This window comes from Microbacterium sp. ZXX196 (assembly GCF_009709595.1).
Classification (GTDB): Bacteria; Actinomycetota; Actinomycetes; order Actinomycetales; family Microbacteriaceae; genus Microbacterium; species Microbacterium excoecariae.
Genome location: NZ_WMEE01000006.1, coordinates 1 through 57,671, shown reverse-complemented (window position 1 = coordinate 57,671; position 57,671 = coordinate 1). Strand labels below are relative to the sequence as shown.

At 72.8% G+C, this 57,671-nt stretch carries 46 protein-coding genes, 1 tRNA gene and 1 pseudogene (1 of these 48 running past the window's edge); 40 read left to right on the top strand and 8 right to left on the bottom strand.

Going from position 1 to position 57,671, the window contains the following annotated elements; all coding sequences use genetic code 11:
• From GJQ66_RS07315 to GJQ66_RS07270, 10 genes are all read left to right on the top strand, one after another.
• Nucleotides 1-452, top strand: partial view of a hypothetical protein gene (locus GJQ66_RS07315; RefSeq protein WP_155048691.1) — the 3' portion only. It extends 52 nt beyond the left edge of the window; only the last 452 of its 504 coding nucleotides appear in the window; its start codon lies off the left edge, out of view; it ends in the stop codon at nt 450-452.
• Entirely contained in the window at nt 449-1,627 is a 1,179-nt protein-coding gene (gene carA / locus GJQ66_RS07310) for a glutamine-hydrolyzing carbamoyl-phosphate synthase small subunit (protein WP_155048690.1), read from the top strand. Before GJQ66_RS07315 ends, carA begins: the two co-directional genes overlap by 4 nt.
• On the top strand, nt 1,620-4,901 hold the full coding sequence (gene carB / locus GJQ66_RS07305) for a carbamoyl-phosphate synthase large subunit (protein ID WP_155048689.1): 3,282 nt from the start codon (nt 1,620-1,622) through the stop codon (nt 4,899-4,901). Before carA ends, carB begins: the two co-directional genes overlap by 8 nt.
• Nucleotides 4,898-5,779, top strand: coding sequence for an orotidine-5'-phosphate decarboxylase (gene pyrF, locus GJQ66_RS07300; protein WP_368732774.1), 882 nt, complete (start codon nt 4,898-4,900; stop codon nt 5,777-5,779). Before carB ends, pyrF begins: the two co-directional genes overlap by 4 nt.
• A complete protein-coding gene (gmk, locus tag GJQ66_RS07295; RefSeq protein ID WP_155048688.1) occupies nt 5,772-6,680 on the top strand; it encodes a guanylate kinase in 909 nt (302 codons plus the stop codon). The genes pyrF and gmk overlap by 8 nt, the downstream gene beginning before the upstream one ends.
• A 34-nt stretch (nt 6,681-6,714) precedes the next feature.
• A complete protein-coding gene (gene rpoZ, locus GJQ66_RS07290; RefSeq protein WP_155048687.1) occupies nt 6,715-6,972 on the top strand; it encodes a DNA-directed RNA polymerase subunit omega in 258 nt (85 codons plus the stop codon).
• A 104-nt stretch (nt 6,973-7,076) separates the two neighbouring features.
• The gene (gene metK / locus GJQ66_RS07285; protein WP_155048686.1) at nt 7,077-8,267 is read left to right on the top strand and encodes a methionine adenosyltransferase; all 1,191 of its coding nucleotides are present in this window, start codon (nt 7,077-7,079) and stop codon (nt 8,265-8,267) included.
• 8 nt (nt 8,268-8,275) lie between these two features.
• Entirely contained in the window at nt 8,276-10,267 is a 1,992-nt protein-coding gene (locus GJQ66_RS07280; protein ID WP_368732773.1) for a primosomal protein N', read from the top strand.
• Nucleotides 10,268-10,310: 43 nt separating this feature from the next.
• Nucleotides 10,311-11,228, top strand: coding sequence for a methionyl-tRNA formyltransferase (gene fmt, locus GJQ66_RS07275; RefSeq protein WP_155048762.1), 918 nt, complete (start codon nt 10,311-10,313; stop codon nt 11,226-11,228).
• Nucleotides 11,225-12,649 carry an RsmB/NOP family class I SAM-dependent RNA methyltransferase gene (locus tag GJQ66_RS07270; RefSeq protein WP_155048685.1) on the top strand — a complete coding sequence of 475 codons (1,425 nt, stop codon included), beginning with the start codon at nt 11,225-11,227 and terminating at the stop codon, nt 12,647-12,649. Before fmt ends, GJQ66_RS07270 begins: the two co-directional genes overlap by 4 nt.
• A 7-nt stretch (nt 12,650-12,656) precedes the next feature.
• On the opposite strand, the gene GJQ66_RS07265 is transcribed toward GJQ66_RS07270, so the two are convergent.
• A complete protein-coding gene (locus GJQ66_RS07265; protein WP_155048684.1) occupies nt 12,657-14,123 on the bottom strand; it encodes a hypothetical protein in 1,467 nt (488 codons plus the stop codon).
• A gap of 62 nt (nt 14,124-14,185) precedes the next feature.
• On the opposite strand from GJQ66_RS07265, the gene rpe reads away from it, so the two are divergent.
• From rpe to GJQ66_RS07185, 16 genes are all read left to right on the top strand, one after another.
• The gene (gene rpe / locus GJQ66_RS07260) at nt 14,186-14,881 is read left to right on the top strand and encodes a ribulose-phosphate 3-epimerase (protein ID WP_368732772.1); all 696 of its coding nucleotides are present in this window, start codon (nt 14,186-14,188) and stop codon (nt 14,879-14,881) included.
• Nucleotides 14,878-15,141 carry a phosphoribosyl-ATP diphosphatase gene (locus GJQ66_RS07255; protein ID WP_166318183.1) on the top strand — a complete coding sequence of 88 codons (264 nt, stop codon included), beginning with the start codon at nt 14,878-14,880 and terminating at the stop codon, nt 15,139-15,141. The genes rpe and GJQ66_RS07255 overlap by 4 nt, the downstream gene beginning before the upstream one ends.
• 46 nt (nt 15,142-15,187) lie before the next feature.
• The gene (hisG, locus tag GJQ66_RS07250) at nt 15,188-16,030 is read left to right on the top strand and encodes an ATP phosphoribosyltransferase (protein WP_368732771.1); all 843 of its coding nucleotides are present in this window, start codon (nt 15,188-15,190) and stop codon (nt 16,028-16,030) included.
• A gap of 35 nt (nt 16,031-16,065) precedes the next feature.
• Entirely contained in the window at nt 16,066-16,827 is a 762-nt protein-coding gene (gene hisF / locus GJQ66_RS07245) for an imidazole glycerol phosphate synthase subunit HisF (RefSeq protein ID WP_155048758.1), read from the top strand.
• The gene (gene hisI, locus GJQ66_RS07240) at nt 16,827-17,207 is read left to right on the top strand and encodes a phosphoribosyl-AMP cyclohydrolase (RefSeq protein ID WP_155048757.1); all 381 of its coding nucleotides are present in this window, start codon (nt 16,827-16,829) and stop codon (nt 17,205-17,207) included. The genes hisF and hisI overlap by 1 nt, the downstream gene beginning before the upstream one ends.
• Entirely contained in the window at nt 17,204-17,800 is a 597-nt protein-coding gene (locus GJQ66_RS07235; protein WP_368732770.1) for a Trp biosynthesis-associated membrane protein, read from the top strand. The genes hisI and GJQ66_RS07235 overlap by 4 nt, the downstream gene beginning before the upstream one ends.
• 54 nt (nt 17,801-17,854) lie before the next feature.
• A complete protein-coding gene (locus GJQ66_RS07230) occupies nt 17,855-18,085 on the top strand; it encodes an HGxxPAAW family protein (RefSeq protein ID WP_155048683.1) in 231 nt (76 codons plus the stop codon).
• On the top strand, nt 18,085-18,873 hold the full coding sequence (trpC, locus tag GJQ66_RS07225) for an indole-3-glycerol phosphate synthase TrpC (protein WP_155048682.1): 789 nt from the start codon (nt 18,085-18,087) through the stop codon (nt 18,871-18,873). Before GJQ66_RS07230 ends, trpC begins: the two co-directional genes overlap by 1 nt.
• Nucleotides 18,873-20,081 (top strand): tryptophan synthase subunit beta, encoded by a 1,209-nt coding sequence (gene trpB / locus GJQ66_RS07220; RefSeq protein WP_155048681.1) that lies wholly within the window; start codon nt 18,873-18,875, stop codon nt 20,079-20,081. Before trpC ends, trpB begins: the two co-directional genes overlap by 1 nt.
• Nucleotides 20,078-20,881, top strand: coding sequence for a tryptophan synthase subunit alpha (trpA, locus tag GJQ66_RS07215; RefSeq protein ID WP_155048680.1), 804 nt, complete (start codon nt 20,078-20,080; stop codon nt 20,879-20,881). The genes trpB and trpA overlap by 4 nt, the downstream gene beginning before the upstream one ends.
• 46 nt (nt 20,882-20,927) lie before the next feature.
• On the top strand, nt 20,928-21,953 hold the full coding sequence (gene lgt, locus GJQ66_RS07210) for a prolipoprotein diacylglyceryl transferase (protein ID WP_155048679.1): 1,026 nt from the start codon (nt 20,928-20,930) through the stop codon (nt 21,951-21,953).
• A 108-nt stretch (nt 21,954-22,061) separates the two neighbouring features.
• A complete protein-coding gene (gene gltB / locus GJQ66_RS07205; protein WP_155048678.1) occupies nt 22,062-26,636 on the top strand; it encodes a glutamate synthase large subunit in 4,575 nt (1,524 codons plus the stop codon).
• A complete protein-coding gene (locus tag GJQ66_RS07200; protein ID WP_368732769.1) occupies nt 26,629-28,086 on the top strand; it encodes a glutamate synthase subunit beta in 1,458 nt (485 codons plus the stop codon). Before gltB ends, GJQ66_RS07200 begins: the two co-directional genes overlap by 8 nt.
• Nucleotides 28,087-28,259: 173 nt before the next feature.
• Entirely contained in the window at nt 28,260-29,702 is a 1,443-nt protein-coding gene (gene pyk, locus GJQ66_RS07195) for a pyruvate kinase (RefSeq protein WP_166318154.1), read from the top strand.
• Nucleotides 29,703-29,740: 38 nt separating this feature from the next.
• Nucleotides 29,741-29,823, top strand: a tRNA-Leu gene (locus tag GJQ66_RS07190).
• Nucleotides 29,824-29,896: 73 nt separating this feature from the next.
• Nucleotides 29,897-30,511, top strand: a complete 615-nt coding sequence (locus GJQ66_RS07185) for a response regulator (RefSeq protein ID WP_166318151.1) — start codon at nt 29,897-29,899, stop codon at nt 30,509-30,511.
• A gap of 52 nt (nt 30,512-30,563) precedes the next feature.
• Here the strand turns inward: GJQ66_RS07185 and GJQ66_RS07180 are convergent, their stop codons facing one another.
• A complete protein-coding gene (locus GJQ66_RS07180; protein ID WP_155048676.1) occupies nt 30,564-30,989 on the bottom strand; it encodes a PaaI family thioesterase in 426 nt (141 codons plus the stop codon).
• A 54-nt stretch (nt 30,990-31,043) separates the two neighbouring features.
• Here GJQ66_RS07180 and polA point away from each other — a divergent pair, with 54 nt between their 5' ends.
• The 5 genes from polA to GJQ66_RS07155 are packed head-to-tail and all read left to right on the top strand — an operon-like array spanning nt 31,044 to nt 38,621.
• On the top strand, nt 31,044-33,668 hold the full coding sequence (gene polA / locus GJQ66_RS07175; RefSeq protein WP_368732768.1) for a DNA polymerase I: 2,625 nt from the start codon (nt 31,044-31,046) through the stop codon (nt 33,666-33,668).
• Nucleotides 33,669-33,701: 33 nt separating this feature from the next.
• A complete protein-coding gene (locus GJQ66_RS07170; protein WP_155048675.1) occupies nt 33,702-35,375 on the top strand; it encodes a DUF885 domain-containing protein in 1,674 nt (557 codons plus the stop codon).
• 43 nt (nt 35,376-35,418) lie between these two features.
• Nucleotides 35,419-36,741: an MFS transporter gene (locus GJQ66_RS07165; RefSeq protein WP_368732767.1), complete on the top strand. Its 1,323-nt coding sequence runs from the start codon at nt 35,419-35,421 to the stop codon at nt 36,739-36,741.
• Nucleotides 36,742-36,793: 52 nt separating this feature from the next.
• Entirely contained in the window at nt 36,794-37,564 is a 771-nt protein-coding gene (locus GJQ66_RS07160) for an SGNH/GDSL hydrolase family protein (RefSeq protein WP_368732766.1), read from the top strand.
• A 34-nt stretch (nt 37,565-37,598) separates the two neighbouring features.
• Nucleotides 37,599-38,621 carry an LLM class flavin-dependent oxidoreductase gene (locus tag GJQ66_RS07155; protein WP_155048674.1) on the top strand — a complete coding sequence of 341 codons (1,023 nt, stop codon included), beginning with the start codon at nt 37,599-37,601 and terminating at the stop codon, nt 38,619-38,621.
• 16 nt (nt 38,622-38,637) lie between these two features.
• Here the strand turns inward: GJQ66_RS07155 and GJQ66_RS07150 are convergent, their stop codons facing one another.
• Nucleotides 38,638-40,128 (bottom strand): deoxyguanosinetriphosphate triphosphohydrolase family protein, encoded by a 1,491-nt coding sequence (locus GJQ66_RS07150; protein ID WP_155048673.1) that lies wholly within the window; start codon nt 40,126-40,128, stop codon nt 38,638-38,640.
• A 79-nt stretch (nt 40,129-40,207) separates the two neighbouring features.
• On the opposite strand from GJQ66_RS07150, the gene helR reads away from it, so the two are divergent.
• Complete coding sequence (gene helR / locus GJQ66_RS07145) at nt 40,208-42,373, top strand: RNA polymerase recycling motor ATPase HelR (protein WP_368732765.1); 2,166 nt, start codon at nt 40,208-40,210, stop codon at nt 42,371-42,373.
• On the opposite strand, the gene GJQ66_RS07140 is transcribed toward helR, so the two are convergent.
• From GJQ66_RS07140 to hrpB, 3 genes are read right to left on the bottom strand one after another with little or no spacing between them, the layout of a single operon-like run.
• On the bottom strand, nt 42,360-42,632 hold the full coding sequence (locus GJQ66_RS07140; protein ID WP_155048671.1) for a metal-sensitive transcriptional regulator: 273 nt from the start codon (nt 42,630-42,632) through the stop codon (nt 42,360-42,362). The two genes, helR and GJQ66_RS07140, sit on opposite strands and share 14 nt — an antisense overlap.
• A complete protein-coding gene (locus GJQ66_RS07135; protein ID WP_155048670.1) occupies nt 42,629-44,329 on the bottom strand; it encodes an FAD-dependent oxidoreductase in 1,701 nt (566 codons plus the stop codon). Before GJQ66_RS07135 ends, GJQ66_RS07140 begins: the two co-directional genes overlap by 4 nt.
• A gap of 51 nt (nt 44,330-44,380) precedes the next feature.
• Nucleotides 44,381-46,900: an ATP-dependent helicase HrpB gene (gene hrpB / locus GJQ66_RS07130; protein WP_368732764.1), complete on the bottom strand. Its 2,520-nt coding sequence runs from the start codon at nt 46,898-46,900 to the stop codon at nt 44,381-44,383.
• 229 nt (nt 46,901-47,129) lie between these two features.
• Between hrpB and GJQ66_RS15290 the strand changes: the two genes are divergently transcribed.
• The 6 genes and pseudogenes from GJQ66_RS15290 (at nt 47,130) to GJQ66_RS07100 (ending at nt 52,897) form a co-directional block, all read left to right on the top strand.
• On the top strand, nt 47,130-47,837 hold the full coding sequence (locus tag GJQ66_RS15290; RefSeq protein ID WP_155048668.1) for a transglycosylase family protein: 708 nt from the start codon (nt 47,130-47,132) through the stop codon (nt 47,835-47,837).
• Between the two features lie 96 nt (nt 47,838-47,933).
• Nucleotides 47,934-48,158 (top strand): annotated as a pseudogene (locus tag GJQ66_RS07120) (ATP-binding cassette domain-containing protein); the annotation flags it as partial.
• Between the two features lie 65 nt (nt 48,159-48,223).
• Entirely contained in the window at nt 48,224-48,733 is a 510-nt protein-coding gene (locus GJQ66_RS07115) for a GNAT family N-acetyltransferase (RefSeq protein ID WP_368732763.1), read from the top strand.
• 27 nt (nt 48,734-48,760) lie between these two features.
• Nucleotides 48,761-49,984 (top strand): Fic family protein, encoded by a 1,224-nt coding sequence (locus tag GJQ66_RS07110; protein WP_155048667.1) that lies wholly within the window; start codon nt 48,761-48,763, stop codon nt 49,982-49,984.
• A gap of 154 nt (nt 49,985-50,138) precedes the next feature.
• A complete protein-coding gene (locus tag GJQ66_RS07105; protein ID WP_155048666.1) occupies nt 50,139-51,464 on the top strand; it encodes a M20/M25/M40 family metallo-hydrolase in 1,326 nt (441 codons plus the stop codon).
• Nucleotides 51,461-52,897, top strand: a complete 1,437-nt coding sequence (locus GJQ66_RS07100; RefSeq protein WP_155048665.1) for an MFS transporter — start codon at nt 51,461-51,463, stop codon at nt 52,895-52,897. The genes GJQ66_RS07105 and GJQ66_RS07100 overlap by 4 nt, the downstream gene beginning before the upstream one ends.
• Nucleotide 52,898: 1 nt before the next feature.
• Here GJQ66_RS07100 and GJQ66_RS07095 read toward each other — a convergent pair whose 3' ends face one another.
• Complete coding sequence (locus GJQ66_RS07095) at nt 52,899-55,268, bottom strand: excinuclease ABC subunit UvrA (protein WP_155048664.1); 2,370 nt, start codon at nt 55,266-55,268, stop codon at nt 52,899-52,901.
• 15 nt (nt 55,269-55,283) lie between these two features.
• Between GJQ66_RS07095 and GJQ66_RS07090 the strand changes: the two genes are divergently transcribed.
• Nucleotides 55,284-56,273, top strand: a complete 990-nt coding sequence (locus tag GJQ66_RS07090; protein WP_155048663.1) for an AEC family transporter — start codon at nt 55,284-55,286, stop codon at nt 56,271-56,273.
• Nucleotides 56,274-56,288: 15 nt separating this feature from the next.
• On the opposite strand, the gene GJQ66_RS07085 is transcribed toward GJQ66_RS07090, so the two are convergent.
• Nucleotides 56,289-57,059, bottom strand: coding sequence for an SDR family oxidoreductase (locus tag GJQ66_RS07085; protein WP_368732762.1), 771 nt, complete (start codon nt 57,057-57,059; stop codon nt 56,289-56,291).
• Between the two features lie 131 nt (nt 57,060-57,190).
• Between GJQ66_RS07085 and GJQ66_RS07080 the strand changes: the two genes are divergently transcribed.
• On the top strand, nt 57,191-57,671 hold a 481-nt coding region (locus tag GJQ66_RS07080), incomplete at its 3' end, for a glycerophosphodiester phosphodiesterase family protein (RefSeq protein WP_268866074.1).

Here is a 57,671-nt window from a genome sequence, read left to right as displayed (position 1 = left end):
TCGCCCTCATGGCGTGGGGCTGGCGACGACGAACGCGGCGCGACGCCGACATCGACGTGCCGCTCGGCGAGCCGACGGGCGAGCCCATCGGCGAGTTTGACGGGTTCTACGTCGCGACGACCCGTCACGACGCCCCGCTCGATCGCGTCACGGCGCGCCCCCTGGCCTTCCGCTCGTCCGCCGCGATCACGGTCACGCGCGACGGGCTCGGCCTCGGGCTTCCGGGCGAGCGCCCCGTCTTCCTCCCGGCCGCGTCCCTCACCGGCGCGGGCCGGGCGACCTGGACGATCGACCGCGTCGTCGAACGCGACGGGCTCGTGCTCGTCGCCTGGGCGTCCGGGTCCCAGATCTTCGATACCTACCTCCGCCTGCAGGACTCCGACCCGGCCGCGCTCGTCGCGGCGATCGAGAGCATCCGCGCAGCCGAAACCCCCACAGGAGCCACCCGATGACTTCCACCGTCGACATCTCGTCCCTGCTCGACCGGGACCGGGCCGTTCTCGTGCTCGAGGACGGCGCCCGCTACGAGGGATACGCCTACGGCGCCCGCGGCACGACCCTCGGCGAGGTCGTGTTCTCGACCGGCATGACCGGTTACCAGGAGACCCTCACCGACCCGTCCTACGCCGGCCAGATCGTGCTGCAGACCGCGCCGCACATCGGCAACACCGGCGTTAACGACGAGGACCCGGAGTCCCGCCGCATCTGGGTCGCCGGTTACATCGTCCGCGACCCGTCCCGCGTCGTCTCGAACTGGCGCGCCGACGAGTCCCTCGAGGACGCGCTGCGCCGCGACGGCATCGTCGGGATCTCCGGCATCGACACCCGCGCGATCACGCGGCGGATCCGCTCGCTCGGTTCGATGCGCGGCGGCGTGTTCTCGGGCGACGCCGCCGAGCTGGACGCCGCGGAACAACTCCGCATCGTGCGCGAGGCGCCCGAGATGACGGGACGCAACCTGTCCGAAGAGGTCTCGTTGGCCGAGCCGCAGGTCACGCCCGCCGTGGGCGAGCGCCTGGGCAACCTCGCCGTGATCGACCTCGGCATCAAGCAGGCGACGGTCCAGAACCTCGCGCGTCGCGGGTTCGAGGTGCACGTCCTGCCGCAGTCGACCACGCCGGAACAGCTCCGCGCGATCGATCCCGTCGCCGTGTTCTACTCCAACGGCCCCGGCGACCCGGCCGCGAGCGACAAGCACGTCGAGCTCCTGCAGGGCGTGCTGCGCGACGGCCTGCCGTTCTTCGGCATCTGCTTCGGCAATCAGCTCCTCGGCCGCGCTCTCGGGCTCGGCACCTACAAGCTCCCCTTCGGGCACCGCGGGATCAACCAGCCGGTGCTCGACCGGGCCACGGGGCGCGTGGAGATCACCTCGCAGAACCACGGGTTCGCCGTCGACGCGCCGCGCGAGGGCGTCTTCGACAGCCCGGCCGGCTTCGGCCGCGTCGAGGTGAGCCACATCGGCCTCAACGACGACGTCGTCGAGGGGCTGCGCGCCCTCGACATCCCCGCCTTCTCGGTGCAGTACCACCCCGAGGCAGCGGGAGGGCCCCACGACGCCAACTACCTGTTCGACCGTTTCCGGGACCTCGTCATCGAGTCCCTCAGCAAGAAGGGCGCTCATGCCTAAGCGCGACGACATCTCCTCCGTCCTCGTCATCGGATCCGGTCCGATCGTCATCGGCCAGGCGTGCGAGTTCGACTACTCGGGAACGCAGGCCTGCCGCGTCTTGCGCGAGGAGGGCGTCCGCGTCATCCTCGTCAACTCGAACCCCGCGACGATCATGACCGACCCCGACTTCGCGGACGCCACGTACATCGAGCCCATCACCCCCGAGGTGATCGAGACGATCATCGCGAAGGAGCGCCCCGACGCCATCCTCCCGACGCTCGGCGGCCAGACGGCGCTCAACGCCGCGATGTCACTGAACGAGCTCGGCATCCTCGACAAGTACGACGTCGAGCTGATCGGCGCGAACGTCGACGCGATCCGCAAGGGCGAGGACCGGCAGGTCTTCAAGGAGCTCGTCGTCGAGTGCGGCGCCGACGTCGCCCAGAGCCGCATCGCCCACACGATGGACGAGGTCATGGCCGCGGCGGACGAGCTCGGCTACCCCATGGTCGTGCGCCCCTCCTTCACGATGGGTGGGCTCGGATCCGGCTTCGCCTACAACGAGGAGCAGCTGCGCCGCATGGCCGGCCAGGGCCTCCGTGAGTCGACGACCACAGAGGTCCTGCTCGAGGAGTCCATCCTCGGGTGGAAGGAGTACGAGCTCGAGCTCATGCGTGACACGGCCGACAACACGGTCGTCGTCTGCTCGATCGAGAACGTCGACCCCGTCGGCGTCCACACGGGCGACTCCATCACGGTGGCGCCCTCGCTGACCCTCACGGACCGCGAGTACCAGAAGATGCGCGACATCGGCATCGACATCATCCGTGCCGTCGGCGTCGACACGGGCGGGTGCAACATCCAGTTCGCGGTGAACCCGGACACCGGCCGGATCATCGTCATCGAGATGAACCCGCGCGTCTCGCGCTCGTCCGCGCTCGCGTCGAAGGCCACGGGCTTCCCGATCGCGAAGCTCGCGGCGAAGCTCGCGCTGGGCTACCGACTCGACGAGGTGCCGAACGACATCACCCGCGTCACGCCCGCCTCCTTCGAGCCGACGCTCGACTACGTCGTCGTCAAGGTGCCGCGGTTCGCGTTCGAGAAGTTCCCGGCCGCCGACCCGACGCTCACGACGACCATGAAGTCGGTCGGCGAGGCCATGGCGATCGGCCGCAACTACACGACCGCGCTGCAGAAGGCGTTGCGCTCGACCGAGCGCCGCGGATCCAGCTTCCACTGGGGAGACGAGACGCGCACGGTCGCGGAGTTGCTGGAGTCGATCGTCGTGCCGACCGACGGCCGCATCGTCGACGTGCAGCAGGCGCTGCGCCTCGGCGCGACCGCGGAGCAGGTCTTCGACGCCACGAAGATCGACCCCTGGTTCCTCGACCAGATCGTGTTGATCAACGACGTCGCGGCCGCGATCGCCCAGGCGGGCGCGCTTGACGAGCGCGCGATCCGCCTCGCGAAGGAGCACGGCTTCTCGGACGCGCAGATCGCCGAGCTGCGGGGCCTCACGGAGGAGGACGTGCGCCAGACGCGCTACGACCTCGACCTGCGCCCCGTGTTCAAGACGGTCGACACGTGCGCGGGCGAGTTCCCGGCCCTCACGCCGTACCACTACTCGTCCTACGACGCGGAGACCGAGGTCACGCCGTCGGACCGCCGCAAGGTGGTCATCATCGGATCCGGCCCCAACCGCATCGGGCAGGGCGTCGAGTTCGACTACTCGTGCGTGCACGCCTCGTTCGCCCTGAGCGACGCGGGCTTCGAGACGATCATGGTCAACTGCAACCCGGAGACCGTCTCGACGGACTACGACACGTCGGACCGCCTGTACTTCGAGCCGCTGACCCTCGAGGACGTCCTCGAGGTCCTCCACGCCGAGTCGCAGTCGGGAGAGCTCTTCGGCGTCGTATGCCAGCTGGGCGGACAGACCCCGCTCGGCCTCGCGCAGGGGATCCAGGACGCCGGCTATCGGGTGCTCGGCACGAGCCCCGCGGCGATCGATCTGGCGGAGGACCGCAAGCTCTTCGGCGAGATCCTCGAGCGCGGCCAGCTCGTCGCGCCGCGCAACGGCACCGCGACGAGCGAGGAGGAGGCGGTCGCGATCGCCGAGGACATCGGGTACCCCGTCCTCGTGCGCCCGTCCTTCGTGCTCGGCGGCCGCGGCATGGAGATCGTCTACGACACCCCGAGCCTCCGCGATTACTTCGCGCGGATCGCGGGCGACGCGATCATCCGCGCGGACGCCCCCCTCCTCGTCGACCGGTTCCTGGACGACGCCGTCGAGATCGACGTCGACGCGCTCTACGACGGCGAGGACCTGTACGTCGGCGGCGTGATGGAGCACCTCGAGGAGGCCGGCATCCACTCGGGCGACTCGTCGTGCGCGCTGCCGCCGATGTCGCTCGGGCGCAGCGAGATCGACCGGGTCGTCGCGGCCACGCGCGCGATCGCCGAGGGCGTGGGCGTGCGCGGCCTCCTCAACGTGCAGTTCGCGATCAGCGCGGGCGTCCTCCACGTCATCGAGGCGAACCCGCGCGCGAGCCGGACCGTCCCGTTCGTGTCGAAGGCGCTGGGCATTCAGCTGGCGAAGGCGGCGAGCCGCGTCATGGCGGGCTCGACGATCGCCGAGCTGCGCGCCGAGGGGCTCCTGCCGGAGCTCGACGGATCCCGCGTGCCGCTCGATTCCCCCGTCTCCGTCAAGGAGGCCGTCCTGCCGTTCAAGCGCTTCCGCACCGAGACGGGCGAGATCGTCGACTCCGTGCTCGGCCCGGAGATGCGCTCGACCGGCGAGGTCATGGGCATCGACCGGGACTTCCCGACGGCGTTCGCCAAGAGCCAGGCGGCCGCGTACGGCGGCATTCCCACGGCGGGGACCGTGTTCATCTCGGTTGCCGACAGCGACAAGCGCGACGTGATCCTGCCGGCGCACCGCCTGCAGGAGCTCGGCTTCACGCTGCTCGCGACGTCCGGGACCGCCGAGATCCTCGCGCGCAACGGCATCGCGGTCACGGTCGTCGGCAAGTACTCGGCGACGCAGGCCACCGGCGAGGAGAACATCGTCGACCTCATCACCCGCGGCGAGGTCGACATCATCGTGAACACCCCGAGCGGCATGTCGGCGCGCGCCGACGGCTACGAGATCCGGGCGGCCGCGGTCGGCGCGGACAAGGCCCTCTTCACGACGATCGCGACGCTCGGCGCGGCGGTCGCGGCCATGGGCACCATGGGATCCGGCTTCGACGTGAAGAGCCTGCAGGAGTTCCAGGCGGAGCGGGCCGCGTGACGGTGCCCTTCGGAGAGCGGGTGCGCGCCGGCCTGGACCGGCGCGGCCCGCTCTGCGTGGGCATCGATCCGCACCCCGGCCTCCTCGCGGAATGGGGCCTGGCGCACAGCGCTGCGGGAGTCCGGGAGTTCGGGTTGCGCGTGGTCGCGGCCGCCGCGGGGCGCGTCGCGGTCGTGAAGCCGCAGGTGTCGTTCTTCGAGCGCTGGGGGTCCGACGGCCTCCGCGCGCTCGAGGACGTGTCGCGCGAGGCGCGCGCGGCCGGCCTCCTCGTGATCGCGGACGCCAAGCGCGGCGACATCGGCTCCACGATGGACGCCTACGCCCAGGCCTGGCTCACGCCCGGCGCGGCGCTCGAGGCGGACGCGCTCACCGTGAGCCCGTACCTCGGGGTCGGATCGCTCGCGGGGACGATCGAGCGCGCGTACGACGCGGGCAAGGGCGTCTTCGTCCTGGCCGCCACGAGCAACCCGGAATCGCGGGGTCTGCAGTCCTCCGTCGATCCTCGGGGCCGGACCGTGTCGCAGCGCGTGATCGACGAGGTCTCGGAGCTCAACGCGCGGTACGTGGAGGGCGGCCAGTGGGCGAGCGCCGGATTCGTCGTCGGCGCGACCGTGGACTGGGACGCGGCGGGGATCGCCCCGGCGGCGCCTCCGGCCCCTCTCCTCGCGCCCGGCTTCGGGCATCAGGGCGCGCGCCCCGATCAGCTCGGCGCGATCTTCGGGGAGGCGGCGCCGACCGTCCTCGTGAGCGAGAGCCGGAGCATTCTCTCGGCCGGACCTGTGATGATCGACAGCGTGATCGAAGAGCACGCCGACGCGGCACGAGCCGCCAGGACCAGCGAGAGCAGGAGCGTCCGGGAGCGTGATGGCCATGAGTGAGGCGCCGCGCCCGCCGGAGGTCGACCGACTCGCCGCGTCCCGCAAGGCCGTCGAGGCCCGCCGGGCGCGCGCCGGGCTCAAGCGCGACATCGCGATGCGCGTTGTGACGCCGCAGAGCGTGCTGCGGCGCGCCACGGCGGATCCGCGGTCCGCGGCCGGCACCCTGCGCGTTCCCGAGTTCCTCACCGCGATCCCCGCGATCGGCGCGGGCAAGCGCGACCGAATCCTCGCCGATCTCGGAATCTCGCCCGTCAAGCGGCTCGGCGGCCTGGGCGGTCGACAGCGCGACGCGCTGCGGGGGTGGCTGGATCTGCGCTGGCCCGAGCCCGAGCCGCGCCCGGCGCGCTCCAGCCTCGTCGTCCTCGCCGGCCCGACCGCGGTCGGGAAGGGAACGGTGGCCGCGTACATCCGCGAGCATCACCCCGACGTCATGCTGTCCGTCTCGGCCACCACGCGCCAGCCGCGCCCGGGCGAGGTCGACGGAAAACACTATTTCTTCGTCGACGACGCGGAGTTCGACCGCATGGTCGCGGAGGGCGAGCTCCTCGAGTGGGCGACGGTCCACGGCACGCATCGTTACGGCACGCCGCGCGGTCCCATCGACCGCGCCGTCGCGGCCGGGCGGCCCGTCCTTCTCGAGATCGACATGCAGGGCGCCTTCCAGGTTCGGCGCAGCGAACCGCGGGCGTCGCTGGTGTTCCTGCTGCCGCCGAGCTGGGACGAGCTGGTCAGCCGGCTCGTTGGGCGCGGCACCGAGGACGAGGACGAGCGGGCCCGCCGGCTCCGCACGGCACGCGACGAGCTGGCCGCGCAGGGGGAGTTCGACTTCCGTGTCGTCAACGAGGATGTGCCGACCGCGGCCCAGCAGGTCGTAGACTTGATGCAGGCGTCCGCGCGCTGAGGCTTTCTCGCGCGCTCATTCACAAGGAGTTTCCATGGCCACGGAGAACAAGGGCATCATCGATCCGCCGATCGACGAGCTGCTGGACCGCGTCGACTCGAAGTACCAGCTCGTGATCTACGGCTCGAAGCGGGCCCGCCAGATCAACGACTACTACACGGACCTGCAGGAGGGCTCGCTCTTCGACAACGTCGGTCCGCTCGTCGACTCGGCCGTCGAGGACAAGCCGCTGTCGATCGCGCTTCGCGAGATCCACCAGGACAAGCTGCGCCTGCGCCCCGCGGGGGAGTGACCCCGCCCCGCACCGTCGTGTGAGGACCCCCGCCATCGCGATGTCGGGGGTCCTCGTCATGATGGTTCTCCCGCCGTTTTTCCCACCAACCTCGAGGTCATCCCATGAGCCTTCGCCTGTTCACGTCTGAGTCGGTCACCGAGGGGCACCCCGACAAGATCTGCGACCAGATCAGCGACAGCGTGCTCGACGCCCTGCTCGCGCAGGATCCCGGCGCCCGCGTCGCCGTCGAGACGCTCGTCACCACGGGTCTCGTCCACGTGGCCGGCGAGATCCGCACCGACGGGTACGCCGATATCGCCTCGATCGTGCGCGGCGTCATCCGCGACATCGGGTACACCTCGAGCGACATGGGCTTCGACGCCGACTCGTGCGGCGTCACGGTCTCCGTGGGCGAACAATCCCGCGAGATCGGCGAGGGCGTGACCACGAGCGAGGAGCACCGCTCCGGCGACGGGGCGGATCCGATCGAGCAGCAGGGCGCGGGCGACCAGGGCATCATGTTCGGGTACGCGACGAACGAGACGCCGGAGCTCATGCCGACGGCGATCTGGACGGCCCACCGCATGGCCGAGCGGCTGACCAAGGTGCGCAAGTCGGGAGAGCTCGCGTTCCTCCGGCCGGACGGCAAGACGCAGGTCACGCTCGGCTACGACGGCCAGGTCCCCCGGACGGTGGAGGCCGTGGTCCTGTCGACGCAGCACAGCCCGGACATCTCGCAGGCCGACCTGGCGGAGGCCGTCGAGCGGCTCGTCGTGCGCCCGGTGCTCGAGTCGACGGGCCTGGATGCCTCGGGCGCGGCGCTCCACATCAACCCCTCGGGCAGCTTCGAGCTCGGGGGTCCCAAGGCGGATGCGGGCCTCACGGGGCGCAAGATCATCATCGACACGTACGGCGGCGCCGCCCGCCACGGCGGGGGCGCGTTCAGCGGCAAGGACCCCTCGAAGGTCGACCGCTCGGCGGCCTACGCGATGCGCTGGGTGGCGAAGAACGCGGTCGCGGCGGGGCTCGCCGAGCGGCTGGAGGTGCAGGTCGCCTACGCCATCGGCCGGGCGAATCCCGTCGGCCTGTACGTCGAGACCTTCGGCACGGGCGTCGTGAGCGACGCGGTCATCACCGACGCCATCCGCGAGGTATTCGACCTGCGCCCGGGCGCCATCGTGCGCGACCTCGACCTCCTGCGCCCGATCTACGCCCGCACCGCCGCGTACGGCCACTTCGGCCGCGAGCTGCCCGAGTTCACCTGGGAGCGCACCGACCGCGCGGACGATCTGCGAGCCGCCGCGGGCCTGTGACGGGCGCCGTGGGCGGCGCAGAGCGGGCCATCGCCCGCGTCATCGTCGACACGCCGTTGCCGCAGCTGGACCGGCTCTTCGACTATGAGATTCCGGGCGAGCTGTCGGAGCGCGTCCGCGTGGGCGTGCGCGTCAAGGTCTCGCTGCGCTCCGCGGGGCGGATCCTCGAGGCGTTCGTCGTCGAGCGCGCCGTCGAGACTGACGCGGATCGTCGCCTCGCGCCCATCGAGGAGGTCGTGTCTGATGCCGTGGTCCTCCCGCCCGGTCTCTATCGCCTCGCCCGCGCCGTCGCGGACCGCGCGGCGGGGTCCGCGATCGACGTCCTCCGCCTCGCGATCCCGCGCCGCATGGTGCGCGCGGAGAAGACGTGGCTCGCGGCCCCGCACGACGACGCGGCCGCCGTCGGCGCCGCCGAACTCAACGCCGCGCGCGCGGAGCTCGCCGCCTATCCGGGCCTCGCCGAGGCGCTCGCGGACGGCGCACGCGTCGCCATCGACGCGCCGCCGGGCGTCCGCGACGGCCTGCCGCGCTGGACGCACGTGTGGGCCGCCGCGGCGGTCGACGCGCTCGCGCGCGGGCGATCCGCGATCCTCGCCGTGCCGGACTATCGCGCGCGCGCTCTTCTCGACCGCCGGGTCCGTGAGGTCCTCCCCGCCGGCGCCATCGTGACGCAGGACGCGGGGCGCCCCGGGCCCGAGCGGTACGCGGGGTACCTGCGCACCCTCGAGGAGTCGCCCGTCGTGGTGATTGGCAATCGATCCGCCGTCTACGCGCCGGCGACGAACCTCGGCGTCGTCGCCCTCTTCGACGACGGAGACCCCTCGTTCGAGGAGCCTCTCGCGCCGTACGTGCACGCGCGGGACGCGGCGCTCGTGCGTCAGGGCCTCGACGACACGGCGCTCCTGATCGGCGGCCACACGCGCACGTCCGACACGGAGCGGCTCGTCGAGATCGGGTTCGTCCGGGAGATCGCGCCCGCGCGGCGCGAGTCGCCGCGCGCCGTGCTCGCGCCGCCGCAGGACACCCCGCACACGGGGCGGATCCCGTCCGCCGCCTTCCGCGCCGCGCGGGAGGGGCTCGAGCGGGGACCCGTTCTCGTCCAGGTGGCCCGCCCCGGGTACGCGCCCTCCCTCGTGTGCGCGGACTGTCGGTCTCCGGCGCGCTGCGTCCCGTGCGGAGGCCCGCTGTACGCGCCCGCGCGCGGCGCGACCCCGACCTGCCGCTGGTGCGGCCGCGGCGCGCACGGGTGGGTGTGCGCGCAGTGCGACTCGACGCGCGTTCGCCTCTCCTCGTCGGGATCCGAGCGCACGGCGGACGAGCTCGGGCGCGCGTTTCCCGGGGTGCGCGTCGTCGTCGCCGACGGCGCGCACCCCGTCGCCGAAGTCGACGACGCGCCGGCGCTCGTCGTCGCGACCCGCGGCGCCGAGCCGATCCCGCGATCCGGCTACCGCGCCGTCCTGCTGCTCGACGGCGACCGGATGCTCCAGGCTCCGGATCTCCGGATCGGAGAGAGCTGCCTCAGGTGGTGGTCGAACGCGGCCGCCCTCGCCGCGCCGGAGGCGCCCGTGCATCTCGTCGGCGTGACGGGCCCCGCGGCGCGCGCGCTCGCGACGTGGAGCCAGCCCGCCCACGCACGGGCGGAGCTTGTCGAGCGCGCGCCGCTGGCGATGCCGCCGGCCGCGCGCGTCGCCCGCCTCGAGGGCCTGCCCGACCGCGTCGACGACGCGCTGGCGTCTCTCCGACAGGAGGTCCCCGAGCTCGCGAGCGACGCCGTTTTGGGTCCTGTGCCCGCCCCGCAGGCGCCCGAGCGGCGCATCGCGCTCGTGCGCTTTCCCTACTCCCTCGGCACCACCGTCGCGGCCACCCTCCGCGCCGCCGTCGTGCAGGCCGCCATGGCTCAGCGCGCCCGCGCGCGCCGCCGCGAGCCCGGCGCACCAAAGCCCCGCACCCCGACGAATACACTCGCGGTGCGGTTCGACATCCCCGATCCCGAGCTGTGATCCGTTCCGGAAGGACCCCGACATGAGCCCGACCCCCGACCCGTTGCGCATCGTCTTTGCGGGCACGCCCGGCGTGGCGGTCCCGACGCTGAACGCGCTCAGCGCATCGGACCACGCGATCGTGGCCGCCGTGACGCGACCGGCCGCGCCGCAGGGCCGGCGCCGCGTGCTGACGCCGTCCCCGGTCGCGGAGGCCGCCGCCGGGCTCGGCATCGACGTCATCGAGGCGGCGCGCCTCGGCGACGACGAGACGGCGCGGATCGCCCGGCTCGAGCCCGACCTCGGCGTCATCGTGGCCTACGGCGGCCTCGTGCGCGCGCCGCTGCTCGCCGTCCCGCGCTACGGCTGGATCAACCTTCACTTCTCCGACCTCCCGCGCTGGCGCGGCGCCGCCCCCGTGCAGCACGCCCTCATCGCCGGCGACGACGTCACGGGAGCGACGGTGTTCCGCCTCGTGGAGGCGCTCGACGCCGGGGACGTCCTCGCGACGACCCCGTACGAGCTCGCCGGCGGCGCGACGGCGGGGGAGGTGCTCGCCGCCCTCGCCGAGGTCGGGGCCGACCTCGTCCGCGCCACCGTCGACGACATCGCAGGCGGGCGGGCGGTCGCGACCCCGCAGGCGGGGGCGCCGACCCTCGCCCCAAAGCTCACCCTCGCGGATGGGGCGCTCGATTTTCGCGAGCCGGCGAAGCGCGTGTTCGCGCGGTATCGGGGGGTCACGCCCGAACCGGGGGCGCACACGACCCACGACGGCGCGCGCCTGAAGGTCCATCGCCTCGCCACGACGTCGGATCGCGGCGCGCTCGCCCCCGGCGAACTCGCGCCGCACCCGGACGGCGTTCTCGTCGGGACCGCGACGGATCCGCTGCTGCTCGAGCGCGTGCAGCCCGCTGGAAAGCCGCAGATGGCCGCCGCGGACTGGTTCCGCGGCCTGCGCGGCGCCGCGAGGCTCGGCGCATGAGCGGCCGCGAGCGCGCGCCCCGCTCGCGGCGTGGCCCGGACCGGCGCCCGCAGCCCGTCCAGCCCGCGCGCGACGTCGCCTATCGGGTCCTGCGCGCGGTCGACGAGGACGACGCGTACGCCAACCTCCTCCTCCCGCGCGAGATCGAGCGCGCCGGGCTCGGCCCGGCCGACGCCGGCCTCTCCACCGAGCTCACGTATGGCACCCTGCGCGGGCTCGGCACGTACGACGCGGTCGTCCGCATCGCCGCGGAGCGCGCCCCGGAGACGATCGACCCGGCGGTCCTGGACGCCATCCGCCTGGGGGTGCACCAGCTCCTCGCGACCCGCGTTCCGAGTCACGCCGCCGTCAACGAGTCGGTCTCGCTCGCGGAGAGGGCCGCGGGCCGCGGCGCGGCGGGATTCGCGAACGCCGTCCTCCGCCGCGTGTCCCGGGAGGGGGCGGACGCCTGGAGCGAGCGCCTCGCGCAGGACGCGCGCAGCGACGACGAGGCGTTGGCGGCGACCTCCTCGCACCCCGTGTGGGTCATCCGCGCGTTCCGGCGCGCGCTGCAGGCGGAGGGCCGGGCGCACGAGCTCGCCGCACTCCTGGAGGCGGATAACTCCGCGCCGCGCGTGACGATGGCGGCCCTTCCCGGGCTCGCGGATCCGCCCGAGCCGCGGACGCCCTATTCGCCGGTCGGGTTCCGCCCGGGCGTGGGGGACCCGGAGCCGATCGTGGCCGGATCCCGCGGGGCGATGCGCGTGCAGGACGAGGGATCCCAGCTCGTCGCGCTGGCGCTCAGCCGCCTGGCGTCCTCGGGTTCGGCACAGGGCGAGGCATGGCTCGACCTGTGCGCGGGCCCCGGGGGCAAGACCGCCCTTCTCGCCGCCGAGGCGCGGGCGGCCGGCGCGCGCCTCGAGGCGAACGAGGTGGTGCCCGCGCGCGCGGGCCTCGTGCGGCGCGCCCTGGCGGCGATCCTGGACCCCATCGAGGTGCACGAGCGGGACGGCAGGGACCTGACGGCGGCGCGCCCCGGCGCGTTCGACCGGATCCTCGTCGACGCCCCGTGCACGGGTCTCGGGGCGCTCCGACGGCGCCCCGAGGCGCGCTGGCGCAAGCGTCCCGAGGATGTCGCGGAGCTCACCCCGTTGCAGGCCGACCTCCTCGACGGGGCGATCGGCGCGACGCGCGCGGGCGGGACCGTCGCGTACGTGACCTGTTCCCCGCACCTCGCCGAGACGGTCGGCGTCGTGCGGGAGGTGCTCGAGCGGCGCGGCGACGCGGTCGAGCTCCTCGACGCTACGGCCGCGCTGCAGGCGGTCTCGCGGCGGGAGCTCGACCTCCCGGCCCGGTCGGACGGGCTCACCGTCGCGCAGCTCTGGCCCCACCGTCACGGCACCGACGCGATGTTCCTCGCGCTCTACCGCGTGCGGGGCTGAGCACCCCCTACGGCTGCCACTCGAGCGAGGCCGCGCCGTCGTCTCCGATGACGACGACGGCGCGGTCGGAGACCTCGTACGCCGTGCACTCGCCGCCGCCCGCGCAGCGGGCGTCGAGGCGGATGGAGAAGTATCCGAACCCCGCGATCGCCTGGGGATCATCGATATCGACGCGGAGCGGCACGGCGGTGGCGTCGGCGATCGTGTCGCTCGAGCGCGTGACGGGCCCCTCGACGTCGCCCGCGGCGAAGCCGCGCTCGCTTGCGCACGGCGTGCGGATCGCGTCGGACGCGAGACAGTCCTCCACCGCGTCTTCGAAGGCCTGGCGGGCGGTTCGCTCGGCCTCCGCCGACAGCGCCGCCGTCGGCCACTCGTCCTCCGCGAGCGGCAGCACCAGCGCGTCGGGGCGCTCGGTCCCGTCGGGGGTATCGACGCCCACGACCAGGTGCGGCGCCCCCACCGCGACCTCGTAGGCGCCGGGGAAGAGCATCGTCTCGCGCTCGAGGTCCACGTCGCGCCCGAAGATCGTGACGCCAAACTCGTCGAACGCGGCGTCGTAGAGCGACAGCCCCAGCCCGTAGTCGTCGACCCGCCAGGCGCCGTCGTAGCCCTCGGTCATCTCGAGGTCGAGAGCGTGCGGCTCGCCCGCGAGTCGCATCTCAGCGCGCACCCGCCCGGACCACGCGGATCCGTCGAGGCCGGACTCCACGATCGTGACGTCGGTCATCGGGGCGAGGTCCTGCGACGCGTCGAGCATCTCCGCGCTGAGGAACGACGCGTCCTGATAGTCCGACGCGAACTCCTCCGCGCCGTAGACCAGCGCGCGGGCCGCGTCGGCGTCGCGCGCCTCGATGGCCGTCAGGAATTCAGACCCGATGGCGGCCATGCTCTCGGCCGCGGCGCGTCGGTCGTCCTCCGAGACGTCCGCGAGCGGATCCGGGTCCCCGAACACGTCGCTCGAGAGCACGGCGGGAATCGCGACCGCCGCGAGAACGCCCACAACGACGAGCGCCACGACGATTCCCGTGCCGCGACCGCGGGTGCGCGTCCGCCGCCCGGCCTGTCCCGTGCGGGCCCCCGCCCGCGCGGGCGCAGCGGACGGCTCCGCGCCCGCACGCGGTTCCTCCTCCTGGCCCGCCTCCGCCAGCCGCCGCTCGTCGGGGCCCGCGCCGGGCCGCCCGCCAGCGTCGGCACGCGGCTCGGCGCTCGGATCCCGGTCTGCCGGCGGCTGCGCGGCCGGCTCCTCGCCGGCGATCGGCTCGGGAACCAGACGATCGCCGGGCTCATCCGACCCGATCGGCTCGGGCGCGGCGGGCGGATCCGCATCGACCTCCGGCCGCGGCGCCTCGTCGGGCGGCTCGGGCGCCGGATCCGCCGCATCGGGAGCGGGGGAGGGCTGGTCCGCGCCCCGCTGCCACGGCATGCGCGCGTCCCACCTCGGCGTCTCGCCCCGTTGCCACGGAAAGTCCCCCATGTGCGCCCCCTTCGACCCGTCGCGGATTCAGCGTAGTGACCGGCTCCGCCCATAATGGGCGGGTGAGTCTTCCCGCGGCGCCCCGTATCAACCCCAGCATCCTGTCGGCCGACTTCGTCAACATGGAGCGCGACCTCGGCCGCATCGCCGGCGCCGATCTCGTGCACGTCGACGTCATGGATAACCACTTCGTCCCGAACCTCACGTTCGGCCCGCAGATGGTGCGGCGGATCCAGGACACGAGCCCGCTGCCGCTCGACGTGCACCTGATGATCGCGGACCCCGACCGCTGGGCGCCGGAGTATGCCGAGATCGGCGCGGCGAGCGTCACCTTCCACCTCGAGGCGGCCGCCGACCCCGTGGCGCTCGCGCGCCGCCTGCGCGACATCGGCGCGCGCGCGGGCGTCGCGATCAAGCCGGGCACGGCTGTGGATCCGATCCTCGAGCACCTCGACGCGTTCGACCAGGTGCTCGTGATGACCGTCGAACCGGGCTTCGGCGGCCAGAGCTTCATGCCGGAGACGATGCCCAAGCTGCGCGCCCTCGCCGACGAGGCGAGGCGGCGCGACGCGCGCGTGTGGCTGCAGGTCGACGGCGGCATCTCGGTGGACACGATCGGGCAGGCTGCCGAGGCGGGTGCCGACACGTTCGTCGCCGGGTCCGCGGTGTTCGGCGCCGCCGATATCGACGCGCGGATCGCGCAGCTGAGAGACCTCGCGCGGCAGCACCGTCACGGAACGGATAGCCTGGGGGAGTGAAAACGTTCGAGGACCTGTTCGCGGAGCTGAGCGCGAAGGCCCAGGCGCGACCCGAGGGATCCGGCACCGTGGCGGAGCTGGACCGGGGCGTGCACTTCATCGGCAAGAAGATCGTCGAGGAAGCCGCCGAGGTGTGGATGGCGTCGGAGTACGAGTCCGACGCCGAGGCCGCCGAGGAGATGTCGCAGCTCCTCTACCACCTCCAGGTGATGATGATCGCCAAGGGACTCACGCTCGAGGACGTCTACCGACATCTCTGATCGGTTTCCTCGCCTCCCGTACGTCCGATCCGAAAGACCCCTCCCCGTGCTCCGTATCGCCATCCCCAACAAGGGATCCCTGTCCGAGACCGCCGTCCAGATGCTCGCGGAAGCGGGCTACGCCACGCGGCGCGACTCGAAGACCCTGCACCTGCTCGACGAGGCCAACGGCGTCGAGTTCTTCTACCTGCGCCCGCGCGACATCGCGACGTACGTCGCCCGCGGCGCGCTCGACGTCGGCCTGACGGGCCGCGATCTCCTGCTCGACGTCCAGATGCCGGCCGCCCGCGAGATCGAGGCGCTGGGATTCGGCGAGTCGACCTTCCGGTTCGCGGCGCCCGCGGGCAGCTTCTCGGCGCTGGCCGACCTCGAGGGCCGCCGCGTGGCGACCTCCTACGCGGGCCTCGTCGAGTCCTTCCTCGCGAAGCACGGCGTGTCCGTCGACGTCGTGGAGCTCAACGGCGCGGTCGAGTCCGCCGTGCAGCTGGGCGTCGCCGACGCCGTCGCCGACGTCGTCTCGACGGGCACCACGCTGCGCCAGGCGGGCCTCGAGATCTTCGGGCCCGTGATGCTCGAGTCCGAGGCCGTCCTCATCCAGGGCCCGAGCACGGCCGCGGGAATCGACACGCTCCTGCGGCGGCTCCGCGGCGTGCTCGTCGCGCGACGCTACGTCATGCTCGACTACGACCTGCCGGCGGATCTCCTGCCGAGCGCGACCGCGGTCGCCGAGGGCATGCAGTCCCCGACGGTCTCCCCGCTCACGCGCGAGGGCTGGGTCGCGGTGCGCGTCATGGTCCCGCGCCGCGAGGTCAACCGCATCATGGACGACCTTTACGCGCTCGGCGCGCGCGCCCTGCTCGTGACCGCGATCCACAACGCCCGCCTGTGATGGATCCCTCGCCCTCGCACGCCACCGCGGCCGACCTGGGCGTCGCCGCGCGCGTGATCCCGTGCCTCGACGTCGCGGGCGGCGCGGTCGTCAAGGGCGTCAACTTCGAGAACCTCCGCGAGATGGGGGATCCGGTCAAGCTCGCCCGCGAGTACTTCGCGCAGGGAGCCGACGAGCTCACCTTCCTCGACGTCGCCGCGACGGTCGAGGGCCGCGGCACGATGTACGACGTCGTGCGGCGCACGGCCGAACAGGTGTTCATCCCCCTCACGGTCGGCGGCGGCGTGCGATCGGTCGACGACGTCGCGCGCCTGCAGGCCGTCGGCGCCGACAAGGTCGGGATCAACTCGGCCGCGATCGCGCGGCCCGATCTGATCGACGAGATCGCCGATCGCTTCGGCGCCCAGCTCGTGGTGCTCTCGCTCGACATCAAGCGGTCGCCCCGCACCCCGAGCGGGTTCGTCGTCACGACGCACGGCGGGCGCACGGAAACCGACATCGACGCCCTGGCGTGGGCGCGCGAGGCGGTCTCGCGCGGCGCGGGCGAGCTGCTCGTGAACTCGATCGACGCGGACGGCACGCGGGCGGGCTTCGACCTCGAGCTCACGCGCCTCGTGCGTGAGTGCGCCGACGTGCCCGTGATCGCCTCCGGCGGAGCGGGGGAGGTCGCGCACTTCGCCCCGGCGATCCAGGCGGGGGCGGACGCCGTGCTCGCCGCCACCGTGTTCCACTCCGGCCAGATTCGCATCCCGGACGTCAAGAGCGCGCTCCGCGCGGAAGGGATCCCGACACGATGATGACAGACCCCGCCGACCTGTTCACGGCCGAGGCCGTCGCCGAGCGCATCGCGCGCGTCCGCTTCACCGACGACGGGCTCGTCCCGGCGGTCGTGCAGGACCACACGAGCCGCGCGGTCCTCATGCTCGCGTGGATGGACGCGGAAGCGCTGCGCCGCACGCTCACCGAGGGCCGCGTGACCTACTGGTCGCGCAGCCGGGGCGAGTACTGGCGCAAGGGCGACACCTCCGGCCACGTCCAGGTCGTCCGCGGCGCGCGGCTCGATTGCGACGGCGATGTCGTGCTGCTCGACGTCGATCAGACGGGCGCGGCCTGCCACACGGGCACGACGACCTGCTTCGACGGCGAGGAGCGCGACCTCCACCCGGTGACCGCGTGACCGAGAGCTGGTCCGCGCGCCGCGGCCGTTCCACGAGCGTCCTCGCGATCCTCGCGGGCGGCGCCGGAAGCCTCATCGGATCCACGCAGGTCTGGGCCACGGCGTCGCTCGCGGACGCGGACGTCACCGCAACGGGCGCCGACGGCATCGCGCTCCTTCAGCCGTTGTCGCTCGCGGCGCTCGCCCTGTCCCTCGCCCTCGCTCTGTCGGGCCCCGCGCTGCGCTACGTGCTCGCGGCGCTCGGCGTCGCTATCGGGGCCGCGCTCGTCGCGGTCACGGCGCCCGTCGCCTGGTCGGCTCCCACGAGCGTCGTACAGACCGCCGTGACGGATCACACGGGCATCAGCGGCGAGACCGCCGTCGCCGACCTCGTGTCCGGCATCGCGGTCACGCCCTGGGCGTGGCTCGGCGCCCTCTTCGGCGCCCTCGTCGCGCTCGGCGGTCTGCTCGCCCTCGTCACGGCCCGCTCGTGGCGCCGCGGCGGCCGCCGGTTCGACACGGGCACCGGCGCCCGGCCCGCCACGGGCCCCCTGGACGCCGTCGACACGTGGGACGACCTGTCCCGTGGCGACGACCCCACCCGCCCGGCCTGAGCCGGCGGATCCCCTAGACTCGTCATCGTTCCGCACCATTCGAGGAGTACCCCCATGAGCAACCCCATCGGCGACCCCGGACACGGACACTCGCCCGCCGCCTGGACGAACGTCATCATCATGCTGGTCGGCCTGGCCGTGGCGACCGTTGCACTGTTCCTGGGGCAGATCTGGCTCGTGTGGGCGGGCGCGGTCATCGTCGTGATCGGCCCGATCGTAGGCCTCATCATGTCGAAGGCCGGCTTCGGCGTGAACGGACCCAAGTACCAGCCCAAGGGTCACTGATGTCGCTCCTTGCCGACCTCACGGCGGGGGCGGTCGAGGACGCGGAGGCACGCCGCGCCGAGCAGCCGCTCGCCGCCGTTGAGGCGCGCGCCGCGGCCGCACCGGCGCCGCGCGACGCGCGCGCCTTCCTCACGCCCTCCGAGCGCATCAAGGTCATCGCGGAGGTCAAGCGCGCGAGCCCCTCGCGCGGCGACCTCGCGGCGATCCCGGACCCGGCGCGCCAGGCGGGCCTCTACGAGACCGGCGGCGCGTCCGCGATCAGCGTGCTCACGGAGGGCCGGCGCTTCAAGGGGTCCCTCGCGGACCTCACCGCCGTGCGCGAGCGCGTGGCGTTGCCGGTCCTGCGCAAGGACTTCATCGCCACGCCGTACCAGGTCGCCGAGGCGCGCGCCGCCGGCGCCGACATGGCGCTCCTCATCGTCGCGGCCCTGGATCCGGCCGCCCTCGCCGAGCTGTACGCTCTCGTCGTCGAGTGGGGGATGACGCCGCTCGTGGAGGCGCACACCGCCGACGAGGTGCGCGCGGCCGTTGACCTCGGCGCGCCACTCATCGGCGTCAACGCCCGCGACCTCAGCGACTTCACGCTCGACCGCGACCTGTTCGCCCGGCTGTCGGAGGGGATTCCGTCCGGCACGATCCGCGTCGCGGAGTCGGCGGTCGCCACGCCCGACGACGTCGTGCGCTACCGGCGCGACGGGGCGGACGCCGTCCTCATCGGCGAGGCGCTCGTCACGGGCGACCCCGTTCGCACCCTCGGCGCCTTCCTCTCCGCCACAGAAGGGATCTGATGTCTCTGCGCGACCAACCCGGCCCGTTCTTCGGCGACTTCGGCGGGCGCTACATGCCCGAGTCGCTCATCGCCGCGATCGACGAGCTCGCCGAGGCCCACCGCTCCGCCATGGCGGATCCGTCGTTCCGGCAGGAGCTCGCGGGGCTGCTCGCCGACTACGCTGGCCGCCCGTCGCCGCTCACGGAGGTGCCCCGGTTCGCGGAGCACGCCGGCGGCGCGCGCGTGTTCCTCAAGCGCGAGGACCTCAATCACACGGGGAGCCACAAGATCAACAACGTGCTCGGCCAGGCGCTCTTGACGCGCCGCCTGGGCAAGATCCGCGTGATCGCCGAGACGGGCGCGGGGCAGCACGGCGTCGCAACGGCGACGGCGGCCGCGCTGTTCGGCCTCGAGTGCACCATCTACATGGGAGAGGTCGACACCGAGCGCCAAGCCCTCAACGTCGCCCGGATGCGCCTGCTGGGCGCCGAGGTGATCGCGGTCACGACCGGTTCGCGCACCCTCAAGGACGCGATCAACGAGGCCTATCGCGACTGGGTCGCCAGCGTCGAGACGACCAACTACATCTTCGGCACGGCCGCGGGACCGCACCCGTTCCCGGCCATGGTCCGCGATTTCCAGAAGATCATCTCCGAGGAGGCGCGCAGCCAGCTCCTGGAGCGCACGGGCGCCCTGCCGGACGCCGTCGTCGCGTGCGTCGGCGGTGGCTCGAACGCGATCGGCATGTTTGACGCGTTCATCGACGATCCCTCGGTCGCGCTGTACGGCGTCGAGGCGGCGGGCGACGGCGTCGACACCGCCCGCCACGCAGCGTCTATCGAGCGCGGCCGCGAGGGCGTGCTGCACGGCGCGCGCACGTTCGTCCTCATGGACGACGACGGCCAGACCATCGAGTCGCACTCGATCTCCGCGGGTCTCGACTACCCAGGCGTCGGGCCGGAGCACGCGTGGCTCGCGGCCACCGGCCGCGCGACGTACATTCCCGCCACCGACGACGAGGCGATGCAGGCGCTGCGCCTGCTGACCCGCACCGAGGGCATCATCCCGGCGATCGAGTCGGCGCACGCGCTCGCCGGCGCGATCCGGTTGGGGCGCGAGCTCGGCTCGGACGCGACGATCGCGATCTGCCTGTCGGGCCGCGGCGACAAGGACATGGACACGGCCGCGCGCTACTTCGGCCTCTACGACGGGGGAGAGGGCGCATGACCTCCACGGTGGAACGGGCGATCGACCGCGCCCGTGACGAGGGGCGCGGCGCCTTCGTCGGGTACCTCCCGGTCGGCTATCCGGACCTCGCGACCTCCATCGACGCCGCCGTGGCGCTCGCGGAGGCGGGCGCGGACGTCCTCGAGCTCGGGCCGCCCTACAGCGACCCGGTCATGGACGGACCCATCATCCAGGAGGCCACGAAGGCCGCCCTCGAGGCGGGCTTTCGCACCCCCGACCTGTTCACCGCCGTGCGGGAGATCTCGGGCCGCACCGCGGTGCCGATCCTCGTCATGACCTACTGGAACCTCGTCGTCCAGTACGGCGTGGACCGCTACGCGGCCGACCTCGCGGCGGCCGGCGGCGCGGGCCTCATCACCCCCGACATCACGCCCGACGCGGCAGCCGAGTGGGTCGACGCGGCCGATCGCCATGGCCTCGACCGTGTGTTCCTCGCGGCGCCCACGTCGACGAACGAGCGACTCGAGATGATCGCCGGCGCGTCCCGAGGCTTCGTGTACACGGTCTCGACCATGGGAATCACGGGCGAGCGCGCCGAGCTCGACCAGGCCGCGCGCGAGCTGGTCGGGCGCCTGCGCGCCCACGGTGCGGAGCGCGCCTGCGTCGGCATCGGCATCTCCACCGCCGACCAGATCGCCGACGTGTGCGCGTATGCGGACGGCGCGATCGTGGGAACCGCGCTCGTGCGGGCTCTCCGCGACGGCGGCGTCGACGGCCTCGCCGAGGTCGCCCGCGAGCTCGCCTCCGGCACGCGCCGCCGGGACACGGACGCGGCCTGAGCCGCACCCCGATCCGACTCACCCAAGGACGTAGACTCTCCTCATCATGCTGCCTTCCGCGTCGCTCGTTGCCGCGAGCATCCCCAGCCCTCCCATCTCCTCCTTCACCTTCGGGGGAGAGTGGACGATCGGATCCTTCACGCTCGGACCGTTCACGATCCACTTCTACGCGCTGTGCATCCTCGCGGGGATCATCGTGGCGACGATCATGACGAACGCCCGGCTCACCCGCCGCGGCGCCGAGCCGTGGGTCGTCATCGACGTGGGCCTGCCCGCCGTGATCCTCGCCCTCGTGGGCGCACGCGCCTTCCACGTCCTCACCCACTGGGACTTCTACTTCTCCGCCGGCCGCGCCTGGTGGAACCCGTTCGTCGAGAACGCGGTCTGGAACATCTGGGACGGCGGCATCGCGATCTTCGGCGCGCTGCTGGGCGGCGCGCTCGGAGCGTGGATCGGCTGCCGCTGGACGGGCATCCGGTTCTCGGCGTTCGCCGACGCGCTCGCGCCCGGCCTGCTGCTCGCGCAGGCGCTCGGCCGCTTCGGCAACTGGTTCAACCAGGAGCTCTTCGGCCTGCCGACGGACCTGCCGTGGGGCCTCGAGATCGACGCCGACAACGCCGCCGTCCCCGCCGGCCTGCCCGCCGACACCCTCTTCCACCCGACCTTCCTCTACGAGGTCCTCTGGAACGGCGCCGGCGTCATCGTGCTGCTCGCGCTCTCGCGCCGCGTGGGCATGCAGTGGGGCCGCCTGTTCGCCGTGTACCTCATCTGGTACGGCGCGGGTCGCGTCGTGTGGGAGTCGATCCGGATCGACCCGAGCGAGATCTTCTTCGGGCTCCGCACGAACGTGTGGGCCGCGCTCTTCGCCGTCGCGCTCGGCGTCGTCGTGCTCGCCGTCCAGTCGCGCCACACGGGCCTCGAGCCCTCGGTGTACGTCCCCGGGCGACAGCGGTCCGACCAGAATGCGCTAGCATCGCATGACAGCCCCGACGACTTCGTCGACATCAGCGAACCGCCGTCGTCGGAGATCAGCCCCTCGGCCGCCGCCACAAGCACAGCAGCCGCGAAGTAAGCCGCCCTCGCGCGGCGGAGCACCGCTCGCTTCGCACCCACCCCCACCGGCTTGCCGTCGGGCCGACGTCGTCCCCACAGAGCACGAGATACGAGGACGGAATCGCTTATGGCATTCAGCCTGCGTCCTGGCGCGCCCGGCGCGCTCCCCGCCCGACAGGGCATGTACAACCCCGCATTCGAGAAGGATGCGTGCGGCCTCGCGATGGTCGCGACGCTGCGCGGTGAGCCGGGCCACGACATCGTCGACCTGGCGCTCGAGGCTCTCACGAACCTCGAGCACCGCGGCGCGATCGGATCCGACGCCGGCACCGGCGACGGCGCGGGCATCCTCACGCAGATGCCCGACGCCTTCCTGCGCGCCGTGGCGGGCTTCGAGCTGCCCCCGGTGAGCGAGTACGCCGCCGGCATGGCGTTCCTCCCGACGGACGCCGAGGAGCGGGCCGAGCACAAGCGCGGCATCGAGCACATCGCCGCGACCGAGAACCTGCACGTGCTCGGCTGGCGCGAGGTGCCCGTCGCGCCCGACAACCTCGGCCGCCTCGCGCGCGACGCGCAGCCGGCCATCGAGCAACTGTTCCTCGCGAGCGCCCAGGCGGGCCACCAGGAGCCCCTGTCCGGGATCGCGCTCGACCGCCGCGCGTACCGGCTGCGCAAGCGCGCCCAGCACGAGCTCGGCGCCTACTTCGTCTCGCTCTCCAGCCGCACCCTCGGCTACAAGGGCATGGTCACGACCCTGCAGCTCGAGCCGTTCTACCTGGACCTGCAGGACGAGCGCTTCGTCACCGAGCTGGCCGTCGTCCACTCGCGCTACTCGACCAACACCTTCCCGTCGTGGCCGCTCGCGCAGCCGTTGCGCATGCTCGCCCACAACGGCGAGATCAACACGGTGGGCGGAAACCGAAACTGGATGCGCGCGCGCCAGTCGCAGCTGTCGAGCGAGCTGCTCGGCGACATGAAGCCGCTCCTGCCGATCTGCTCCGACACCGAGAGCGACTCCGCGTCGTTCGACGAGACGCTCGAGCTCCTGACGCTGTCGGGCCGCTCGCTGCCGCACGCCATGCTGATGATGGTGCCGGAGGCGCACGAGAAGAAGGCGGGGCTGGACCCCGACCTCAAGGCGTTCTACGAGTACCACGCGGGCCTCATGGAGCCGTGGGACGGCCCCGCCGCCCTCCTCGCGACCGACGGCACCCTCGTCTGCGCGACGCTCGACCGCAATGGTCTGCGCCCCGGGCGCTGGACCGTCACGAACGACGGGCTCGTCGTCATCGGCTCGGAGACCGGCGTCCTCGACTTCGCCCCCGATCGGATCGCGCGCCGCGGTCGCCTGCAGCCCGGCACGATGTTCGTCGTCGACACCGAGAACGGCCGCATCCTCGCCGACGCCGAGGTGAAGGGCCGCCTCGCGAAGAAGGAGCCGTGGCGCGAGTGGCTCGACAAGGGCACGGTCCGGCTCGCCGACCTGCCCGAGCGGGAGCACCTCGTCCACCCCATCGCCTCGATCCGACGCCGCCAGCGCACGTTCGGGTACACCGAGGAGGAGCTGAAGATCCTGCTCGGCCCGATGGGTCGCACGGGAGCCGAGCCGATCGGCGCGATGGGATCCGACACCCCGATCGCCGTGCTGAGCAAGCGCCCGCGCCTGCTGTTCGACTACTTCGTGCAGCAGTTCGCGCAGGTGACGAACCCGCCGCTCGACTCGATCCGCGAGGAGGTCGTGACCAGCCTCACGCTGAACCTCGGCCCCGAGGCGAACCTGCTCACGAGCGGGGCCGCGCACGCGCGCGGCGTCGGGCTCGACTTCCCCGTGATCGACAACGACGAGCTCGCGAAGATCCAGCACATCGACAGCGCCCTTCCGGGCCGCACCTCCGTCACCGTGCCCTCGCTGTACCGCGTGTCCGCGGGCGCGAAGGGCATGGAGAAGCGCATCGATCGGATGTGCGCGGAGGTCGACCGCGCGATCGAGGACGGCGCCGAGTTCATCGTCCTGAGCGACCGCGACTCGAACCAGGACCTCGCGCCGATCCCCTCGCTGCTCGCCGTGTCGGCGGTGCACCACCACCTCATCCGCAACGAGACGCGCATGAAGGTCGGCCTCGTCGTCGAGGCGGGCGACGTGCGCGAGGTGCACCACGTGGCCGTGCTCCTCGGCTACGGCGCGAGCGCCGTGAACCCCTACCTGGCGATGGAGTCGGCCGAGCACCTCGTGCGCAGCGGATCCGTCACGGGCGTGAGCCCCGAAAAGGCCGTCAAGAACCTGATCTACGCGCTCGGCAAGGGCGTGCTGAAGATCATGTCGAAGATCGGCATCTCGACCGTGTCCTCGTACGCGGGCGCGCAGGTGTTCGAGGCCGTCGGGCTCTCCTCGGCGTTCGTCGAGAAGTACTTCACGGGCACCGAGACGAAGATCCAGGGCGTCGGCCTGGACGCCATCGCGCGCGAGACCGCCGCGCGCCACGCGTTCGCGTACCCCGAGGACCGCGCGCCCCGCGCGCACGAGCGGCTCTGGACGGGCGGCGAATACCAGTGGCGGCGCGACGGGGCTGAGCACCTGTTCAACCCCGAGACCATCTTCCGGCTGCAGCACTCCACGCGTACCGGTCGGTACGACATCTTCCGCGAGTACACGAAGATGGTCGACGACCAGGCCGCGGAGCTGAAGACCCTGCGCGGGCTGTTCCAGCTCACCCCCGGCGACCGTCGCCCCGTGCCGCTCGACGAGGTCGAGCCCGCCTCGGCGATCGTGAAGCGCTTCTCGACGGGAGCGATGAGCTACGGATCCATCTCCCGCGAGGCGCACGAGACGCTCGCGATCGCGATGAACCAGCTCGGCGGCAAGTCGAACACGGGCGAGGGCGGCGAGGACATCGATCGACTCCTCGACCCGTCGCGCCGCAGCGCCATCAAGCAGGTGGCGTCCGGCCGATTCGGCGTCACGAGCATGTACCTGACGCACGCCGACGACATCCAGATCAAGCTGGCGCAGGGCGCCAAGCCGGGCGAGGGCGGGCAGCTGCCTCCCGGCAAGGTGTACCCGTGGGTCGCGCGGACGCGTCACTCGACGCCGGGCGTGGGGCTCATCTCTCCGCCCCCGCACCACGACATCTACTCGATCGAGGATCTCAAGCAGCTCATCTTCGACCTGAAGCGGGCAAACCCGTCGGCGCGCGTGCACACGAAGCTCGTCAGCCAGTCGGGGATCGGCGCGGTCGCCGCGGGCGTTGCCAAGGCGCTCAGCGACGTGATCCTCGTGTCCGGACACGATGGCGGCACCGGCGCGAGCCCGCTGAACTCGCTCAAGCACGCGGGCACGCCGTGGGAGCTCGGCCTCGCCGAGACGCAGCAGACCCTGATGCTCAACGGCATGCGGGACCGCGTCGTCGTCCAGGTCGACGGACAGATGAAGACCGGTCGCGACGTCGTGATCGCGGCGCTGCTCGGCGCGGAGGAGTTTGGTTTCGCGACCGCGCCGCTCGTCGTCGAGGGCTGCATCATGATGCGCGTGTGCAATCTCGACACGTGCCCCGTCGGCGTCGCCACGCAGAACCCCGTCCTGCGCTCGCGCTTCACGGGCCAGGCCGAGCACGTCGTGAACTTCATGATGTTCATCGCCGAGGAGGTGCGCGAGTACCTCGCCGAGCTGGGCTTCCGCTCGCTCGAGGAGGCCATCGGGCGCGTTGAGGCACTGGACGTCAACCGCGCGATCGCGCACTGGAAGGCCGACGGCCTCGACCTCGCGCCCATCCTGGACGGTCCCGCCTTCGACGCCGCCGAGCCCCGCCAGCACGCGCGGTCGCAGAACCACGAGCTCGAGGAGCACTTCGACGTCCAGCTCATCGAGCGGGCGCAGGACGTCATCGCCTCGGGCGGCGACCTCACGATCGACCTCCCCGTCCGGAACACGGCGCGCGCCGTCGGAACGATGCTCGGCCACGAGGTCACGAAGGCGCACGGCGAGCACGGGCTCACGAACGGATCCATCACCGTGAACCTCACGGGATCCGCGGGGCAGTCCTTCGGCGCGTTCCTCCCGGGCGGCGTCAGCCTGCGCCTCGAGGGCGACTCGAACGACTACGTCGGTAAGGGCCTCTCCGGCGGCCACATCGTCGTGCGGCCGCCGCGCGACGCGACCTTCGATGCGTCCGAGAACGTCATCGCGGGCAACGTCATCGGCTACGGCGCGACGCAGGGCTCGCTGTTCCTCCGCGGCGTCGTGGGCGAGCGCTTCCTCGTCCGCAACTCCGGCGCCTCGGCGGTCGTCGAGGGCGTGGGCGACCACGCGCTTGAGTACATGACCGGCGGGCTCGCCGTGATCCTCGGCGAGACGGGACGGAACCTCGGCGCCGGCATGTCCGGCGGCACGGCCTACGTGTACCGCCTCGACCGCGACAAGGTCAACACGCAGGCGCTCGACTCGGGCGAGCTCACGCTCGGCGAGCTCGGCTCCGGCGACGTCGAGATCCTGCGGGATCTCCTGGAGCGCCACGTGGCGGAGACCGGATCCGACCTCGCGGAGCGCTTGCTCGGCGATCTCGAGAACGAGGCGGCGAACTTCGTGCGGGTGCTCCCGCGCGACTACGCCGCCGTCCTGAAAACGCGCCAGGACGCCGCCGATGAGGGGCTCGACCCCGACGGCGACGTCGTCTGGAACCGAATCCTGGAGGTGACCGGTGGCTGATCCCAAGGGCTTTATGAAGGTGACCGAGCGGGAGACCCCCGCTCGCCGTCCGGTGCCCGTGCGCATTATGGACTGGAAAGAGGTCTACGAGCCGGGCGACAAGGCCGTCCTGACGCGTCAGGCCGGCCGCTGCATGGACTGCGGCGTGCCGTTCTGTCACCAGGGGTGCCCCCTCGGCAACCTCATCCCCGAGTGGAACGACCTCACCTGGAAGGGGGAGGGGCGCGCGGCGATCGACCGCCTGCACGCCACGAACAACTTCCCCGAGTTCACCGGCCGGCTGTGCCCGGCGCCGTGCGAGTCCGCGTGCGTGCTGGGCATCAACCAGCCCGCGGTCACGATCAAGCAGATCGAGGTCTCGATCATCGACGAGGCGTTCGGCAACGGCTGGGTCGAGCCCAAGCCCCCGACACGCCTGACGGGCAAGACCGTCGCCGTCGTCGGCTCGGGCCCCGCGGGCCTCGCCGCCGCGCAGCAGCTCACGCGCGCGGGGCACACCGTCGCCGTCTACGAGCGGGACGACCGCATCGGCGGCCTGCTGCGGTACGGGATCCCGGACTTCAAGATGGAGAAGCGCCACCTCGACATGCGCCTGCGCCAGATGCGGGACGAGGGCACCCGCTTCCGCGCCGGCGTCGCGATCGGCGTCGACATCACGTGGGACGACCTGCGCGCGCGCTACGACGCCGTCGTGGTCGCCACGGGCGCCACCGTGCCGCGCGACCTGCCGATCCCCGGCCGCGATCTCGCCGGCGTCCACTTCGCCATGGAGTACCTCGTCGAGGCCAACAAGGTCGGCGCGGGCGACACCGTCCCGAACCAGATCACGGCCGAGGGCAAGCACGTCGTCGTCATCGGCGGCGGCGACACGGGCGCCGACTGCATCGGCACGGCGCACCGTCAGGGCGCGCTCAGCGTGACGAACCTCGCGATCGGCCGCAAGCCGGGCGACACGCGCCCCGACCACCAGCCGTGGCCCACGGACCCGACGGTGTTCGAGATCTCGTCGGCGCACGAGGAGGGCGGCGAGCGTCAGTTCCTCGCCTCCACCGTGGAGTTCCTCGGGAACGAGGCGGGCGAGGTGCGCGCGCTGCGCGTGGCCGAGACCGAGTTCGTGGACGGCCGCCGCGTGCCGAAGAGCGGCACCGAGCGGGAGATCCCGGCGGACCTCGTGCTCATCGCCATGGGGTTCACCGGCCCCGAGCGCGACCACCTGGAGCACCAGCTGGCGACGCAGTTCACCGACCGCGGCGCGATCGTGCGCGACGATTCCTACGAGTCGGCCGACCGCGGCGTCTTCGTCGCAGGCGACGCCGGCCGCGGCCAGTCGCTCATCGTGTGGGCGATCGCGGAGGGGCGCGCGGCCGCCGCGCGCGTCGACGAGCAGCTCATGGGCGAGACGTTCCTGCCCGCGCCCGTGAAGCCCACGGACATCGGCATGCACGTCTGACGGCGACCGCCGCGCGGCGCGTTCGCGTCGCGAGGGAACCCCGAATGCGCGTAGGGTGAGAAGCGCGTTCGGGTTTCCCGACATTTCAGGCGCGTGCGGCGCCGACAGGCCCAGGACGCGATTCGACAGCCACCGGGCCCCATCGGGGGTCCAGCAGTGCGGAAGGCGATGCAGTGAGACGAGCCAAGATCGTCGCGACCCTCGGGCCGGCGACCTCGACAAAGGAAACGGTCCGGGAGCTGATTGACGCGGGGCTTGATGTCGCGCGCCTGAACCTCAGCCACGGCGACTACTCCGTGCACGACAACAACTTCGAGAACGTGCGGGGAGCCGCGGCCGACGCCGGCCTGCCCGTCGCGATCCTCGTCGACCTGCAGGGCCCCAAGATCCGCCTCGGCACCTTCGCCGACGGCCCTCACACCCTCGCGGTGGGCGACATCTTCCGCATCACGATGGAGGACGTCGAGGGAACGAAGGACCTCGTCGGGACGACGTATAAGGGCCTGGCGGGCGACGTCGCGCCCGGCGACTACCTCCTCATCGACGACGGCAAGGTCCGCGTCCAGGTCGTCGAGACCGACGGCGTCACGGTGACGACCAAGGTCGTCGTCGGCGGCCCCGTGAGCAACAACAAGGGCATCAACCTGCCCGGCGTCGCGGTCAACGTCCCCGCCCTGAGCGAGAAGGACGAGGCCGACCTGCGGTGGGCCCTGCGCAAGGGCGCCGACATCATCGCCCTGTCGTTCGTGCGCAGCGCGAAGGACGTCGAGCGCGCCCACGTGATCATGGCGGAGGAGGGGCGCCGCGTCCCGATCATCGCCAAGATCGAGAAGCCGCAGGCCGTCGACGTGCTCGAGGAGATCGTCGAGGCCTTCGACGGCATCATGGTCGCCCGCGGCGACCTCGGGGTCGAGCTCCCGCTCGAGGCCGTGCCGATCGTCCAGAAGCGCGCCGTCGCGATGGCCCGCCGCCTCGCCAAGCCCGTCATCGTCGCGACGCAGATGCTCGAGTCGATGATCCAGAACCCTGTCCCGACGCGCGCCGAGACGAGCGACGTCGCCAACGCCGTCCTCGACGGCGCGGACGCGGTCATGCTCTCGGGCGAGACGAGCGTCGGCGACTACCCGGTCGTCACGGTGCAGACCATGGCCCGCATCGTCGAGTCCACGGAGGACCACGGCCTCGAGCGCATCGAGCCGCTCACCACGCGCCCGCGCACCCAGGGTGGCGCCATCACGCTCGCCGCCGTCGATGTCGCGGACTTCGTCGACGCGAAGCTGCTGTGCATCTTCACGCAGACCGGCGACTCGGCCCGCCGGATGTCGCGCCTGCGCTCGTCCCGCCGCATGGTCGCGTTCACCCTTGCCGAGGAGACGCGTCGCCGCATGCAGCTGACGTGGGGCATCCGCTCGGCCCTCGTGGACCCGGTCGAGCACACCGACCAGATGTTCATGCAGGTCGACGAGTACGTGCTGGAGAACGGTCTCGCGCGCGTCGGCGACAAGGTCATCGTCATCTCCGGTTCCCCTCCCGGGATCGCCGGCTCGACCAACGACCTGCGCGTCCACCGTGTGGGCGACGCGGTCCACGGCGCGGCCCCGGCCTACCAGGGCTAGAATCGCGCCCGGCGGCGACCCCCGGGTCGCCGCCCCCGGCCGGTGTGGCGGAATGGCAGACGCGGCGCACTCAAAATGCGCTGTCCGCAAGGACGTGAGGGTTCGAGTCCCTCCACCGGCACGATGTTCGCCCTCGTCGGATCCGCGACGAGTCAATCGGCGAACCACCAGACCCGCGTCATAGGATGGAACACGTGAGCGAAGAGCAGAACGAGAACGCAGGAGGCGCGCCCCGGCGCGTGGTCGTCGCGGAGGACGAGTCGCTGATCCGGATGGACATCGTCGAGATCCTTCGCGACAACGGCTACGACGTCGTCGGCGAGGCCGGCGACGGCGAGACCGCGGTCCAGCTCGCGACGGAGCTGCGCCCCGACCTCGTGGTCATGGACGTGAAGATGCCGCAGCTCGACGGCATCTCGGCCGCCGAGCGGCTGAGCCGCGACCACATCGCGCCCGTCGTGCTGCTGACGGCGTTCAGCCAGAAGGAGCTCGTGGAGCGCGCGACGGAGGCCGGCGCGCTCGCGTACGTCGTCAAGCCCTTCACGCCGAACGACCTGCTGCCCGCGATCGAGATCGCGCTGGCCCGGCACGAGCAGATCATCACGCTCGAGGCCGAGGTCGCCGACATGGTCGAGCGCTTCGAGACGCGCAAGCTCGTGGACCGCGCCAAGGGCCTCCTGAACGAGAAGATGGGGCTCAGCGAGCCCGAGGCGTTCCGCTGGATCCAGAAGGCGTCGATGGACCGCCGCCTCACGATGCAGGACGTCGCGAAGGCGATCATCGAGCAGCTCTCGCCCAAGAAGGACTGATCGCGCCCCGCGCGAAGAAGGGGTCCGGCCGGATGGCCGGGCCCCTTCCGCGTTAGCGGGCGTCCTTGATGAGGTTGGTGATGCGGACGGTCGAGCACCGGCTCCCGCGCTCGTCGCGCACGACGATCTCGTGCACGCACACCGAGCCACCCAGGTGGATCGCGGTGCAGGTGCCGGTCACGAGCCCCGACGTCGCCGAGGCGGTGTGCGTGGCGTTGATGTCGAGACCGACGGCGAGGCGCCCCGGCCCGGCGTGGAGGTTTGCGGCCATGGACCCGAGCGACTCGCCGAGCACGACGTAGGCGCCCCCGTGGAGCAGGCCGACCGGCTGTGTGTTCCCCTCGACCGGCATGGTCGCCACGGCGCGCTCCGCAGAGAACTCCGTGAAGCGGATCCCCATGCGCTCGGCGAGCGCGCCGATCCCGCGCTGCTCGAGCCAGTCGAGACCGTCGGCGGCGGGGTCGGGTGCGGCGCTCATGCGGATTCCTTTCGGCGGAGGGTGGATGTCGGCGGACCCGCATACCCTGGAGGGGTGACGGACCCCACGAAGCCTACTCTGCTCATCGTCGACGGCCACTCGCTGGCCTTCCGCGCGTTCTTCGCGCTGCCGGTCGACACCTTCCAGAACAAGGAGGGGCAGCACACGAACGGCATCCACGGCTTCCTGTCGATGTTCATCAACCTCCTCAAGAACGAGCAGCCGACGCACGTCGCCGTCGCGTTCGACGTCTCCGACCACACCTTCCGCAAGGCGGAGTACCCGGAGTACAAGGAGGGCCGGCAGGAGACGCCGTCCGAGTTCCGCGGGCAGATTCCGCTCCTCAAGAGCTGCCTCGAGGCGATGAACGTCACGGTGCTGGAGAAGGACGGCTACGAGGCCGACGACATCCTCGCGACGCTCGCCCGACGCGGCGCCGAGGCCGGCTACGACGTGCTCGTGTGCTCGGGGGACCGCGACGCGATCCAGCTCGTAAACGAGCGCGTGACCCTGCTCTACCCGTCCGTGCAGGGCGTGTCGAAGCTCAAGCGCTACGACCCGCCGGCCGTGGAGGAGCGGTACGGCGTGCCGCCCGAACAGTACCCCGACATCGCGGCGCTCGTGGGGGAGAAGGCCGACAATCTCCCGGGCGTGCCCAAGGTGGGCGAGAAGACCGCGGTCAAGTGGCTCACCCAGTTCGGGTCGCTCGACGCGATCCTCGAGGGCGCCGAGGGCATCAAGGGCGTCGTGGGCCAGAACCTGCGCGACCACCTCGACGACGTGCGGCGCAACCGCCGTCTCAACCGCCTGCTCGACGACATCGACGTGCCGGTCGAGCTGGAGGCTCTCGAGGTGGGCGCGGCCGACGAGCAGGCCGTGCGCGACATCTTCTCGACGCTCGAGTTCCGCTCGCTCCTCACGCGCGTCCTCGACGCGATGGGCGGATCCGGGTCCGAGCCCGCGCCCGAGCAGCCGGCGGCGCCCGCCGTCGAGGAGCTCGACGCCGCGGGCCTCGCGGCCTGGTTCACGGATCCCGCGCAGGCGGTCGGCGTGACGGTCACGCTGCGCGAGGGCCGGCCCGAGCGCCTGGGCCTCGCGACCGCGGACGCCGCCGTCGAGGCGGCGTGGTCCGACGAGGCGGCGGACGCCGTGCGGGCGTGGTTCGCCTCCGACGCCCCGAAGGTCATGTGCGACGCGAAGGTGCAGGTAAAAGCGCTGCGCCGCGCGGGCGTCGAGGTCCGAGGGCTCCGCACCGACGCCCTGATCGCGGGGTGGATCGCGAGGCCGGCCTTCCCCGACAAGACCCTCGCCCACCTCGTGGACCGCTACCTGGGCGAGCGCCTGCCCGAGGCGGATCCGGACCAGCTCGTCCCGGAGACCGACGGGGCGACGCCGGGCCAGCTCAGCTGGTACACGCTGCGCGCCGCGGAGGCCGTCGTCGCCGCCTTGCCCGAACGCGCCCGCGCCGTGCTCGACGACATCGAGATGCCGACGCTGATCGCCCTCGCCGACATGGAGCTCGCGGGCGTCGCCGTCTCCCACGACGCCCTCAGCGCGTTCTCCGCGCAGCTCGGCGAGCGCGCCGCCGAGATCGCCGCCGAGGCCTACGCCGAGATCGGGCACGAGGTGAACCTCGGCTCGCCCAAGCAGCTGCAGCAGGTGCTCTTCGAGGAGCTCGCGCTGCCGACGACGCGCAAGACGAAGACGGGCTACACGACCGACGCGAGCGCCCTGGCTGAGCTGCAGGTCAAGACGGGCCACCCGTTCCTCGGCCAGCTGCTCGCGCACCGCGAGGCGACGAAGCTCAAGCAGATCATCGACGGCCTGGACCAGGCCATCGCGGACGACGGCCGCGTGCACACGACCTACGTGCAGACGGGCAGCCAGACGGGCCGTCTCTCGAGCACGGATCCGAACCTGCAGAACATCCCCGTGCGCTCGGAGGAGTCCCGTCGCATCCGGCAGGCCTTCGTCGTCGGCGAGGGCTACGAGTCGCTCCTGACCGCCGACTACTCGCAGATCGAGATGCGCATCATGGCGCACCTGTCCGAGGATCCGGGCCTCGTCGAGGCGTTCGTCGCCGGGGAGGATCTCCACCGGTACGTCGGCGCCCAGGTGTTCGGCGTCGACCCGTCGGAGGTCACGAGCGCCATGCGCAGCAAGGTCAAGGCGATGTCCTACGGCCTCGTCTACGGCCTGTCGGCGTTCGGCCTCGCCAAACAGCTCGGTATCGAGCAGAAGGAGGCCAAGCAGCTCATGCTCGGCTACTTCGAGCGCTTCGGAGCCGTGCGCGACTACCTGCGCGCCTCGGTCGAGAAGGCCCGCGAGGACGGCTACACGGAGACGATCTTCGGCCGCCGGCGCCCGTTCCCCGACCTGTCCAGCCCTAACCGGGTGCTCCGCGAGAACGCCGAGCGCGCCGCCCTGAACGCGCCCATCCAGGGCAGCGCCGCCGACATCATGAAGATCGCGCTGTTCCGGATCCACGAGCGACTCCGCGGCATGAGCTCGCGCCTGCTCCTGCAGATCCACGACGAGGTTGTCGTGGAGGTGGCGCCGGGCGAGCGCGATGCGGTCGAGCAGCTCGTGCGCGAGGAGATGGCCGGCGCCGCGGACCTCACGGTCCCGCTCTCCGTGCAGGTGGGCTTCGGCGGCGACTGGAACGAGGCCGCGCACTGACCGCGCGGGCCTGCCGATAGCCTGGGGGGACCCATGGATGACAATCGACGACCCCAGACACTGATCGATACCCTGGCCGAGGAGTGGGTCGACACCCTCGTCGGCCTGCGTCCCACGCTCGGGACGTACATCGGCCGCACGGAGGCGAACGACCGCTTCGGCGACTACGGTCCCGGCGGCCACGAGGCGCTCGCCTCGGCCACCCGCGACACCCTGACGCGCCTCGAGGCGCTCGAACCGGCCGACGCGACCGACCGCGTCACGCAGGCCGACCTGTCCCGCGAGCTGTGCCTCGACCTCGAGCTGCACGAGTCCCGCTGGCACCTGCGCGACCTCAACGTGCTCGAGAGCCCCTCGCAGGACATCCGCCAGGCGTTCGACCTCATGCCCACCGATACCGCGGACGACTGGGAGCACTTCGCCACCCGCCTCGCCGCGGTCCCCGACGCGATCGACGGCTACATCGCCACGCTCCGCGAGGGGATCCACGAGGGCGTCGTACCGGCGGTGCGCCAGGTGCGCGAGGTCGCCGAACAGGCCCGGAGCTACGCCTTCCCCGACGGGTTCTTCGACCAGCTGGTGGCGGGCGCGAGCGCGCAGGGGGATCCGCTTCCCCGTGCCCTCGATGCCGCGCTGTCCGATGGCGCCGACGCCGCGCGCTCGGCATACGGCCGGCTCGCGCGCTTCCTCGACGGCGTCCTGGCGCCGCGCGCCGCGGAGGAGGACGCCGTGGGGCGCGAGCTGTACGGGATCCACTCCCGCCGCTTCCTCGGCGCCGACGTCGACCTCGACGAGACGTACGCGTGGGGGCTCGAGGAGCTCGCGCGCGTGCGCGCCGAGCAGGAGGCGCTCGCGCGCGAAATCCTGCCTGGCGCGAGCGTCGAGGACGCCGTCGCGCACCTTGAGCGCGACATGACCCGCAAGCTCATCGGGCAGGACGCCCTGCGCGAATGGATGCAGGAGACCGCGGACCGCGCGGTGGCCGAGCTCGGCGAGACGCACTTCGACATCCCCGAACCCGTGCGCCGCGTGGAGTGCATGATCGCGCCGACGACGTCGGGGGAGATCTACTACACGGCCCCGAGCGACGACTTCTCCCGGCCCGGCCGGATGTGGTGGTCCGTCCCGGACGGCGTGCGCGCGTTCGACACCTGGCGCGAACTGACCACGGTGTACCACGAGGGTGTGCCGGGCCATCACCTGCAGATCGGCCAGGCCGTCTACAACCGGGCCGAGCTGAACAGCTGGCGGCGCCTGCTCGCCGGGACCTCCGGCCACGCGGAGGGCTGGGCCCTCTACGCCGAGCGCCTCATGGAGGAGCTCGGCTACCTCGACGACCCCGCCGCCCGCCTCGGCATGCTCGACGGGCAGCGGATGCGCGCGGCCCGCGTCGTGCTCGACATCGGCGTGCACCTCGGCAAGCGGCGCCCCGATAGCTACCAGAAGTGGGACGCGGACTACGCTCTCGAGTTTCTCCGCCGCAACGTGAACATGGCCGACCAGTTCGTCACGTTCGAGCTGAACCGGTACCTCGGCTGGCCGGGGCAGGCGCCGTCGTACAAGGTGGGTCAGCGGATCTGGACGGACATCCGCGACGCGGTCCGGGAGCGCGAGGGCGAGGGCTTCTCGATGAAGGCGTTCCACAAGCGGGCGCTCGACCTCGGCGGCGTCGGCCTCGACACGCTGCGCGCGGAGCTCGTCGGCTGACCTCGGCTGGCGCGAAGGGTCACCCCGACACTAACCTGTCGGGGTGACCTCCGTTTCGCAGCGCCTCGACGGCGCCCGCTTCTCTCGCTCGCACGGTCGGATCCTCACGGGATCCGGGCTCGGCTGGGCCCTCGACGCCATGGACGTCGGGCTCATCTCGTTCATCATCGCGGCGCTCGCCGTCGAGTGGGACCTGGCGCCCGGCACTGCCGGATGGATCACGTCGGTGGGGTTCATCGGGATGGCGATCGGCGCGAGCCTCGGCGGCCTTCTTGCGGACCGCTTCGGGCGCCGGCAGGTCTTCGCCGTGACGCTGCTCGTCTACGGTCTCGCGACGGGCGCGAGCGCGCTCGTCGGCGGCGTTGGCGCGCTCATCGCGCTGCGCTTTCTCGTCGGCCTGGGGCTCGGTTCCGAGCTCCCCGTCGCGTCCACGTACGTGAGCGAGTTCGCCCCGGCGCGGATCCGCGGCCGCCTCGTGGTCATTCTCGAGGCGTTCTGGGCCGTCGGCTGGACGGCCTCGGCGCTGATCGGCTACTTCGTCGTGCCGCTCGAGAACGGGTGGCGCTGGGCCTTCGCGCTCGGGGCGATCCCGGCGGCGTACGCCCTCGTGGTCCGGTGGGGCCTGCCGGAGTCTCCCCGGTGGCTCGCGGCGCGCGGCCGGACGGCCGAGGCCGAGGCCATCACGCACCGCTTCCTCGGCGACTCGGCCGACGCCGTGGATGGCGCGGCGCCGGCGGCGCCCGGCCGGCCCGCCCGCGCGGGCGTGGGCGCGCTGTTCCGGGGCGCGCTCGCCCGGAAGACCGCCGCGCTCTGGGTGGTCTGGTTCTGCGTGAACTTCGCCTACTACGGCGCCTTCATCTGGATCCCCTCGATCCTCGTGGCGCAGGGCTTCGACCTCGTCCGCTCGTTCGGTTACACGCTCATCATCACCCTCGCGCAGCTGCCGGGATACGCGGTGGCCGCCTGGCTCATCGAGGTGTGGGGGCGACGGGCGACGCTGTCGGTCTTCCTCGTCGGATCCGCCCTTTCGGCAATGGCCTTCGGCGCCGCGGGGGAGGTGTGGCAGATCCTCACCTTCGGGTGCCTGCTGTCCTTCTTCAACCTCGGGGCGTGGGGCGCGCTGTACGCCGTCAGTCCGGAGGTCTATCCGACCGCGGTACGCGCCACCGGCGCGGGCTGGGCGGCGGGCGTGGGGCGCATCGCCTCGATCGCCGCGCCACTGTTCACCCCCTGGGCCCTCGCCGTCTCCGGCGCCGGGCTCGTGTTCACGGTGTTCGCGATCGCGTTCGCGATCGCCGCCGCCGCCGCGTGGGCCGTCGGGGACATGCGCGGCGTACCGCTCGACGAGGCGGTGCCGCGCTCCTAGGGCGACACACGCTAGCCGCGCCCGCGCCACGCGGGGTTCCTAGGATGGATCCGTGACGAGTGTGCGATATGTGGCGATCGGCGATTCCTTCACGGAGGGCGTGGGCGACGAGCGCCCGGACGGGACGCCCCGGGGATGGGCCGACCTCGCGGCCGAGGGGTGGGCGAGCTCGCGGGGCGAGGCGATCGATTACGCCAACCTCGCGATCCGCGGCAAGCTCGCGTGGCCGGTCGTCGACGAGCAGCTCGAACCGGCGCTCGCGCTGCGCCCAACGCATCTGTCGTTCAACGGCGGCGGCAACGACATGCTCCGCCCCGGCCGCTCGATCGATCGCGTCGTCGACGCGTTCGTCCACGTGGCGGCGCGGTGCGCCGCCGAAGGCGTCGTGCCCATCCTGCTCGCCGGGGCGGATCCGTCGGGCGGCCTACCGCTGTCGCGCGTGATCCGGCGCCGCGGCGACGAGCTGACGCGCGCCGTCACCGCCCGCCTGCGCGGGCGCACCGGCATCGTCTGGGCGATCAACTGGACGGACGCCTCCCTCCGCGAGCCCGCGTTCTGGTCGCCCGACCGGCTCCACATGAACGTCCGCGGGCACCACCGCGTCGCGGCGCGCGTTCTCGAGGCCGTGGGGGAGCAGGCGCCGCCCAACTGGTGGTCCCTGCCGGAGGGCGCGGGCGCGCACCTGGACAACCGCGACTACTACCGCGCACACGTCGTGCCGTGGATCCGCCGGCGGCTGACGGGAACGTCCTCGGGGGACGGCCGCAGCGCGAAGATCCCCGACTGGCTCCGCGTGCCGCCGCACCTCCCGGAGACCGCGTGACCCGAGCCCGAAGTTTATGCGTCAGAATGGATGCATGAAGAAGATCGGGTTCCTGTCCTTCGGGCACTGGACGCCGCACCCGCAGTCGGGGACGCGGTCGGCGAGCGACGTGTTGCACCAGTCCATCGACCTCGCGCAAGCGGCGGAGGATCTGGGCGCCGACGGCGCCTACTTCCGCGTGCACCATTTCGCTCGCCAGCTCGCGTCGCCGTTCCCACTGCTTGCCGCGGCGGGCGCGAAGACGAGCCGCATCGAGCTCGGCACCGGCGTCATCGACATGCGGTACGAAAATCCCATGTACATGGTCGAGGACGCCGGCGCCGCCGACCTCATCTCGGACGGCCGCCTGCAGCTCGGCATCTCGCGGGGCTCGCCCGAGCAGGTCATCGACGGCTGGAAGTACTTCGGGTACGGCGCGGCCGAGGACGACCCGCAGGGCGAGGCCGCGGCGCGCCAGAAGACCGAGCTCTTCCTGCAGCTCCTCGAGGGCCGCGGCTTCGCGGAGCCGAACCCTCGCCCCATGTTCCCGAACCCGCCGGGGATGCTGCGGCTCGAGCCGCACAGCGAGGGCCTGCGCGAGCGCATCTGGTGGGGCGCCGGATCCGACGCCACCGCGCGCTGGGCCGCGCAGCAGGGCATGAACCTCATGAGCTCGACGCTCAAGAACGACGAGACGGGCGAGCCGTTCCACGTCCAGCAGGCGAAGCAGCTGCGCGCCTTCGCGGACGAGTGGGCGACGCACGACCACGGGTTCTCGCCGCGCACCTCCGTGTCGCGATCGATCTTCGCGATCACGAACGACACGGATCGCCGCTACTTCCTCGGCGGTGACACGGAGGACCAGATCGGCCACATCGACGAGAAGACCCGCGCGATCTTCGGCCGCTCCTACGCCGACGAGCCCGACGCGCTCATCGAGCAGCTGCGCCACGACGAGGCGATCGCTGAGGCGGACACGCTGCTGCTGACCGTCCCCAACCAGCTCGGCGTCGACTACAACGCGCACGTCATCGAGTCGATCCTCACGCACGTCGCGCCCGCGCTGGGCTGGCGCTGAGCGCGCGGGGCGCCGGTCAGAGGCCCTGGCCGGCGTCCCAGAGGCGCTCCGTCTGGCCGACGAGGAGGCCGTCGAGCGACGTGGCCTGCGCGTCGGTCAGCGAGGCGACGTAGTCGATGACGCCGCGCCCGGTCGCTCGGCGGCGGATCTCCTCCTCGCTCGTGACGTCGATGAGGTCGGGGCTTTCGCGCTTGACGCGCAGGTAGTCCTCCGTCGCGAGGTCGACGAAGTCGATCAGCCGCCGCGGGGCGCGCCGGACGTCGTGCGCGTCGTCGATCCACGCCGCGAACCCGTCCACGAGCCGCTCGAGGACGCTCGCCTGGCCCCGCTGATACACGGCGAGGTCCGGGCGGTCGAGGATGAACCGCTCGTGGAGGAACTTCAGCACCGCGACCTCGTGCCACGCCCTCCGGTCCAGGCTCACGTGGCCCGAGCGCGCGTCCGGCTCGCGCGTGACGAAGACGGACGCCTGGAGATGAGCGATCCACTCGGACGTGAACCCCGCGAGCGCGCGCTCCGAGGCGAGCGAGCCATCGAACGGCACGGCGAGGAGCCCGTCGACGACCTCCTCCGTGACCTTCGCGACGGCGCGCTCGAATGCATCGGGGTCCGCGATCCACGGATCCCTGGCTTCGAGCCGGCGCCACAGCAGCTCCAGCGCGTGACCGGGGGAGCGATTCGCGATCGCGAGGGCGGGCGCGTCGAGGGCGCGGAGCTCCGTGAGGTCGCGCCGCCAGGCCCGGAACTCCGAGGAGATCGTGGCCTGGTTGAGGAGGCCGGCCCGGTAGAAGTCGTCGAGGTCGTGCAGCGAATAGGCGATGTCGTCGGCGATGTCCATGATCGAGCACTCGATCGTCTGCTGGCCCTCCTCGATCAGGGGGTATGCCGCGAGCGCGCCCCGCATGTCGTCGACATCGGTGACGTAGGCGGAGAACTTCCGGGACCCGCCGCGCCGCCCGCCGCCGTGCCCGCGCAGCCAGGGGTACTTCAGGACCGCCGCGCGCACGGCCGCCGTGAGGTTGAGGCCGACGCCCGGCTGATCGTGCTCGTCGAGGCGGGTGAGGATCCGGAAGGTCTGCGCGTTGCCCTCGAACCCCTCCGCGAGGCGGAACTTCTCGCGCGCGATGCGGTCGAGCGTCTGCTCGCCGAGGTGCCCGAAGGGCGGGTGGCCGAGGTCGTGCGCGCTGGCGGCGGCCTGGACGACGACGGGGTGGCAGCCGCCGAGGTCCGCGACCGCGCGGCCCGTCTCGCCCTGGTCGGTGGACAGGTGCACCGCGATGGCGCGCGCGACGGCCGCGACCTTAACCGAGTGGGTGAGGCGGTTGTGCACCGCGAGGCCCGCGCCCGTCTGCGAGATCACCTGCGTCACGGCGGACAGCCGGGAGAAGAACGGGGAGAAGCGGATCCGCTCGAGGTCCACACGGTACTCGGGGTGGCGCTCGGCGCTCTGGAACTCGTCGAGCTCCTCGTCGGCGCGGCGCGCGGCGCGCGGGTCGGCGTTGGTCATCCCCCCATCCTGCCCGAGACGCGCGCGGCTCAGCGCGCGGCCAGCCGCGCCGGTCGGCGATGGCGCACAATGGGGGATCGTGACTTCCCCCGGCGCCTCGTTCCTCCTGCCCGCCGAGCTCGCCCACAAGGCGGGCCCCGCCGATATCGGCCCCGACGAGGAGCACTTCGCGCGCATCGCCCGCGCGCTCGAGGGTCGGCGCCGGGACGCCGAGCGGCGTCTCGCGGCCGCGCGCCGATCGGGCGGGCGCGACGGCCAGAGCGCCATGGACCGCGACATCGAGATCCACCACCTCTCCGCGCGGCTCGGCGTCCTCGAGCGCTACGGGCGCGACCTCTGCCTCGGGCGCATCGAACCGGAGGGCGGGGAGCCGCTCTACATCGGCCGCATCGGCCTCACGGACCCGGACGGGCGGCGCCTCCTCGTCGACTGGCGCGCGCCCGCGGCCGAACCGTTCTTCGGCGCGACGCACGCGCGGCCGATGGGGCTCACGGCGCGCCGGCGCTACCGCTGGGCGGGCGGCCGCGTCGTGGACTACTGGGACGAGGTCTTCGCCCCGGATGGCGGCAATGCGCGGCCGGCGCTCGACGACCAGAGCGCCTTCATCCGCACCCTGTCGGCCGCGCGGGGTCCCGCGATGCGGGACGTGCTCGCCACCATCCAGGCCGACCAGGACGCCATCATTCGCGCCCCGGCCACCGACGCGCTCGTCGTCGACGGCGGGCCTGGCACCGGAAAGACCGTCGTCGCGCTGCACCGCGCCGCCTACCTGCTCTACGCCGACGCCCGCATCTCGTCGTCGGGCGGTGGGGGAGTGCTGTTCGTCGGCCCCGGCGAGTCGTATCTCTCCTACGTCGACGACGTCCTGCCCAGCCTCGGCGAGGACAGCGTGCGGATCGCGACCATGCGGCGCCTCGTGCCCGAGGGCGCGGCCGCCGTGCCGGAGGCGTCCGACGCCGCGCGGCGCCTGAAGGGCGCGGGCAACCTCGAACGGGCGATCGCGAACGTCGTCCGGCGCTACGAGCGCGCGCCCGACGAGGACGTCGTGATCCAGGCCTCCTGGGCCGACGTCGACATCGAGCCCGAGGACTGGGAGCAGGCGATGGGGGCGTGCGAGGACGGCACGCCGCACAACGAGGCCCGCGATGCGATCTGGGAGGAGCTGCTCGAGTCGCTCACGATGCGCGGGGGCGAGATGCCGCCGCACCTCGCGCGACGGGAGCTGTCGAGCCACGCCCAGCTGCGCGCCGCGTTCGACGCCGTGTGGCCCGTCCTGGATCCGCCCGCCCTCGTCGAGGCGCTCTGGGCCGACGAGGACCTCCTCGCAGGCGCGGCCCCCTGGCTCGATCACACCGAGCGCGGCGCGCTCCGCCGCCCGCGCGGATCCGCGTGGACGGACGCGGACCTGCCCCTGCTCGACGCGGCGCGCGAGCTCATCGGCGACCCCGGCCTCGCCCAGCGCCGCAGCGCCCGGCGCGCGGCGCTCATGGCGGAACGCGAGCGCATTGAGACCGTCGTGGACTACCTCTCGGACGCGGACGAGGACGGCGAGGGCGTCTCCCTCATGCTTGCCGCCGCCGACATGCAGGAGCGCCTCGTGGACGACGGCGCGATCCCCACCGTCGACCACGATGCGCTCGCGGGCCCCTTCGCGCACGTCGTGGTCGACGAGGCGCAGGAGCTCACCGACGCCGAGTGGCGGATGCTCGTGCGCCGCTGCCCGTCGAAGAGCTTCACAATCGTCGGCGACCGCGCGCAGGCCAGGGATGGGTTCGCCGCGTCCTGGCGCGACCGCCTCGGGCGCGTGGGGATCACCCGCGTCGCCACCACCGGCCTGTCGATCAACTACCGCACCCCGGCGGAGATCATGGCCGTCGCCGAGCGCGCCATCCGCGAGGCGCTCCCGGACGCGAACGTCCCGCGCTCCGTGCGCGAGTCGGGCGAGCCCGTGGCGCGGGGCGCGCGGGGCGACCTCGAGCGCGTCGTCGAGGAATGGCTGGGCGCCCACGAGGCCGGTGTGCTGGCCGTCATCGGCGCCGACGAGGCCCCCCGCCATCCGCGCGTCCGGGTCATCCGGGCGCGGGAGGCGAAGGGCCTCGAGTTCGACGCGGTCGTGCTGGTGGACCCGGACCGCCTCGGGACGGGGATCGCGGGCGCCGTGGATCGCTACGTCGCCATGACGCGCGCCACCCAGCGGCTGTGGATCCTCACCTCCCAGGCGGATCCGGTTCCTACGCCAGCGTGAGGAACAGCTTCTCGAGCTCCTCGACGGACAGCTCCGGTTCCGTGCCCTCCTCGCTCGCGACCATGCAGTCGCGCATGGCCGTGGAGACGACGGCGAACCCCGCGCGGTCGAGCGCGTGCGTCACGGCCGACAGCTGCGTGACGACGTCGCGGCAGGGCCGATCCTCCTCGACGGCGGCGATCACGGCGTCGAGCTGGCCGCGGGCGCGCTTGAGGCGCAGCGCGATGCGGCGGCGCGCCTCGGAGTCGGTGGTGCTCATGCGGGGATCCCTTCGTCGATGGTCAGCAGCTCGCGCGACGCGGCGCGGAGGTGGTCGCGGAGCGTGATCGACCCGCCCGACAGCGACGCGGAGTCGAAGCCGGCCTGGGTCAGCACGCGGTGGGCGATCGCGGAGCGCACGCCCGAGGCGCACATCACGCGCACGGGCCGGCCCGCGGCCTGGGCGCGCACCTCGTCGAGGCGATCGCGCAGCTCGGTGTGGGGGACGTGCAGCGCCCCGGGGAGGTGCCCCGTGACCCACTCGTCCGCGCGCCGCACGTCGACGACGAGCGCGCTCTCGAGCACCTCGTCGACCTCGTCGGCGTACCAGAGGCGGAGCGTGCCGTCGGCGACGTTCTGCGCGACGAGGCCCGTGTGGTTCACGGCATCCTTCGCCTGGCCGTAGGGCGGCGAGTAGGCCAGGTCGAGGTCGATGAGGTCCTCGCCCGCGAATCCCGCGCGCAGCGCGGTGGCGAGCACGTCGATCCGCTTGTCCACGCCGTCGGTTCCCACCGCCTGAGCTCCGAGGAGACGGCCTCCCTCGCGCGCGACGTGCACGACGAGATGGATCTGCTCGGCGCCGGGGAAGTAGCCGGCGTGCTGGGCGGGGTGCAGATGCAGCGTGCGGTACGCGATTCCCGCGGAATCGAGCGCCTGGCGGTTGGCGCCCGTGAGCGCCGCGGTCAGGGATCCGACGCGGACGATCGCGGTGCCGACGGGCTGGGGGATCGCGCGGGCCTTCTCCGGGCGCAGCATGTTGTCGGCCACGAGGCGGCCGGCCCGGTTGGCGGGCCCGGCCAGCGCGACGGGGCGGCGCGCGCCCGTGGCGGCGTCGACGCTGAGGGTCGCGTCTCCGACGGCCCAGACGTGCGCGGCCGACGTGCGGCCCCGCTCGTCGACGACGATCGCGCCGCGCTCGGCGGCGACGCCCGCCTCCTCGGCGAAGCCCGTGTCGGGCCGTACGCCGATCGAAAGCACGACGAGGTCGGCGTCGATGCGCTCGCCGGTGGCGAGCTCGACCTGATCCGCCTCGCCACCGTGGTGCACGGCGGACGCCCCGACGCCCGTGACGACGCGGATCCCGAGCGCCTCCAGCTCGTCCGTCACCCGCACCGCCAGCTCGGATTCGAGCGGGGGAAGCACGTGCGCCGCCAGCTCGACGAGAGTGACGTCCAGGCCGGCGTGTGCCAGGGCCTCGGCCGCCTCGACTCCGATGAAGCCGGCGCCCAGGACGACCGCGCGCCGGGCGCCGCCCTCGACCCAGCCGCGGAGACGGATGGCGTCGGGAACGGTGCGCAGCGTGCTCACGCGCGGCGAGTCGAGCCCGGGGATCGGCGGGCGGGCCGCGAGGGCGCCCGGTGCGAGGACGAGCTCGTCGTAGGACAGCTCGACGCGGCCGCTCGGCCCCTCGGCCGTCAGCGACTGCGCCGCGATGTCGAGGGAGACGACCTCGTGGCGGGGGCGCACGTCGAGCGCGAGCGCGGCGCGCAGGCTCTCCGGCGTCTGCACGAGAAGCGCGCCGCGGTCGGCGATCTCACCGCCGACGTAGTAGGGGAGGCCGCAGTTCGCGTACGAGACGTCCTCGCCCCGCTCGAGCACGATGATGTGGGCGTTCTCGTCCAGTCGCCGGGCCCGCGCGGCGAAGCTCATGCCGCCCGCGACGCCGCCGACGACGACGATGGTCTTAGTGGTGGTCATACCTCCACTATACCCCCGGGGGTATCCGAGCGGGCCGATTCGGACGCGTCGTCATTCTCCCGCGCGCAGCGCGCGGTTCGTGCGGCGCGTCGCCACGGCGGTCCACGGGTCTTCCGGCCACGGATGCTTCGGGTAGCGCCCGCGCATCTCGCGACGCACGTCACCGTACGGGCCGTTCCAGAACGACGCGAGATCGGCCGTCACGGCGAGAGGGTGACCGCCGGGGGAGAGCAGGTGGAACAGCACCGGCACCCGCCCGCCGACGAGGCGCGGCGTGTCGGCGAGGCCGAAGACCTCCTGCAGCTTCACCGCCACCACCGGCGGCGCGCTCGGATCCTCCGGATCCGGGTAGGCGATCCGGACCGCGCGTCCCGAGGGAACCTCCAGTCGCTCGGGCGCGAGCTCGTCGAGTCGGGCCGCGTCCGGCCAAGGGAGCAGCGCCCGCAGCCCGTCGCGGACTTCAGCCGCGGTGGCCAGGCGCGGCGCCGGGGCGGCGAGCAGCCACGCGTCGAGGGCGCGCGCGAGCGCCGCGTTCGACACGTCGGGCCAGGGCGCCCCGAGCGCGCGCCGCAGGAGCGCCATCCGCGCGCGGAGCGCGAGGGTCCCCTCGTCCCACGCGAGCGCGGCGATCCCGGAGCGGGCGACGAGGTCGACCGTGGCCGCGCGCGCGTCCTCCGGCGTCGCAGCGGCGGGCGTCGCTCCGAGCTCGATCGCGCCGAGAGCGCGGACGGCGCGCACGCGGATCCGCCCGTCCACGACGCTCGCCTCGCGGCGCGTCTCGACGAGCGGCGCGCCGACGGCGAGCGCATCCGCCTCCGTCAGGGCCGCGCCCAGGCGCACGACCGCGCCCGTCTCGCGCGCGGCGCCGCCCGCCGCGCGCTGGACGTCGTGGACCGCGATCCACTCCGCCCCCGCCAGGCCGCTACCAGAGGGGAGGCTCGCCCGCGTCCCGCGCGCCAGCAGATACGCGCGCTCGCCGACGCGGCGGGCGATCGCGTCGGGCCGCGCGAGCGCGACGACCAGCCCGTCCGCGCGCTCCGCGCGGGGCGTCGCGGGCGCGGCGGCAAAGCGCGCGAGCCGATCCGCCTCCCGCGCCCACTCGCGTGCGACGCGGCCACCCCCGCGGAGCTCCGCGAGGATCCTCGCGAGGTCCCCGCCCGCGTCGCGATAATCGCCCTCGAGCGCCGCGACGATCTCGCCCGCCTCGCGCGGATCGACGCCCCACTCCGAGGCAGCCAGGAGCGCGCGCGCCGCGCGCGGGTCCACGGGAAGCCGGGCCGCGCGGGCGCCGTCCGGGGTCAGACGCCCGTCCGCCCCGACAAGCCCGAGCTCCACGAGCGCGCGGTGCGCGCTCCGGGCGGCCCCCTCCGGCGGCGGCGTCAGGAAGCGCATCCCCGTGCCGCAGGGAGCGCCCCAGGCCGCGAGCGTCAGCATCGCCGAGACGAGGTCGGCGTGGGCGATCTCGGGATCGTCGGCGCGACGGAAGGCGCCGAGGTCGGCCTCCGAGTAGGCGCGGATCGCCCGCCCCGGCCCCTGCCGCGCCGCGCGGCCCGCCCGCTGGTCGGCGCTGGCGCGCGAGGCCGATCGCGTCACGAGCCCTGCCATGTCCCGCACTGTGTCGCGCCGCAGCACGCGGGCGAGACCCGAATCGACAACGAGCCGGACGCCCGGGACGGTCAGCGAGCTCTCGGCGAGCGACGTGCTCACGACAAATCGCGGCGGATCGCCCGGCGCGCGGCCGGCGGTCGCCCGGTCCTGCTCGGCGCGGGGGAGCCGGCCGTGCAGGGCGAGGACCTCGGCGTGGGGCGCGCGCCGGCGCAGCGCGGCGGCGACCGCCTCCACATCCCGCACGGCGGGAGCGAAGACGAGCGCGTCGCCGTCGCCGTCGTGGGCGTCCGCGGCGACGGCCGCGAGGTGGTCGACGAACGCGCCGGTGACGCCGCGGTCGTCGCTGCGGGGCCCGATTCCCGGCGCGTAGGAGATGTCGAGCGGGTGCAGCGCCGCCGGCGCGTCGACGATCGGCGCGGGGGAGTCCCCGCCGATCTGCGCCGCGACGTGGTCCGCGTCGATTGTCGCCGACATCGCCACGAGCGTGAGGTCGTCCCGCAGCTGCCGGACGTCCGCGAGCATCGCGAGCAGCAGGTCGCCGTCGAGCGAGCGCTCGTGCACCTCATCCACGACGACCGCGGCGACGCCATCGAGGCCCGGATCCGCGAGGAGGCGCCGCAGGAGGAGGCCCGGGGTGACGAACTCGACCAGCGCATCCGCCGCCGTCACGCGGTCCCCGCGCACGGCGTACCCCACGCGTGCGCCGAGGGCCACGCCGTCAAGCTCGGCCAGGCGTCGGGCGGCGGCCCGCACCGCGACGCGGCGGGGTTGGGTGACGAGGACGCGCCCGCCGGTGACGTCGACGGCGAGCGGCGGAACGTAGGTCGTCTTCCCGGACCCCGGAGGCGCGACGATGACCGCGGATCCGCTCGCGAGAGCCGCGCGCAGCGCCCCGTCCACGTCGGCCACGGGGAGCCCGCGGCCGATCCGCGCGAGGTCGAAGGGCCGGGGGTCGCGAGTCACGGATCCATTGTGCCAGCGCCCGCGCATCGGCCTGAAGGTCGCCGATGACCCGCCTGGCAAGGTCCTGGGCGCAATTGTTATCGGTTCGTGATGTATGCGTATGCTGTTCGGACTCAATCGCGAGGGGCCGCCGTCCACCCCCACCCGAGAGCCCCTCGCGCCCTGTCATCGAGAGATTCCTCCGGCCGGGTGGGGGCGCGCTCCGGCGTCGCGGGACGGGACCGCGGAGATGAGTGTGTTCCAGAAGAAGAACTCCCCCCAGACCCCGTCCGGCCGCCGCGGAGCACTCGCGAAGAGCGGCCTCGTCGCGGCGGGCGTCGCGACCGTCGCCGGCGCCGTCCTCCTGCCGACGGCGGCCAACGCGGCCGACGGCGCCACGTGGGACGCGCTCGCGCAGTGCGAGTCCGGCGGCAACTGGGCGATCAACACGGGCAACGGCTACTACGGCGGGCTGCAGTTCTCGCTCTCCACGTGGGAGGCGAACGGCGGGTCGGGCAACCCGGCCGACGCCTCGCGCGAGGAGCAGATCCGCGTCGCCGAGAACGTCCTCGCCACCCAGGGCTGGGGCGCGTGGCCGACCTGTTCGGCGCAGATCGGCGCGACCGGGACGGCCGACACGAGCGCGTCCGCCGAGGTCGCGGCCCCGGCCGAGGAGACCGCCCCCGCGGAGGAGACCGCGCCCGCCGAGGAGACCGCGCCGGCCGCCGAGACTCCGGCGGCTCCCGCCGCGGAGGCCGCGCCCGCCGAGGCGCAACTGCCCGACGTCGAGGCGTCGGACGAGACCTACACCGTCGAGTCCGGCGACACGCTCTTCGAGATCGCCGAGGCGCTCGAGATCGAGTCGGGGTGGACCGGCATCTTCGCCGTCAACCAGGACCTCCTCGACGACCCCGACCTCATCGAGGTGGGGCAGGACCTCGTGCTCCCCGCGAGCTGACGCCCGAGACGCGCGGGGCCGGTCCGGAAGGACCGGCCCCGCGCCCGCGCGAGCTGGCAGGCTGGAGGCACCGCAGACCGACACGAGGAGCGACGAGTGAGCGTCCCCGACTTCGCCGCAACGGGCACCATCCGCGTCCGCGGCGCCCGCGAGCACAACCTTCGAAACGTCGACCTCGACGTTCCTCGGAATCGGATCGTCGCGTTCACCGGCGTCTCCGGATCCGGCAAGAGCTCGCTGGCCTTCGCCACGATCTACGCCGAGGCGCAACGGCGCTTCTTCGCCTCCGTGGCGCCGTACGCCCGTCGCCTCATCCAGCAGGTCGGCGCGCCCGAGGACGCGCCGTCGGCGCGCTACCTGCCGGCGGCACTGCGGGGAGAGGTCGCGTGACGGGCGTGCGGGTGCGCGCCATGCGCGCCGACGAGCACGAGGCCTTCCGCGCGATCCGGCTGCGCATGCTCGCCGACGCCCCGACCGCGTTCGGGGAGCGCCTGGCGGATGCCGAGCGCATCCCGGACGCCGAGTGGCGGATCCGCGCGACGCGCATGACCCGCCTCGGGCGGGCCGCGGTCATCGCTGAGGACGACGACGGCTGGTGCGGCATCATGCGCGGGCACTACAGCCCCGTGCGCGGGCCCGAGCTCGTGGGCGTATACGTCGACGCGCGGGCGCGGGGCCGCGCGGCTGGGGTCGCCGATCGTCTCCTCGCGGAGATCGTGGCGTGGGCGATCGATCTGGACGGCGACACCCTGACACTCGACGTGCACGAGCACAACGCCCGCGCGATCGCGTTCTACCGCGGCCGCGGGTTCGTCCCCACGGGGCACACCGAGGCGTACCCGCTGGATCCGACCACGCGAGAGGTCGAGATGCGGCGCCTTCTTACGACACCTTAAGGTCACAAAGTGGCGTAAGATCGCCCCATGGCACCACCTTCCGACGCCTTCGCCGTCTCCTGGGAGACGGTGCCGTGGGAGCGCGACGCCACCCTTCCCGCCTCTCGGCGCCAGCGGCTCGCCGCCCGCGGGCCGTACGCGGCCGCCATCCCGGCGCGGATCCGGGACACCGCCAGCGACATTGCACCGGACCTCGCCGCCGAGGCCGAGGACGCGATTCGCGAGATCGCGCGCTTCGACGCCGAGCTGACGGCGCGCGCCGGGGGAGCGGGCGACGAGATCGCGCCGCTCGCGTCCGTGCTGTTGCGCACCGAGTCCGCCTCCTCGTCGCAGATCGAGGGGGTCACCGCGGGCGCCCGAGCGCTCGCCCTGGCCGGGATCTCCCAACCGACCGGCCGAAACGCGGAGCTGGTCGCGCAGAACGTCGCGGCCATGACGCGCGCGATCGCGCTGTCGGACGAGATGGCCGAGGGCGCGATCCTGCAGGCGCACGCGGCGCTCATGGCGGGGGAGCGACACGCCTCGCCCGGTCAGTTCCGCACCGAACAGGTGTGGATCGGCGGGGGGCCGTCGCCACACACGGCCGAGTTCGTTCCGCCGCGCGCCGAGCGGATCCCCGGCGCGATGGCGGATCTCATGGCCTTCACGCGGCGCGCCGACATCCCGCTCCTCACGCACGCCGCCATCGCGCACGCGCAGTTCGAGACGATCCACCCGTTCGCCGACGGCAACGGCCGGGTCGGGCGCGCGCTCGTGCACGCGATGCTGCGCCGGGCGGGCGCCACCACGCGCATGACCGTGCCCGTCTCCGCGGGCCTCCTCGCCGACACGCGCGGGTACACGGCGGCGCTCATGGACTTCCGCCGGGGCGATGTGGAACCCATCGTGCGCGCGTTCGTGAACGCTGCTTTCCGCGGGGCCGCCAACGGACGCGTGCTCGCGGAGGAGCTTGCCCGGATCCGCGCGGGCTGGGAGGAGCGCCTGCCGTCGCGTCGCGGATCCGCCGCGCGTCGCCTCCTGGATGTCCTCGTGCGCCAGCCCGCGCTCACGACGCCGCTCGTCGTGGGCGAGCTCGGGGTCGCCTCGTCCGCCGCGCAGCGCGCGATCGCGCAGCTGACGAACGCGGGCATCATCGAGCCGCGTTCCGCGAACGCGCGGCGCAACCGCGTGTGGCTCGCGCCCGAGGTCCTCGACGCGCTCGACGCCTTCGCCGCCCGCGCGGGGCGACGCGACCCGCTCGCGCCCCGGTGAGCGCGGGTCCGCATGCGGCCTCAGGGGGAGCGCGCGCGGATACATGGTTTGGGTAAGCTGACATAATGTGCATTATCGGTGATTGCACGTACAGTTCGCCGGGCCTGGCGGTGCGCGTCCTTTCGGAGTCCCGACCAGTCGATACCCTCGGCTCATGAGCCCACGAGACGGGATCGCCACACGCCTCGCGCGGATGATCCGCCTTCCCACGGTCAGCGCCGAGATCCCGGATCGCGGCCTCGGGCCGTTCGAGGAATTCGTCGAGCTTCTCGAAGAGCTGTATCCGCTCACACACGCGCACCTCACGCGCGAGCGGATCACGGACCTCGGCCTGCTGTTCCGGTGGCGCGGCGCCACCGATGAGGATCCCGTCGTCCTCATGGCGCACTACGACGTCGTGCCCGCACGGCTCGAGGACGGCTGGTCCGAGGATCCGTTCGCCGGAACGGTCCGCGACGGCTGGGTCCACGGCCGCGGCGCGCTCGACGACAAGGGGCCGCTCATCGTCATCCTGGAGGCCGTCGAGACGCTCCTCGCCGACGGCTTCGTTCCCGCGCGGGACGTCTACCTCTCGTTCGGCGGCAACGAGGAATCCTTCGGCGCGGCCGCGCGGGCCATCTCGGACGAGATGCGGGCGCGCGGCATCGTCCCCTGGCTCGTGCTCGACGAGGGCGGCGCGGTCGTCGGCTCGCCCCTGCCGTTCGTCCAGGGCCCGACGGCGATGATCGGCGTCGGCGAAAAGGGCGCCCTCACGGTGCGCGCGAGGGTGCGCAGCGCGGGCGGGCACGCCTCGGCGCCGCGGCGCGGGACGGCGATCTCGCGGATGGCGCGCGCCGTTGCGCGCCTGGGGCCCCGCACCTTCCGGCCGCGCACTCCCGAGGCGATCACGCGGATGCTCGGCGCGTTCGCCGGGCGCGCGACGGGACCGACGCGCGCCGGGCTGCGCCTCCTCGCGCGCAACCGCTTCCTCACGGGCCAGGTCTTCGCCGCGGCGGGCGGCGAACCCGCCGCGCTCGTGCGCACGACGATCGCCGCCACGATGCAATCCGGCGGATCCGCCGCGAACGTGCTCCCGTCCGACGCGAGCGCGACGTTCAACCTCCGCATCGTTCCCGGCGAGACCGTCGCCGGAGTCCTCGCCCGCCTCCGGCGCCGCATCGCGGACCCCGGGGTCGAGCTCGAGGTGCTGGAAGGATCCGATCCCTCGCCCCTCTCCCCCGCCGACGGCCCCGCATTCGGCGCGGTCGCCGCGGCCGCCGGCGCCGCCTACCCCGGCGCCCTCGTTGCGCCGTACCTCATGATGCAGGCGAGCGACGCGCGGCATTTCCACCGGTTCTCCCCCGCGGTATATCGATTCGCGCCGCTCGAGATGTCCGCCGCCCAGCGCGCCTCGATCCACGGGGTCGACGAGCGCGTCGAGGTGGCCTCCCTCGAGCGGGGGCGCTCCTTTCACATCGCGCTCCTGACGGGCCTGTCATGACGCGCCTGGGCGCCCTTCTGGGCGTGGTCGGATTCCTCGCAGCGGTCGAATTCACGAGCGGCATCCTCCAGGGCTACTACACGCCCATGCTCACGGACATCGCGCGCCACCTCGGGATCCACGACGCCGACGTCAACTGGCTCGAGGGCACGCAGCTCATGCTGTCCGCGCTGGTCGTCCCGGCCTTCGCGAAGCTCGGGGACATGCTCGGGCACCGGCGCATGCTCCTCGTGTCCACGGCGCTGACCGCGGCGGCCTCGCTCGCGCTGCCCTTCGCCGACTCGTTCGCGGTGTTCCTCGTGGCCTGGACCCTGCAGGGCTTCTACGTCGTGTGGCTCCCGCTCGAGATCGCGCTCATCTGGGGGCGCGCCCGCGCCGGCGGTCAGCCTCCGTCGGTCACCGCCCGCGCCGCGGGAATCCTCGTCGCCGCGCTCGAAGCCGGCGCGATCGTGGGCGCGCTCGCGGGCGGCGCGCTCGTCGACGCTCTCCCTGTCCAGGTCGTGCTCGCCATCCCCGGCGTCGCCGTTCTCGCGTGCTTCTTCGTGATCCTGTTCGGCGTCCCGGAGTCCCCGCAGGTCGCGGGCGGGCGCCTCGACACGGTCGGGCTGACGCTCCTCTCCCTCGCGCTCATCGCGTTCACGGGCGGGCTGAGCCTCCTGCGCATCGGCGGGCTCGGCGATCCGCTCGCGTGGGCGATCGTCGCGCTCGGGCTCGCGCTCCTCGTCCCGTTCGTCCTCTGGGAGCTGCGCCACGCGGATCCGCTCATCGACGTCCGCCTGTTCCGCTCGGCCGCGCTCTGGCCCGTGTTCCTCACGGCCGGGCTGTTCGGCATGAGCGTGCTGGGCGCCCAGGCGCCGCTGTCCACGTTCGCGCGCACGGATCCGACCGTGGCCGGCTACGGGCTCGGCACGGCAGGGTTCGCCACGTCGCTGCTCATCGGGGTGTACCTCATCGCCATGATCGCGGGCGCGCTCTCGTACTCCCGCGCGGCGCGGATCCTCTCCCCGCGGCTGGCGCTCGTGGCCGCCGCGGGGTTGGTCAGCGCCGGCTTCTTCCTCTTCCTTCCGTTCCACGACACCTACGCGCAGGTCGTCGCGAACATGGCCGTCGTCGGCGTCGGCTCCGGCGCCCTCGTCGCGGCCCTACCCGCGACCGCCGCGGCGGCGGCCCCGCCCGCCCAGACGGGCGTCGCGACCGGGCTGACGAACTCGGTGAAGACCGTGGGCGGGGCGATCGCCTCGTGCGTGTTCGGCATCGCGCTCGCCACGGGCGCATCGGGGGGCGGCACCGCGGGGTCGCTCAGCGGCTATGTCACCGTCTGGGTCGTGTGCGGCGGGGCCGCCCTCGTCGCCGCGCTCGCGCTGCTGGCCGTGCCGCGGGACGCGTTCGCGGATCACCCGACCGCCGCCGCGGCGGCCGCGGGCGGGGTCTGACTCAGGCGCCGACGTACGCCGCGAGGTGCTCCCCCGTGAGCGTGCCCCGCGCGGAGACGAGGTCCGCCGGCGTCCCCTCGAACACCACGCGGCCCCCGTCGTGCCCCGCGCCCGGCCCCATGTCGACGACCCAGTCGGCGTGCGCCATGACCGCCTGGTGGTGCTCGATCACGATGACCGAGGAGCCGGAGTCGACCAGCCGGTCGAGCATCTCCAACAGCGCCGCGACGTCCGCGAGGTGCAGGCCCGTCGTCGGCTCGTCGAGCACGTAAACCTCTGCCCCCTCGGCCATCTGCACGGCGAGCTTCAGGCGCTGGCGCTCGCCGCCCGACAGCGTCGTCAGCGGCTGGCCGAGGGTGATGTACCCGAGCCCGGTCTCCTCGAGGCGGCCGAGGATCTTCCCCGCGGCCGGCACGCGCGACTCCTTCGCCGCGAAGAACGCCCGGGCGTCGGCGACGGGCATGTCGAGGACCTCCGCGATGTTCTTCCCGCCCAGGCGGTACTCGAGGACCTCGGCCGTGAACCGGCGACCGCCGCAGTCCTCGCACGGGGACGTCACGCCCTGCATGAAACCAAACTCGGTCGTGATCGTGCCGCTGCCCTTGCAGGTCGGACAGGCGCCGGCGCTGTTCGCGCTGAACAGCGCGGGCGCGACGCCGTTGGCCTTCGCGAACGCCTTGCGCACCGGATCCGGCACGCCCGTGTACGTGGCCGGGTTGCTGCGGCTGGATCCCTTCACCGGCTGCTGGTCGACGAACACCACCCCGTCGCGGCCCGCAACCTGCTCGGCGATGAGCGAGCTCTTCCCGGATCCGGCGACGCCCGTGAGTGCCACGAGCACGCCCGTCGGGAGGTCGATGTCGACGTCGCGCAGGTTGTGACTGCGGGCGCCACGCACCTCGATCGCCCCGGTCGGGGTGCGCACCGCGTCCTTCAGCGAGACCCGGTCGGCCAGGTGGCACCCCGTGACCGTGTCCGAGTCCCGCAGCTCGGCCACGGTGCCCTCGAAGGTGACGGTGCCGCCCGCGGATCCGGCGCCCGGACCGATCTCGACGACGCGATCGGCGATCGCGATCGTCTCCGGCTTGTGCTCGACGACCAACACCGTATTGCCCTTGTCGCGCAGCTGCAGCAGCAGCGCGTTCATGCGCTCGATGTCGTGCGGATGTAGTCCCGCGGTGGGCTCGTCAAAGACGTACGTCACGTCGGTGAGCGGCGAGCCGAGGTGCGCGATCATCTTCAGCCGCTGCGCCTCGCCGCCGGACAGCGTGCTCGCGGCGCGGTCGAGGGAGAGATAGCCGAGCCCGATGTCGACGAAGGAGGTCAGGAGGGCGTCGAGCGCGCCGAGGAGCGTCGCGGCCCCCGGTTCGTCGAGGCCCCGCACCCATGCGCGCAGATCGCTGACCTGCAGGGCGCACGCGTCGGCGATCGAGATCCCGGCGATGCGCGAAGAGCGCGCGGGCTCCGCGAGGCGGGTCCCGTCGCAGTCCGGGCAGGGGGCAAAGGCGACAGCGCGATCGATGAAGGCGCGGATGTGCGGCTGCATCTGCTCGCGGTCCTTCGTGAGCATGGACTTGCGCACCTGGGGCACCAGGCCCTGGTAGGTCATGTTGACGCCGCCGATCTTCACCTTCGTCGCCTCGCGGTGCAGGAAGTCGTCGAGCTCGGCGTCCGTGAACCGGGAGACAGGCGTGTCCGGGTCGAAGAAGCCCGACTCGGCGTAGAAGCGCACGCTCCACCCGCCGACCTTGTATCCGGGCACGAGGATCGCGCCGTCGTTGATGGACAGCGACGGGTCGTACAACTGGCGGAGGTCGAGGTCGCTCACCCGCCCCGTCCCCTCGCACCCCGGGCACATGCCGCCCAGCACGTGGTACTCCGCGCGCTGGCGCTTCGCCGCGCCCGACCGCTCGACGAGGATGGCGCCGGACGCCGTCACAGACGGCGTGTTGAAGGAGAACGCGTTGGGCGGCCCGATCTGCGGATCGCCGACGCGGCTGAAGAGGGTGCGCAGGAGCGCGTTGGCGTCGCTCGCGGTGCCGACGGTCGAGCGGATGTTCGCGGCAAGGCGCTCCTGGCCGACGAGGATCGCCGTCGTGAGCCCCTCGAGCGCGTCGACGTCGGGCCGGGCGAGCTGCGGCATAAACCCCTGCACGAACGCGCTGTAGGTCTCGTTGATCATGCGCTGGGATTCCGCCGCGATCGCGTCGAACGCGAGCGAGCTCTTGCCGGATCCTGATACCCCCGTGAAGACGGTTAGGCGGCGCTTGGGGAGGTCGACGTCGACCCCGCGGAGGTTGTTCTCGCGCGCACCGCGCACGCGGATCGTGTCGTGACGGTCGGCGGCGTGAGGCGCGGAATCGTGCGGCATGACCCCGATCGTGCCATGAGTGCGCGGCGCGCGGCGATAGGTTGGAGGGGTGAGACCCGCCGCCCCGCCGAGCCCGTCGATGCCGTGATCGGGGTGCTCACGGGCTTCGCCGTCGTCGGCGTCGCCATCATCACGGGGTACATCATCGGGCGCATCGACCTGCTCGGCGAGCACGGCGGCGCCGTGCTCGGGCGGTTGACCTTCTTCGTCCTCAACCCCTTCCTCATGTTCGTCGTCCTCTCCGACGCCGACGTCGCGATGCTGTTCTCGTCCCTGCTGCCCGTCTCGGCCGCCGCCGCCGCCGTGATCTTCCTCGTGTACGGGCTCGTGGCCAAGCTCTGGTGGCGACGCGGCTGGGGCGACACCGTTATGGGCGCGCTGTCCTCGGGGCAGGTCAACGGCAATAACGTCGGCCTTCCGATTTCGACCTATCTCCTGGGCAACGCGGCCTATTCGGCGCCGATCATCCTCATGCAGCAGATCGCCTTCACGCCCATCACCCTCGCCCTCCTCGACGCGATCTCCAGCGGCGAGACGCGCGCGTGGCGCGCCATTGTGCGCGTCTTCCGCAACCCGATGGTCCTCGGGTCCCTGGCGGGCATGACCGTCGCGCTCCTCGGGATCGACATCCCGCCGATCGTCCACGAGCCGCTCCAGCTCGTCGCGAACGCGGCGGTCCCCGTCATCCTCATCAGCTTCGGGATGTCGCTCAACGGCCAGCGGATCCTCACGCACCGCGGGCGCCGCCGCGACGTCATCCTCGCGACGGCGCTCAAAATCGTCCTCATGCCGGTCGCGGCATATCTCCTCGGCCGATTCGCGTTCGGCCTGGAGGGCCAGGCCCTCTACGTCGTCGTCGTGCTCGCCGCGCTCCCCACGGCGCAGAACGTCTTCAACTACGCCCAGCGATACGGCATCGGACTCGTCCTCACCCGCGACGTCGTGTTCCTCACGACGCTGGGGTGCGTGCCCGTGCTGTTCGCCACCGCGCTCCTGCTGGGGTGAGCGCGGTGGCCCGGCTCAGTCCGTGCCGTGGAAGCTCGAGACGTCGCCGCAGATCCGCTCGTTGTCCGCCGGGATCTCGTCGACCGCGGCGCGCGCAATCTCGCGGGCGAACTCGGCGACGTTGAGGAGCGATCCCGCCTCCTCGCGGCGCTGGTCGATCGCGCCGGGGTTCAGGCGGTTGAGCAGCGTGGCCGTGATCGTCCCCTCGATCATGTCGGCGGAGACCACAACGAAATCGATGCCGCGCTCCGCGAGCGCCGGGATCCGCTCGCGCAGCGCGTCCTCGCCCGCGCGCTTGGACAGCGCGACGGGCTCGTACTCGGGCATGGTCGGGGTCGTGCGGATGAAGTGCGCCTGGTGGCTCGTGACGAACACGACGCGCCCGCCCCGCGGCATGATCGGGAGGGCCTGCTCAAGCACGTTCAGCTGCGCGTCGCGGTTCAGGCGCATGGCGTAGTTCTCGCCGAGGTCCTGCTCCATGCCGCCCGACGCGTTCAGGACGAGCAGGTCGAGGCAGCCGAACACATCGTTCACGGCGCCCATCATCGAGCCGACCGATTCCGGATCCGTCAGGTCGGCGCCGACCACGAGGGTCTGGACGCCGTACTTCTCGTTGACCTCGCGCGCGAGCTTCTCGGCGCGCGGCGCCTTGTTGCGGAAGTTGATGACGACGTTCGCGCCCGCGGCGGCCAGGTCGCGCACGGTGTCGGCCCCGACGCCGCGCGAGGACCCCGTCACCAGGGCGGTCTTTCCGTCGAGGGATCCGGCGGGGAGGGGCTCAGTCACGGTGACTCCTGGGGTGGTGCGGGGCGCCCGCGCCAGGCGGGCCGATGACCCTTCGAGCCTATCGCGGCGGATCCGTCCTCCCCCGTGAGCGGATCCACCGAGCGGACGGGCGCGAGTGGTACGTTCCCGACATGACGGCAGGCCACCCGTACTTCGCCGCGCAGGAGAAGCCCCGCATCCTCGCCCATCGCGGGCTCGTCACCGCGGACATGGCCGGAGACGGTATCGCGGAGAACTCGGTCGCGGCGATCGCCGCGGCGCACGCCGCGGGCGCCACCTACGTCGAATCCGACTGCCACCTCACCGCCGACGGCGTCGTCGTGCTCTTCCACGACCCGCGCCTCACGCGCGTGACGGGCGACGACCGCGCGGTCGCCGAAGTCACCCACGAGGAGCTCGAGGGGCTCATGGCGGCGCGCGGCGGGCTCGCGACGATGGCGGACGCGCTCGAGGCGTTCCCCGAGGTGCGCTTCAACATCGACGTGAAGGCCGACGCCGCGGCGGATCCGGCGGGCCGCATCGCCAGCGCGCACGCGGAGCGCGTCCTCCTCACCAGCTTCGACGACCGCCGGCGCGGGCGCGCGCTCGCCGCCGCGCGCCGCGCGGGCGGCG

What these genes read in the sequence shown, in the direction of transcription:
- GJQ66_RS07090 (WP_155048663.1), top strand. Translation starts at nt 55,284, where the DNA reads ATGAGTGCGCGGCGCGCGGCGATAGGTTGGAGGGGTGAGACCCGCCGC.
- gltB (WP_155048678.1), top strand. Translation starts at nt 22,062, where the DNA reads ATGGCATTCAGCCTGCGTCCTGGCGCGCCCGGCGCGCTCCCCGCCCGA.
- carB (WP_155048689.1), top strand. Translation starts at nt 1,620, where the DNA reads ATGCCTAAGCGCGACGACATCTCCTCCGTCCTCGTCATCGGATCCGGT.
- GJQ66_RS07110 (WP_155048667.1), top strand. Translation starts at nt 48,761, where the DNA reads ATGGCACCACCTTCCGACGCCTTCGCCGTCTCCTGGGAGACGGTGCCG.
- GJQ66_RS07155 (WP_155048674.1), top strand. Translation starts at nt 37,599, where the DNA reads ATGAAGAAGATCGGGTTCCTGTCCTTCGGGCACTGGACGCCGCACCCG.
- GJQ66_RS07170 (WP_155048675.1), top strand. Translation starts at nt 33,702, where the DNA reads ATGGATGACAATCGACGACCCCAGACACTGATCGATACCCTGGCCGAG.
- GJQ66_RS07140 (WP_155048671.1), bottom strand. Translation starts at nt 42,632, where the DNA reads ATGAGCACCACCGACTCCGAGGCGCGCCGCCGCATCGCGCTGCGCCTC.
- trpB (WP_155048681.1), top strand. Translation starts at nt 18,873, where the DNA reads ATGTCTCTGCGCGACCAACCCGGCCCGTTCTTCGGCGACTTCGGCGGG.
- GJQ66_RS07230 (WP_155048683.1), top strand. Translation starts at nt 17,855, where the DNA reads ATGAGCAACCCCATCGGCGACCCCGGACACGGACACTCGCCCGCCGCC.
- GJQ66_RS07105 (WP_155048666.1), top strand. Translation starts at nt 50,139, where the DNA reads ATGAGCCCACGAGACGGGATCGCCACACGCCTCGCGCGGATGATCCGC.
- rpoZ (WP_155048687.1), top strand. Translation starts at nt 6,715, where the DNA reads ATGGCCACGGAGAACAAGGGCATCATCGATCCGCCGATCGACGAGCTG.
- GJQ66_RS07265 (WP_155048684.1), bottom strand. Translation starts at nt 14,123, where the DNA reads ATGGGGGACTTTCCGTGGCAACGGGGCGAGACGCCGAGGTGGGACGCG.
- GJQ66_RS07180 (WP_155048676.1), bottom strand. Translation starts at nt 30,989, where the DNA reads ATGAGCGCCGCACCCGACCCCGCCGCCGACGGTCTCGACTGGCTCGAG.
- GJQ66_RS07135 (WP_155048670.1), bottom strand. Translation starts at nt 44,329, where the DNA reads ATGACCACCACTAAGACCATCGTCGTCGTCGGCGGCGTCGCGGGCGGC.
- hisI (WP_155048757.1), top strand. Translation starts at nt 16,827, where the DNA reads ATGACAGACCCCGCCGACCTGTTCACGGCCGAGGCCGTCGCCGAGCGC.
- carA (WP_155048690.1), top strand. Translation starts at nt 449, where the DNA reads ATGACTTCCACCGTCGACATCTCGTCCCTGCTCGACCGGGACCGGGCC.
- metK (WP_155048686.1), top strand. Translation starts at nt 7,077, where the DNA reads ATGAGCCTTCGCCTGTTCACGTCTGAGTCGGTCACCGAGGGGCACCCC.
- gmk (WP_155048688.1), top strand. Translation starts at nt 5,772, where the DNA reads ATGAGTGAGGCGCCGCGCCCGCCGGAGGTCGACCGACTCGCCGCGTCC.
- trpC (WP_155048682.1), top strand. Translation starts at nt 18,085, where the DNA reads ATGTCGCTCCTTGCCGACCTCACGGCGGGGGCGGTCGAGGACGCGGAG.
- trpA (WP_155048680.1), top strand. Translation starts at nt 20,078, where the DNA reads ATGACCTCCACGGTGGAACGGGCGATCGACCGCGCCCGTGACGAGGGG.
- GJQ66_RS07100 (WP_155048665.1), top strand. Translation starts at nt 51,461, where the DNA reads ATGACGCGCCTGGGCGCCCTTCTGGGCGTGGTCGGATTCCTCGCAGCG.
- lgt (WP_155048679.1), top strand. Translation starts at nt 20,928, where the DNA reads ATGCTGCCTTCCGCGTCGCTCGTTGCCGCGAGCATCCCCAGCCCTCCC.
- GJQ66_RS15290 (WP_155048668.1), top strand. Translation starts at nt 47,130, where the DNA reads ATGAGTGTGTTCCAGAAGAAGAACTCCCCCCAGACCCCGTCCGGCCGC.
- GJQ66_RS07270 (WP_155048685.1), top strand. Translation starts at nt 11,225, where the DNA reads ATGAGCGGCCGCGAGCGCGCGCCCCGCTCGCGGCGTGGCCCGGACCGG.
- GJQ66_RS07095 (WP_155048664.1), bottom strand. Translation starts at nt 55,268, where the DNA reads ATGCCGCACGATTCCGCGCCTCACGCCGCCGACCGTCACGACACGATC.
- GJQ66_RS07150 (WP_155048673.1), bottom strand. Translation starts at nt 40,128, where the DNA reads ATGACCAACGCCGACCCGCGCGCCGCGCGCCGCGCCGACGAGGAGCTC.